We start from the raw sequence: 57,671 nt of genomic DNA, 5'->3' as shown, positions 1-57,671 counted from the left end.
ATCCATCATTTCTAGCTGCGCTAATCGCTGGCGTTCGCGCAGGGTTTCGGCATCATCACCTGGCGCCCCAGGGGGCTGCTTAGCCCCCTTACCAGGCGGAACCTCGGCCCCTTCAGTCCAAGGATCTTCCTTGAACTCGTTGGGCTGGTCGCTATTAACCGGGCCATCATGACCCTCTTGTGCACCCTCTTGGCGGGTTGGATCGTCACTCATAAAATGTCCTTATAACCGATCAAAAAGCTCGTCTACGCTATGGGCAATCCACTTGGGTTCGCTCATTGCCAGGCGCTCAGGCGCATGCACCCCATAGCTTACCCCCACCCGATCCATGCCCATCGCCCTAGCCATTTCCATATCATACTCAGTATCGCCGACCATCACCGCCCGCTCGACCGGCACCGCAAGCTCAGCCAGTAACTCTGAAAGCATCTGCGGGTGTGGTTTGGAGCGGGTTTCATCCGCGGTACGGCTGGCATGAAACCACGCGCCGCTACCGGTCTCAGTAAAAATACGGTCAAGCCCGCGACGGCTTTTACCTGTTGCTACTGCTAAACGCTGTTGCTCATGCCCACGCAAACGGGCGATATGCGCTTCGACACCGCTAAAAAACGCCATTGGCGTGGTATCAGCCTGCACAAAATGGTGCGCGTAACGCTCGCGAAGCCGCTCGGCCTGAGCAGGCAATATACCTGGGCAGAGCTTGGCAATTGCTTCGGGCAGCCCCAGACCAATAATATCTTCAACCTCCGCAGCTGAAAGCGCCCCCCACTCGGCCTCCAAAGCAGCCGCCTGCATACACGACACAATCCGCGGCACTGAGTCCATCAAGGTGCCGTCCCAATCAAATATAATTAGCTCGTACTGCATGGCAGCTCCCTGTAAAAGGCAACGCGGTGAAGAAAGAAGTTATTGACGGGCGCGCTTGAGCGCTTCTTCCAGGGCTTCTGGCAGCGGCGCTTTGACGGTAACCGGGCGGCCGTTAGTGGGCTCAGGAAAGGTCAGCGCTCGCGCATGAAGGAACAAACGCCCCAGACCTAACTGCTTGGTGAGCAGACCACTTTCACGGGTAGCGTACTTATCGTCACCTAATAACGCATGGCCTGCGTGGGCGGCATGTACGCGAATCTGGTGGGTACGGCCCGTGACCGGCTCAGCCTCTATAAGGGTTACTTTTTCGAAGGTTTCGACCACCGAAAAATGGGTGCGCGACACTTTTCCGTTGGGATCTACCCTTACCCTCCGCTCGCCGTTACCGGCATCAAAGCGGTCTAACCGAGCACTCTCATAGGTTTTCCGCGCTGGCCAGCGCCCACTGACCAAGGCCAGATAACGCTTATCCATACCGTGCTTTTTCAACGACTCGTTCAGCGTCACCAGCGCATCGCGTGACTTGGCCAGCAGCAAACAGCCCGACGTATCGCGATCCAAGCGGTGAACCAGTTCCAGAAAGCTCAGGTCATCGCGCACTTGACGCAGCGCTTCTATTAAACCAATTTTAACCCCGCTGCCGCCATGCACTGCCAAACCAGAAGGTTTATTAAGCACCATCCAATCGGGGCCTTCCATAATAACGCTGCCTACCAGGAGGTCGCGCAAATTATCACTGACTTCCTTCACCGCTTCGCGAGGCGCCAAACGCAGCGGCGGAACGCGTACTAAATCCCCCGCTTGCAAACGGTAATCCACCTTCACGCGTTTTTTATTAACGCGCACCTCGCCTTTACGTACGATGCGATAAATAAGCGCGCGAGGCGCCCCTTTAAGCCGCGTCATGAGAAAATTATCAATTCGCTGCCCTGCTTGCTCCGGGGCGATATCCACCCACTGCACTTCACGCCCTTCGGACATTACTACTTACTCCTGCTTAAAAACGGCATTCTAGCGTAGACCCAAGGGCATTGCGTCAATTGCTGGTCGTAGTCTTTACTGTTATATTCGAAATCGTTCACCAGCTAAGCGCAGAAAGCTGTCTTGTCTAGCGCTAGTGACTAGCTGTTCGATAGCTAATTGATTAAATTTGTTAGCAGAGAGCATCACCGCTGAGCTTGGTTAATGCGCCTGCCCGACTAACACGCAGGCCTGAACGCAAAAACGGCACCAGTGTACGCATTGCCCGTTTTCCAGTATTAAAAGATGATCTTAAAAATGCAGTAACTCTGCCGCCCGTTTTTTATGCCGGCAGAGGAAAATAAGCCTTGCCCTCAACGGCAGGCAGCAACTAAACAACGCCACGTCCTGAGCAGCTCCGCCTTATTCGTCACAAGGCGATGACTGACTCCGGGCGAAAAGTTCAACGCTGTGCCGGTGGCCGGCGTTGGTGAATCGATGAATGCCAGGTGTTGGCGGTGTCAGCAGGGCCGGATGGACGTGACAGCCACCGGAACACGTCCTGCCTCCGCCACGTACTCAACGCCCTATCGGCCGGGTTGGCGATGATGCCTTCCCGGCTTGACGCGTCAGCATTGCAATGCGCCGAGCACAAGCACGCAGCACCCAGCGATTCGCCTACGTCACCCAATAGGCAGTTCGCCGGCACGCAACGCTATGCGAGACACTATGAAACGGATGCTTATCAATGCGACCCAGCCCGAAGAGCTGCGTGTCGCTTTAGTTGATGGACAACGCCTATACGATTTAGATATCGAATCCGGCGCAAGAGAACAGAAAAAAGCCAATATCTATCGCGGTAAAATCACCCGCGTAGAGCCCTCCCTGGAAGCTGCCTTCGTTGACTACGGCGCCGACCGTCACGGCTTTTTGCCCCTCAAGGAGATCTCTCGCGAGTACTTTGTCAAAGACGTTTCCGGACGTCCGAGCATTAAAGAAGTGCTTAAAGAGGGTCAAGAGGTCATCGTCCAGGTCGATAAAGAGGAGCGTGGCAATAAAGGTGCCGCGCTAACCACCTTTGTCAGCCTGGCCGGTCGCTTTTTGGTATTGATGCCCAATAACCCGCGTGCAGGTGGCATTTCTCGCCGTATCGAAGGCGACGAGCGCAGTCAGCTCAAAGACGCCATGGGTCAGTTGACCGTGCCGGATAAAATGGGCCTGATCGTGCGCACTGCAGGCATTGGTCGCAATCCGGAAGAGCTCCAGTGGGACTTGGACTACTTGGTTCAGGTGTGGGAATCGATCACCACTGAAGCTGCCAAGCGCCCTGCCCCGTTCCTGATCTACCGTGAATCCAACGTCATCATTCGCGCCATGCGCGACTACCTACGCCAGGACATCGGCGAAGTATTGATCGACAGCCCCGAGATTCACGCCGAAGCGCTGAGCTTTATTCGCCAGGTAATGCCCTCGTATCAACAGAAGATCAAGCTCTACGCAGACGAAGTACCGCTATTCTCGCGCTTCCAGATCGAATCACAAATCGAAACCGCCTATCAGCGCGAAGTGAAGCTGCCTTCTGGCGGCTCGATTGTGATCGATCACACCGAAGCGCTAGTCTCCATCGATATCAACTCCGCCCGCGCCACCCGCGGCAGCGATATCGAAGAGACCGCCCTACAGACCAACTCTGAAGCCGCCGATGAAATCGCCCGCCAGCTGCGCCTGCGTGATATCGGCGGTTTGGTGGTTATTGACTTTATCGACATGGGGCCTGCACGCAACCAGCGTGAAGTTGAAAACCGCATGCGCGATGCCCTCAAGCTGGATCGCGCACGGGTACAGATTGGGCGTATTTCACGCTTTGGCCTGATGGAAATGTCCCGCCAGCGCCTGCGTCCCTCGCTGGGAGAAACCAGTGGCGTGGTCTGCCCGCGCTGTAATGGCCAGGGCACCATTCGCGATGTTCGCTCGCTCTCCCTCTCTATCATGCGCCTGATTGAAGAAGAGGCGATGAAAGAGAATAGCGCACAGATTCGCGCCATTCTACCGGTACCCGTGGCGACTTACCTGCTCAATGAAAAACGCAGCGTGTTGGCAGATCTTGAGTCTCGCCAGAATGTTCGTGTGGTACTGCTGCCCAATCCTGATATGGATACGCCCCACTACGACGTGCAGCGGCTGCGTGATGACCACCTGGACGAGGATGACACTCAAAGCCTATCGAGCTTTGAGCTCTCCACCGATACTGAAGTAGGCAAAGAGCCGACACCTAGCTTCGTGCCGCCCGCTCAACGCGCCGAAGCCGCCGTCAAGAGTGTCACCCACAACGCTCCCGCCCCGGCATCGCTGCAAACGGAAGAGAAAGCGCCCGCTGCAGCTCCAGCGGCCAAAGCAGCACCGGTGACCAGCGAGCAACCCAGCGTTATTGGGCGCTTTATCCGCGGCTTCGCCAAACTGCTCGGTAGCGACGAAAGCAATACCGAAGCCACGCCAGAGCCCAAGGTTGAAACACCGGCTCCGCGCAAGCCAAGCGAGCGCAAAACCAATCAGCGCAGCAGCGAGTCGCGGCAAAAATCGTCGCGAGGCGACAACGCCAGCCGTAACGAGTCGCGCAGCGACAGCAGCGCCCGCCCCGAGCCAAAAGCAGAACAGAAAGCTGACCAAAAAGCCGAGCAGCGCAGTAACACGCCGCGCCCTGCCAGTGACGACAGTAGCGATAAGCGTAGCGGCCCCAGCCGTACCCGCAACCGCCGTCGTCACCCCCAGCAGGACGATGCTAACGGTCAAGAATCAGCCAAAGCACCTCGTAAAGAGAACCAGGCTGATAGCTCTTCCAAAGACAGCCCTAGCAAAGACAGCTCCACGAAAGAGGGCTCTAAAGAGAGCACCAGCGGCAAAAGTGCAGCGCAGAAAGAGTCGCGTCGTGATGGTGGTGACAAAAACCGCGACAGCCAGCGCGATGCAACGGCCAAGAGCTCAGAGTCCAAGAACTTAGAGACAAAGCAGGATGACGGCAAGCCGAAGCGTACGCGTAACAACCCGCGTAACCGCACGCGCACCCAGGCGATCAATCCTCAGGCAGAAGCTGAGCAGTTAAAACTGCAGGCCGAGGCTCAGAATGAAGCGTCAGCAGTAACACCAGAGCCGGCCGAAGACCCTGCGGCAGAAGAACAGGTGGGTAAAGCAGCGACAAATGACACAACGATTGCATTAGGATCGGACGCGGGGAATACCGCTGAGCCAGAAGCGGCAGCAGCCGATGCGCCTGAGTCCGACGCCGAGCAAGCGGACGACGCAACGACCGCCGACCGCCCCGTGGCAGAAAACGCTAAAGCGCGCAAGTCGACGCACCAGCGCCGCCAGCCTAAAGCGGCTTCACCGGCGGAGCAAACGTCAACTGCCAGCACCGTTGAGCAGGATGAGGCCGCCGCCAAACCAGGCGAACCGGAGGCCACAGCCAGCGATGAGCAGGCAGCACCATCGGAGGTGACCTCAGCAACAGCCAAGGCGAACGCAGAGCCAGCTGTAAGTGAGAAAACCGACGATAGTCAGCAGCCCAGTGCTAGCGAACAGGCAGCGCCTGAAGCCGTCGAGCCGCCTGCGGCCAACGCGATTGATCCAGCCGCACCTATTGAAGAGGCGGCCTCCCCTGCACCTTTCAATAGTGCGGATACGGATCAAAGCAGCGACGAGCGTCAGCCCGAAGAAGTTTCAGCTAAGACCCAAACTCGCCAGGAAGCGGCAAACCCAGAGGTTGCTGAAAGCACTTCTGACAGCGTTGCCGCAGCCTCTTCAAGCGAAGAGCCTGCCAGCAGCGAGCCAAAGCAAGACAGCGCAGAAAAAGGTGTTGAGCCTAAGAGTGTTAAAGACACAAACTCTGAAGACAGAAGCGTTGAAGAAAAAAGCGCTGAAGAGAGTAGCGCTGAACCTAAGAGTTCTGATGATAGCTCTGACGGCGGTTCTGACAATAGCTCTGAAAAGAGCAGTGACGAACTAGCAGCGACTGAAACACCTGCGACTGAAGCCACTGCAACTGAAGCAGACGCTCAACCGGTCACCAGTGAAGCACCCGCTGAAGCCGCAGTAACTGAAGAAGCGCCTAAACCCCGCCGCCGTCGCACACGGGCCCACAATGACCCGCGTGAGAAGCGCAAACAGGCGCAGCAAGACACACGCTCCGAATAGATCGATTCGGGCGTATTGTAATAACAAAAATCCCCGCTTCGGCGGGGATTTTTGCGTTATGTGCACCTTAGAGGCAGGGCATAGAAATTAACTAATAGAGATTAACTAACAGGGATTAATTAACCGCGGCTCGGGCTCTAAACGCACCCCAAAGCGTGCCTCGACCTGGTCAGCGATATAGCTAGCTGTTTTCATTAGCCCCTGACGATCACCGCCGCCAAAGTGCACCAGCACCAGCGCTTGATGCTGGTGTACTCCGAAGGCACCATCACGCATCCCTTTCAAGCCACACTGGTCGATTAACCACCCCGCCGCCAGCTTTGTTTGCCCTCCTTCCTGGGGGAAATGGGGCATAGTAGGATACTGCTGCAACAACTGCGCTGCCATCACATCAGCTACCAGCGGATTTTTGAAGAAACTCCCCGCGTTGGCCAGCACCTGTGGGTCGGGCAGCTTCTCGCGTCGAATACCACATACCGCTTCGGCTACCGCGAGCGGTGTGGGAGGGCTTGCTAAGCGTGCAGCGAGATCGCCATACCCTAGCCGGGGTGCTGGCGTGCGTGACAAACGCAAGACTAGCTGAGTGATCACAATGCTACCTGCCAACTCGCCTTTAAAAATACTCTCACGGTAACCAAAGACGCACTCTTGCGCGCTTAGCCAATTCACCCGCCCGGTGGCGAGCTCCATTACCTGCACCGCTTGCAGCGTATCGGCAAGCTCAACACCGTAGGCACCAATGTTCTGCACCGGCGCAGCACCACAACTGCCAGGGATCAGCGCCAGATTTTCAATGCCCCACAAGCCGCGTGCAGCAGTCGCCATCACCAGCGTATGCCAATTAACCCCCGCCCCTACATGGGCAAGCACATGCCCTTGACGCTGACTGAGCCAGTGCTGTTGCAAATCAGGCCGCACCACCAAACCTGGTAGTGCCTCGGGAAGCAGAACATTGCTGCCGCCACCTAGCAGCGTGACGGGCCAGCCGTCATGGCGTGCCTCTGCTAGTGTTTGGCGTAGAGCTGTTAATGTCTTTGGTGACGCGAAGCGCTCTGCTTGGCAGGGGAGCCTAAGTGTATTAGCGGCGGACAAATCCACATTGCTGAGAATATTCATCTGTGCAGCCACACCATTAGCCCCATTACAGCTCTCGCTTAAGGTGTCGAATCAGCCCTTCTGATGCAGCTTCAATCATATCCAGAGCCTTCTCAAATCCCTCATCCCCGCCAAAATAGGGGTCTGGGACTTCAGCACCGGGGGTACCAGCAAAATCTAAAAACAGCCCAACATGCGCCTGGCTATTGGCAGGCTTCAGCTCGCGCATGGCGCGTAAATTGTCCTGATCCATGCCTAGCACGTAGTCGAATTGGGTAAAATCGTGTTCGCTTAGCTGGCGGGCATGCAGGTCGCTTATATCGATACCGCGCAGTAGTGCCGCCTGCTGCGCGCGGGCGTCTGGCGCTTTGCCGACATGCCAACTGCCGATGCCGCAGGAGTCTATCTCGACCTCATCGGCCAACCCTGCTCGCTCAAGAGCACGACGAAAAACACCTTCGGCGGTCGGTGAACGGCAAATATTGCCTAAACATACAAATAATACTTTCACGATAGCTCCTTAAAAACTGAGCTGCCCAAGCAAGCGCCCGCCCCTGCGCTAAACCGGCAACGCCCGAACCCGCGCTAGGCCAGCAGCGCCCGAATCCGCGCTAGATCCTCGGCCGTATCAACACCGGCAGGGTTTACTTCGCAGGCCAATGCCACTTGAATAGCGTGACCATTCTGCAGCGCACGCAACTGTTCAAGCTGTTCAAGCTGTTCGAGGCTTGAGGCTGGCCAGTCTCGGTAGGCAGCTAGAAAACCGGCACGATACGCATAGAGACCGATATGGCGCAGCCAGGCATCGGTTGCCAGCATGGTCGGTGGCGCTTTGAACTGCTCACGATCCCAGGGGATAGGGGCCCGTGAGAAATACAGCGCGCGGCCTTGTAGCGTTCGCACCACCTTGACCACGTTGGGATTAAACAGCGTGTCCACGTCATTGATAGGCTCCGCCAGCGTGGCTATCGACGCTCCGGGATCGTCGGCTAGGCGCAGAGCCACCTGGTCGATCAGCGCGGGAGGAATCAGCGGCTCATCGCCCTGCACATTCACCAGCAGCGCATCATCCGTCAATGCCAATATACCAGCCACCTCGGCTAATCGGTCGGTGCCCGAGGGGTGATCGTCGCGGGTCATGATCACTTCGGCGCCGTAGGGCAGCATGGCATCACGAATACGGCTATCGTCTGTTGCCACGACCACTCGGCTGGCGTGGCTTTGGCAAGCACGGCGCCATACGTGAGCGACCATCGGTTCCCCGGCAATATCAAGCAGTGGCTTGCCGGGCAGCCGGGTAGAGCCGTAGCGAGCAGGTACGACGACGGTAAAATCAGGCACCTTGAAATCAACCATGTCATCAAAGACAGCCATTAAGCGTCTCCTAAACGCTCTTGGGAACGTCCTGGAGAGCGTCCTGGAGAAGTAGGCAGCTTTTCATCAGCATCCATCACGCGAGCCTCTTCCGGCAACATCACCGGAATCCCCTCTTTGATCGGATAGGCAAGGCCATCGTAGTGGCAGCGCAGCTCTTGAGCATCGCGATCATACTTCAGCTTACCGTTACACAACGGGCAGACCAGCATTGCCAGCAGTTCCTTATCCATGCGCTTATCTCCTTTAGGAAAGTGCCGACAGCCGCGCTGCCAGCCAGTGCTCAAATTCGGGTGGAAGGGATGCCTCCACATCTAATACCCAACTGTTAGGCGGGGCCAGGGCGTAACACTTAACGGCGTCTTTAGCGGTCATAATCACTGGGCGGGTATCTGCAAAGCTTAGCGCGCCCGCACTAAAGTGCTGGTGGTCGGCCAACGGGTGCCACTCGCCCTCAACACCCAACGCGGAGAGTGTACGAAAAAAGCGCTCGGGATGCCCGATACCTGCCACCGCGTGCACCGGCAGCGTAAACGGCAGCGGCGCAAGCGGAAAACGTGCGCCGTCATCAAGGCGGCGCCAGCGCAGCGGCGCCAGCTGCATAGTAGTGGCTGCCTGCATAATAGACGGAGTAAGCGACAAAGAGGGCTGTGAGTCGCCGTTAATGATCACCGCGTCAACACGCTGCAACCGGCTGGGCGACTCGCGCAGCGGCCCGGCGGGCAGGCAGCGCCCGTTGCCCAATCCACGGTCACCATCCACAACCACCAACTCAATATCTCGATCCAGTGCCAAGTGCTGTAAACCGTCGTCGCTCAAGATAATATCGCAGCCCTTCTCGATCAGTGCCTGAACACCGCGCACGCGATTGGGGTCTGCGGCCACTGGCAGTCCCGTCTGCTGTGCCAGCATCAGCGGCTCATCACCGCTTTCGACAACGTTCGTGTCGGCGGTGACCAGCAGCGGGTAACTGGGCGCATTTCCGCCATAGCCGCGGCTAACGATACCTGGCGACCAGCCTTGGGCCACCAGCCAGCCAGCTAGCCACGCCACCAGCGGCGATTTACCCGTCCCCCCCAAGGTGATATTGCCTACCACGATAACCGGCACCGGCGCCTTCCAAGTAGCTTTTTGGCCGCTAGAGTATTCCCGCTCCCGCCGCGCCATGGCCCACTGATAAAGCGCCCCTAAAGGCCTCAACGGCGATAGCCAGCGGCTGCCCTGGTAAGCGCCTTGCAGCCAGCGCTCCGCCAGCGTTCTCTTGGCAAAGCTCATAACGATAGGCTCATATCAAAAGGCTCATATCGATAGCCTCATGGCGCTTCTTGAAACTGCAGTTGATGCAGCGCCGCGTAGGCGCCATCGGCATCAAGCAGCGACTGATGCGACCCCTCTTCGATAATGCGCCCCTGATCCATCACCACAATCCGGTCAGCCCGCTCTATGGTAGAGAGGCGGTGGGCGATGACCAGCGTGGTGCGCCCTTCACAGACTCGCTCAAGGGCTTTTTGAATATAGCGCTCGGATTCTGTATCCAACGCAGAAGTGGCCTCATCCAGCACCAGTAGCGGCGCGTCCTTGAAGATCGCCCGGGCAATCGCCAGCCGCTGGCGTTGGCCGCCCGAGAGCATCACGCCATTTTCACCCACGGTGGTGGCATAACCATTGGGAAGCTTATCGATAAACTCATGGGCATAGGCGGCTTCAGCCGCAGCCTGAACAGCCTGGGGATCAGGATTGGCCACCCCGTAAGCAATATTATCGGCAATCGAGGCGTTAAATAGCGTCACCTGCTGCGACACCAGAGCAATCTGCTGGCGCAGTGGGCCAAGCGCGTATTCATCAACATTAATGCCATCGATAGTAATACTGCCTTGAGTGGGGCAGTAAAAACGCGGCAGCAAGCTGACCAGAGTGGACTTGCCGCTCCCCGAACGCCCGACTATCGCCACCAGTTCGCCCGGTGCTATGCGTAGATTAATATCGTGCAGGACTTCGGGCTGGTCGTCGGCATAGCGGAAGCTAACATGATCGATCACGACATCGCCGTTTAAACGGCTGGCAATATGTTTGCCACTATCCTCTTCAGGGGTCATATCCAGCAATCCGAAAAGCTCTGACGCGGCCGCCAGGCCTTTCTGAATTTCACCGTTAATCTCGGTCAGTTGACGTACCGGCTTGATCATCAGGGCAGCCGCGGTAATAAAGGCCACAAACTCACCAGGCGTCATGTTCTCCATCAGCGAGGGTGCCATGGCCAGCCAGACCAGTAGCGCCATGGAGATGGCCACCAACATCAGAATCACAGGGGAACTGACCGCACGGGTCATGGCTTCTTTCATACTTTGGCGGCGATTCTCTTCACTGACCCGCTCAAAGCGCTGCTTTTCATACGGCTCTGCGCCGTGGGTGCGCACTACCCGATAGCCCGACAGCGCTTCCGAGGCAATATGGGTGACATCGCCCATGGAGTGCTGAATGCGTTTTGAAATGCGTCTAAAGCGCTTGCTGACGTAGCTTACCACCACGGCAATGATCGGCGTCACGCCCAAAAACAGCAGCGTTAGCATCCAGTTAGTCCAGAGTAGATAGAGCACCAAGCCGACGACGAACAGGCCTTCCCGAAGAATAATCGTCACCGCTTTGGTGGCCGCCCCCGCGACTTGCTCAACGTGGTAGGTCACCCGTGATACCAGTTGACCGCTGGAGTGATGGTCAAAAAACCAGCCCGGCAGATGGAGTAGATGGGCAAACACGTCGCAACGCAGGGTATGAATCACGTAGCGGCCCACATAGGCCATGAAGTAGGTGCTTAAAAAAGTACCTAACCCCCGGGCGGAAAACATAATAATTACAAACAGCGGTAGAAAGAACCGAAACGCCGCATCTGGGTTTTGAATGCCATCAATTAATCGCTTCATCATTTCCGCCAGCGCGGTACTCGACGCGGCGTAAACCACAAAGCCCACTATCGCTAGCGCAAAAGCTCGCCAATGCGGCTTCACATAGCCCAACAACCGCTTATAAATACCCCAACCTGAATCAGTCACACGCGCTCCTGGCCATAGTGTGCAATCGGAGAATTCTACCTGATGGCGACGCGCTTCAACACTGGTTGCGTCGCCCTGGCAATGGTCGCGTTGTTTCAACCTGGATGGGCTGGGCCGCTTTTAGCCAAAAACGCAGTGCGCCGTCATGCGCCGTGTTCCATAGACAGCTGCCCTGCTGGCGAAAACGGCGCACGACAGAATCTACCGGATGTTGAAACGCATTACTCCGCCCGGCGCTAAATATCACATGCTCAGGAGCGATGGAACGTACGAACTGGATACCCGAGCTGGTGCCGCTGCCATGGTGCCCTGCCACCAATACACTAACAGGCGGCTCCACCTCTCGCAGAAAGCGACGCTCTACCTCAGTGCTCACATCCCCCGTAATCAGCAGTCTCTGCTCACCAGCGCTCACCTCAAGTACGCAGGAGCGATCGTTGGCAGATAAATCGTTATCACCCGCGGGCGGCCAGAGAATACGGTAACTCACCCCATCACGCTGCCATGTTTGACCACGCTGACAATCAATACCGGAAATTGGCAGCGCCTCACCTGCAGGAGCCATCCACTGTTTGACCCGATGATCGGCTAACAATGCGCTGATACCGCCCGCATGGTCATTATCAGCGTGGCTGACTAACACTTGATCAAACAACTGCCCCGGTGACCAAAGCGCCTCCAGAGGCATAAAACCACTACGAAAGCGAGGGCCGGTGTCGTAGAGCAGGCGATAATGCGCGCTGCGCAGTTCTATCAACTGCCCCTGCCCCACATCATGGACGCTGACTCTGAGCGCATTGGGGGGAATCGATGACGGAAGCGACCACCAGGGCAGCGCAACGATCAGCGCTGAGGCTGCCAGCCGTAAGCTTGGCAGCACGGCAGGTAGCCCCCAGCATAACGACAGTAGCAACAGTGCGAGGGAGAGCGGATACGTTAACGACCGATCAGGTTCCCATAGTGGCCAGTGCTGCACCACCAGCGTCAGCAACAGGTGGAAAACGCTTAGCGCCTGCTCAAACAGCCACCATACCGTCTCTCCCACCATGGGCAGAGGTGACAGCAGCCACCCCAGCAGTGCGGTCGGCACCATCACCGAGCTTACCCAGGGTACGGCGACTAAATTGATCAATGGAGCAGCGGGTGCCACTCGCCCAAAGGCCACCAATACGGCGGCGGCCATTAGCGGGGCTAGCAGCAGTTGCGATCTCACCAGCGCCCAGCACCAGCCCTTTATCCCTTGAGGGCGCCGCCGCCCCTGCCAAATAATAATCAGCCACGCCACTGCCACAAACGATAGCCACATCCCTGGACGCCATAGCGCTAGCGGATCGACAATAAGTACCAGCGCGAGTGCCAGCCACCAGCCCTGCCAAGCTCCCGGCGCATGCCGACCACTCAGCACCCACAGCCCGATCAATGTCATCACCATCGCCCGCATAGCCGGTGGCGCCATTCCGGCAAGGGTGGCGTAACTGACACAAGCTAGCGCTGCCAACCACCACGGCCAGGTGCGCATACGCCAGTTGGTGGGCGTTGCAAACCGAGCGACTGATTTGGCTAGCAGCAGTACAAATGAGGCCACCAGCCCGACATGCAAGCCTGAAATCACCACCAGATGCGTGGTTCCGGTAGCATTCAGCAGCGACCAGTCGTCTTGGGTAAGCTGTTCGCTATCGCCTAACGTCAACGCTGCCAGCCAACGTTTGGTTCGATCGTCGAGAGGCTGGCGGGCTAAAAAATCCAGCGCTAGCTGGCGCAAAGAAGGGCCCGCAGAAGAAAGCCGAACCGGCGCTGGCTCCTGGCGCAAGTAGCCGGTGGCGTGGATTCCCTCACGCCACAGCCACTGCTCATAATTGAAGGCATCAGGATTGGCAAAGCCACTTGGGGGACGCAAACGAAGCGTCATTTGCCACTGCTCGCCGGGCCTAAAGCGAACATCGCTATAAGCGGTAATGCGCACCTTGGTGAGCGCGGAACAGCTGGGCCGTTGTGCCAGGCTAGTCGAAGAGCTTTGACACTGATCAACGCTTAACAGCAGGCGCGTGGCATTACCCACCGGTTGGGCGGTCAACACGGTTGCCTCAACAGCAAGATCTTCTCCGCTTAGGCCCGTCGGTAAGCGACTCCCCCACTCTTCTTGTACGCCAGTGAAGACCCAGGCGCCGATCAGCAGCCATATACCAAATCGCGGGCACCGCCCCACTACCAGCAACGCGGCTACCAACACCCAGCCAAACGCATTTGGAGTCACCTCTGCGGTGTGGAAATACCAGGCAAAAATACCTCCTGCAAGTGCTGCAAGCGCCGCGGGCATGGCAACACCTAACCGCATAGAGCCCTCCAGCGAATGTTCATTAATGGCCTAGCATAGCCGAAGAGTGGCTCTATATGGATAATGAGCCACATCGATAGGCAAGAGTATCCGCCATGCCGCGCAGATTCCTGCAGCGCTACATGCCCAAACCCGACACTATCAGGAAACAGCGCTCGCTACGCTTTATTGCACCGCTGATTGCAGACCCGGGGTTGTGGCTTCTAACTCGCCGAAGCGTTGCCAATGCGTTTAGCGTGGGCGTGTTTTGCGCGATGCTGCCCATCCCCTTTCAGATGGTCGTTGCCGCGCTAGGCGCGCGCCTAACACGCTGCAATTTAGCCCTCTCGGTAGGCTTGGTATGGATTACTAATCCATTAACGATGCCGCTGATTTTTTACGGCAACTACTGGATTGGCACCTTTATCCTCGGCGCGCCCGTGCGGGAGGCCCCTTCGCGTATTTCAACGCACTGGATCGCCGAACAGATGCACGACATTATGCCGCCACTGATCGTCGGCTCGTTGGTAACAGCGATCATATTAGCCATCGTGGTCAATATTGGCATTCGCTTGATCTGGCGCTGGCACGTCTCCCATAACTGGAAACGCCGCCGCCAGATACGTCGGCAGCGGCGTGCGCAGATAGAAGCAGAATTTGACGATAAGGTTTAATGATTGAACCCGACGGTTAAAGCGCCGGCGCCTGCTCGACCAACTTACCCGCATCCAGTTTAAGCACGCGGTCTTGATGGGCCGCCAGGCTAACGTCATGGGTCACAATCACGAATGCACAGGCGCTCTCTTTGGCCAGTTCATCCATTAGTGCCAAAATAGTCGCCGCCGTGGTTTGATCCAGATTGCCCGTGGGCTCATCCATCAGCACCAAACTAGGATCGGTGACCAACGCACGGGCAATCGCCACGCGCTGGCGCTCCCCGCCGGAAAGCTCACCCGGCTTATGATCCGCCCGCGGCTGCATGCCTACCCGCTCGAGTATCTGCATGGCACGCTTCTCGGCCGCCTTTTTCGACTGACCGCGAATAATCAGCGGTAACGCCGCATTTTCGAGTGCAGTGAATTCCGCCAATAGATGGTGGAATTGATACACAAACCCGATGTAGCGGTTACGAAAGCTGCCAAGCGCCGCTTCATTCAGCCCTGATAGAGGCTCACCGGCGATAACGACGCTGCCTTCACTAGGGCGGTCAAGACCGCCCAGCAGGTTTAACAGCGTTGTCTTACCTGACCCCGAGCTGCCGACGATGGCCACCCGTTCCCCGGCGCGCACCTGCAAATTGAGCTTATCCAGTACCGTCAGATCCTGGGGGCCTTCGCTGTAGGTTCGTGTCAGCGTCTGGCAATCGAGCATGACGGCAGCTTCTTGCCCTGTATTTATCGACATCGTGTCATCCTTATTCCTGAAGCCATTATTCATAGCGCAACACATCCGCCGGCTGAACTTTTGCCGCCCGCCAAGCGGGATAAAGTGTCGACAGGAACGTCAGACCAAAGGCGGCCAATACGATACGACTGACATCATTCCACTGCAGGCGTGAAGGCAGGTCGCTAATGAAATAGACCCCAGCATCCAGGAACTGAATCCCCAGCGTTCCTTCCACCCAGCCAATCAGATCCGCAATGGTCAGCGCCAGCAGCACACCCACGGCCACCCCAACAGCGATACCAATCAGCCCGATGGCCATGCCCTGAACAATAAAAATCCCCATAATCGAGCTCGGTTTAGCACCGATCGTCCGCAGAATGGCGATATCCGCGCGCTTATCGGTCACCACCATAACCAGCGTAGAGACGATGTTGAAAGCTGCCACGGCGATAATCACGGTTAACAGCAGCGCGATCATGCGCTTTTCCATCTGTATCGCCTGGAAAAGATTGCCTTGAGAGAACGTCCAGTCGCTGCCCCGATACTCCGGGCCAAGCTCATTGAGAATCGCTTGGGTCTCGCTACTGGCGGCAAACAGATCATCCAGCTGTAGACGCAGCCCGCCAACCGCATCACCCAGGCGCGCAAGGGTCTGCATATCTTCAATATTGGCGTAGGCCAAATTAGCGTCTAGTTCGGCACCGACGCTAAAAATACCGCTAACGGTAAAGCGTTTTAAGCGAGGAAAAACACCGGCGGGCGTGATTGATGCTTCGGGCACCAGCAGCGTTACTCGATCGCCCACGCCAACGCCCAGGTTGCGTGCCAGCATTGAGCCCAGCACCACGTGCCACTCACCGGGCACCAGATCGGTCAATTCACCTTGGCGCATATGCTCACCAATGATCGACACTCGGTCTTCCCATTCCGGGTTGATACCGTTGACCATGGCTCCCTGATTACGCCCGCCCACGGAGAACATACCTTGTTGCTCAACGTAGGGCGCCGCACCAATGACCCGCTCCCTTTGCATAAGCTCTTCAGCCAGAGCCTGCCATTCAACCATGCCCTCCCGGGACTCAATTTTAGCGTGGGGCACCATGCCTAAAATACGTGTGCGCAGCTCATGGTCGAAGCCGTTCATCACCGACAGCACCAAAATAAGTACGGCGACCCCCAGCATTAGCCCCAACATCGAGGTGAGCGAAATAAACGAAATAAAGTGGTTCCGGCGTTTAGCGCGCACGTAGCGCAGCCCCACCAGAAAAGGCAAACGATCAAGCATGGCGTCATTCCTTATCAATAAGCGCTCATGGTACGGTTTTTTTAGTCTCTCTGCATGTTCAAACGGCCATTAGAGCGGCCTTCGCCGTGAGCGTTCATAATAAAAACGTTACGCTTGCAACTTGCCCCGCCACACCCTACATTGCGCCGATTTACTGCTGACAGTGGGCTGCGCTTTTATGACGTATCGTTTGCTACCCGAATGGTATCCCCAAGATGGGATACAACTGACCTGGCCACGCCCAGACGGCGATTGGGCGCCTCTGCTTGCGCGCATCGAAGCCACCCTCGAACGTATCGTGATGGCCACCGCACGCTATCAGCGCGTGCTTATTTGCGTACCAGACGAACTAACCAAACAGCGCCTGGCCGATACTTTTCACGCCTACGCTGTGCCCGCTGAACGCCTGCAGCTTATTGTCGCACCCACCGACGATACCTGGGCGCGGGATCATGGCCCGATCAGCGTGGTCGATGAAGATGGCCAATGTGTCTTGCTCGACTACACGTTCACCGGCTGGGGTGGAAAATTTCCCGCCGAACGCGATAACTTGCTCACCCAGTGGCTTGCCGATGCGGGCGCCTGGGCCTGCCCGGTGGCCTCGCGGAATCTGGTACTGGAAGGCGGCGGTATAGAAACTGACGGCGAAGGCACCCTGCTCACCACCGAAGCATGCCTGCTTAACCCCAACCGTAACCCCACGCTATCCCGAGCAGAGGTAGAAGCGCAGCTTGGCGAAGACTTCGGCGTTGACCGTGTGCTGTGGCTGGCCAACGGCCATTTAGAGGGCGATGATACCGACAGCCATATTGATACCCTGGCACGCTTCTGCAACCCAACCACCATCGCCTATGTGCGTTGTGACGACCCTCACGACCCGCACTACGCGGCCTTGGCGACGATGGAGCAAGAACTGCAGTCTTTCCGGCAACGCAATGGTGAACCCTACCGGCTTGTTCCACTGCCCTGGCCCCAAGCCTGCTTTGACCCGGAAGATGGCCACCGCCTGCCCGCCACCTACGCAAATTTCCTGATCATCAATCAGGCCGTACTGGTGCCTACCTACGGCGACCCGGCGGATGTCACTGCACTGAACGCGCTAGCGGTTGCTTTTCCTGAGCACACGCTAATTCCGATTGAGTGCGTAAGCGTTATTCGCCAACATGGCAGCCTGCACTGTTTAACCATGCAGCTTCCACAAGGCACGCTTGCCCGGGGCACGCCTGCCACGACCGCTATTTGCTAAAGGAGTCACCATGTCGACAACGCTAACCGTCGCTGTTGTGCAGCAACCCGCGTGGCCGGACAAAGCCCAAAGCCTGTCAGCAAGCGAAGAAGGTATCCGTAGCGCCGCTAAACAAGGCGCGCAGTTGGTACTGCTACAAGAACTGCACGCCACCCACTACTTCTGCCAATTTGAAGACCCTGCCCTGTTTGATCTAGCGGAACCGCTGGATGGCCCTACCGGCCAGCGCCTGGCGGCGCTCGCTAAAGAGTTGAATATTGTGCTGGTTGGGTCGCTATTTGAACGCCGCGCTCCAGGGCTATACCACAATACTGCGGTGGTCTATGACCGCGCCAAGGGCCGGGTAGGTCAGTATCGTAAGATGCACATTCCCGATGATCCCGGGTTTTATGAGAAGTTTTACTTCACGCCGGGTGATCATGACAGCACCCGCGGAGAAGGCTTTACTCCGATCGAAACATCCGTGGGCCGTCTCGGCGTCTTGGTCTGCTGGGATCAGTGGTACCCCGAAGCCGCCCGTCTTATGGCGCTAGCCGGTGCCGATTTACTGCTCTACCCCACGGCGATCGGCTGGGATCCCAATGACGACGGGGAAGAAAAGAGCCGCCAAAAAGATGCCTGGACAGTGATTCAGCGCGCCCACGGTGTCGCCAACGGCTTGCCGGTTCTAGTCGCCAACCGGGTTGGCTTTGAGGCGGATCATTCTGGGGTGGGAGACGGCATTCAGTTCTGGGGCGGCAGCTTCGTCTGCGGACCACAAGGTGAACTATTGGCCCATGCGGGGGAAGAGACTGAACAGTTAGTCGTTCAGCTGGATATGGCGCGCAGTGAAAATACCCGCCGCATCTGGCCCTATCTGCGCGATCGTCGTGTGGACGCTTATGGGGATCTGACTCGCCGCTACCGCGACTAGTAGGCTTGGCCTTAGTCTTAAAGATGAAAACGTAAAAACGCCTGCCTTGGCTAAATACCGAGGCAGGCGTTTTTCATTATATAACGCTCTTTTTATGCGTTCTGGCTTGGCGTGTTATTTCCAGAAATCGCGGATCGATGCGATTCCTTGAGCGCCCACGGCACGGGCATGATTGGCATCAAAGCGCGTCATGCCACCCAGTGCGAATACCGGCATGCCTGCGCGCTCTACCAACTGCTGGAAATCATGCCAGCCGAGCGGGAATACTTCCGGGTGTGACGGTGTGGTGCGCAGCGGCGATAAGCTAACAAAGTCGCAGCCTAACACCGCCGCCTGGGTAAGCTGGGTTTGGTTGTGTGTTGATGCGGACAGCCACTTGCTTTCGGCAATCGGACGACGCTCGAGCTGCATCAAACGCTCGCTGGTCAAATGAATGCCATCGGCGTCAATGTGATCAAGCAGCGTCGGCTCACCATTGAGCAGCAGTCGCGCGCCGTGCTTACGACACAGGCTCAAGGCACGCTGGGCACGAGCCAGATAAGCCGCTTCATCCAACTGCTTGGCGCGCAGTTGTACCAGGCGAATTTTGTCTTCACGCAGCGCGCGTTCCAAAAACGCATCGAAACGCGCCTCATCCAACTCTTCCCCGGTAATTAAATACTCGGTAGGCAACCTTACCGCTCGCAGAATCGGCAAATTAGCCGCCGGGAAGGGGTAGTTGGAGAGCTCGCTCATGGGCACCCAGCGCACCGCCTGCCCTTCACGACCAAAGGGCTCGCCAGCAAACTCATGCACTTGCCATACATCGAGCAAGATATGCTTGTCGGGGTACTCATGGTGGACGCGAATCAACGGCTGGGCACAAACAATCTCAACGCCTAGCTCTTCGTGCAGCTCACGCTTTAACCCTTCAAGACCTGTTTCATAAGGGGCCAGTTTGCCGCCTGGAAACTCCCAAAGCCCGCCATGATCTACGTTTGATGGCCGACGAGCGATCAGTACTTGCTGTTGATCGGCGCTGATAATCGCTGCCGCCGCGACGTGAACCCGTCGTTTTACCTTTATGCTCATAGACTCATATACTCGTTACGTCTTTATCCACTGCGTGCACCAATGCTAAAGGCATCGGTGCTATATCGCTGCGTGTGCCCACTACCCCTGCCAACCAACGCCCCACACAGGGGGAGACTGATTAGCTGCGGTAATCCGCGTTAATAGACACATAGTCATGGGAGAGGTCGGAGGTCCATACCGTGGCACTTTCCTCGCCGCGCCCCAAGTTAATGCGAATGGTAATTTCTGACTCGGCCATGACGGCGCTTCCTGCCGCTTCGGTATAGCCTGCAGCACGCCCGCCATTTTCAACTAGACGTACATCGCCTAAATCAATCACCACACGGTTGACATCAAAGTCGCTTACAGGCGCTCGTCCTACCGCGGCCAAAATACGTCCCCAATTAGCATCTGAAGCGTAAAGCGCTGTTTTGACTAGCGGTGAGTGCGCAACAGTAAAGGCCACATCGAGCGCCTCTTGACGACTTTTCGCTTCGTCGACCTGAAGGGTAACGAATTTGGTTGCGCCCTCGGCGTCGCGAATAATCGCCTGCGCCAGCTCGGTCATTACCCGCTGCAAGGCGTTGCTGAAAACGGCAATCTGCTCATCATCGGCAATGCGGGGGCCTGTGCCGGTCGCTGCCAACATACAAGCGTCATTGGTAGAGGTATCGCTATCCACCGTGATGCAGTTAAACGAGCGATCGACGGTTTCACGCAGTAGCCGATCCAGCAGCGGTGCTTCGATAGTTGCATCGGTCACCACAAAGCCCAGCATGGTCGCCATATTGGGCTTGATCATGCCAGACCCTTTCGTGATGCCGTTAATCGTTACCTGCTGATTGCCTATTTCAACCGTGACACTGGCGCCTTTGGCACGAGTATCGGTGGTTAAAATACCTTGGCCTGCGTGTTCCCAGGCAACACTGTCGCTGGCCATGCTTTCAAGCGCCGGTGCCAATCCCGCTAGCAGACGCTCCATCGGCAGCGGCTCGCCAATTACGCCGGTTGAAAACGGCAGCACGTCCTGCGACGACACACCGGCTTGTTTAGCCAGTTCTGCACAGCTAGCCCTGGCATCCCGCAAACCTGCTTCACCCGTACCTGCGTTAGCATTGCCAGTGTTGATCAGCCAAAAGCGTGGCGAACGGTGTTCTGCCCGGCACTGCTCGAGGTGTTGCTTGGCCACCAAAACGGGCGCTGCGCAGAACGCATTACGGGTAAAGACCCCAGACACCGTCACGGTCTCGGGCAGTTCAATCACCACTACATCACGACGATCCGGCTTTTTGATACCCGCCATTGCAACCCCCAGGCGCACCCCTTTTAGGGGTGGCAACTCTGGAAAGGGAGTGTTTCCAACCGCCATGATTTTCTCCTTTAGACAAAGACCGTTTCACAGACCGTCTCAAAAAACGGTCTCAAAACGGGCGCCGTTAGCTTAGTTTTCCACAGCACTGCTTGTACTTTTTACCCGAGCCACAAAAACACGGGTCGTTGCGGCCCACTTTCGGGCCTTCGCGACGCACAGGGCGGCCATCAACACCAGGCGCTTCCTGCTCAGTTTCGGGCTGCTCCTGGGTCGGGGTGTCATGACGGCTTGCCGCCGTGGCGGTTTCCCGCGCCAGCGCTTCGCGGCGCTGTTGCTCAAGGGCGTCTACTTCCTCGGGCTGACGAACCTGTACGTGGCTCAGAATACGCGTCACATCGGCTTTAATGTGCTCTAACAGCTGCTGGAAGAGTTCAAAGGATTCACGCTTGTACTCTTGCTTGGGGTTTTTCTGAGCATAGCCACGTAGGTGGATACCGCGACGCAAATGATCCATCGACTGAAGGTGTTCTTTCCAACGCGTGTCCAGCACTTGCAGCATGACCTGCTTCTCAAAGCGACGAATCAGCTTCTCGCCAGCCGCCTCGATTTTGGCTGCATAGGCCTCGCGGTGCATAGTCTGCAGCCGTTCACGCAACTGCTCTTCACTAAAGCGATCATCTTCGGCGGCCCATTTAACCACCGGTGCGTCAAGGTTGAACTCCGTCTTCAAGTGCGCTTCCAAGCCGGGCAGATCCCACTGCTCGGGCAGGCTTTGGGGCGGCACGTAGTCGCTGATGGCCGTCTCCATCACCTCTTCGCGGATACCAATAACGGCATCAGCCACATCGTCCGCGGCCAGAATCTCATTGCGCTGGTCGTAGATCACCCGGCGCTGATCGTTGGCAACGTCGTCGTACTCAAGTAGCTGCTTACGAATATCGAAGTTACGCCCTTCAACTTTCTTCTGGGCACGCTCAACGGCGTTAGAGACCATTTTATGCTCAATGGCTTCGCCATGCTCAAGCCCCAATGCCTGCATCAAGCGTTTGACGCGGTCAGAGCCGAACAGGCGCATCAGACTATCTTCAAGCGACAAGAAGAAGCGCGTTGAGCCGGGGTCACCCTGGCGTCCGGCACGGCCACGCAGCTGGTTATCGATACGCCGGGACTCGTGGCGTTCAGAGCCCACCACATGCAGGCCGCCAGCGGCGAGCACACCATCATGGCGCGCTTGCCACTCGACTTTTAACGCTTCAATCTGTTCTTGGCTAGGGTTTTGCAGCTTGGCGACTTCGGCCTCCCAGTTACCCCCTAGAACGATATCGGTGCCACGACCGGCCATGTTGGTGGCGATCGTAATCGCCCCTGGGCGGCCTGCCTGAGCAATGATCTCCGCTTCACTCTGGTGCTGCTTGGCGTTAAGCACATTGAACGTAAGACCCGCCTCGCGCATCAGCTTGGCAAGGTACTCGGATGTCTCAATAGAAGCCGTACCCACCAACACTGGACGCCCGGCTTCGGTCTCGGTTTTGACATCTTTGATGATCGCTTCGTACTTCTCTTCAGCGCTCAAATAAACCAGATCGTTGAGGTCTTTACGGGCCAGTGGCCGATTGGTGGGAATCACCACCACGTCGAGGCCGTAAATTTGCCGAAACTCAAAGGCTTCAGTATCCGCCGTACCGGTCATCCCGGCGAGTTTTTCATACAGACGGAAGTAGTTCTGGAACGTCGTTGAGGCTAGCGTTTGGCTTTCGCGCTGCACCGTGACGCCCTCTTTGGCCTCGACGGCTTGGTGCAACCCTTCCGACCAGCGGCGCCCGGGCATAGAGCGGCCGGTGTGCTCGTCGACGATCACCACCTGACCTTCAGAGATGATGTAGTCGACATCACGGTTATAGAGATGGCGGGCGCGCAGCGCCGAGTGCATATGCTGAAGCAAGTTAAGGTTTTGCGCGGCATACAGCGACTCGTCATCGCCCAATAAACCTTCAGCGCGCATCAGCTCTTCAACTTTATTATGCCCTTGCTCGGTTAACTCTACTTGCTTCTGCTTCTCGTCGACCAAGAAGTCACCAACAACCGTGGCTTCCTCATCTTCAATCTCTTCGCCTTTTTCAAGCTGCTGGGCAAGTTGATTGACGACTTTATAGAGGTCGGTATTCTCATCGACCGCACCGGAAATAATCAGCGGCGTACGCGCTTCATCGATAAGAATCGAGTCAACCTCATCGACAATCGCATAGTGCAGGCCACGCTGAACTTTATCTTCTAACGAGAACGCCATGTTATCGCGTAGATAATCGAAGCCGAACTCGTTGTTGGTGCCATAGGTAATATCACACTGGTACGCATGACGCTTCTCTTCGCCTGTCTGGCCGGAGAAAATGACGCCAATGGTAAGGCCCAGAAATTCATACAGCGGACGCATCCACTCAGCATCACGGCGAGCCAAGTAGTCGTTCACCGTGACCACGTGCACCCCTTTACCCGGCAATGCATTCAGGTACACCGCCAGCGTCGCCACCAGCGTTTTACCCTCACCGGTTTTCATTTCAGCGATGCGGCCACGGTGCAGGGTCATGCCGCCTACCATCTGCACATCGAAGTGACGCATGCCCATAACGCGCTTACTGGCTTCTCGCACGATCGCAAAGGCGGGCGCTAACAGCGAATCAAGCGACTCACCGGCTTCTAAGCGCTGGCGCAGCTCGGCGGTTTTACCTTGCAGTTCAGCATCGCTAATCGCCTCAAGCTCTGCTTCTAATGCGTTAACCTGCGGCACCTTCTTGTGCATGCGTTTGACATCGCGGTCGTTTTTAGAGCCCACGACTTTTCGTAATAAATTATTAAGCATGAAATATCCAAGTATTCACGAGCGTCCCAGCGGACATTGCCCTTTCAATGCATGCTGTTTATCTCTAGAGCATGCACAAAGTAGATGTATTATCGACAGACTTAGCGGGAAGGCGGGCCGCGCTGGGTCAAGACATCCCGGGCGGCGACCAGCATAGCCATCGGGGCTAGCCAGAGACATAGACGCCGAACAGGCGCAAAGCGCTGGGGGCTTTGAGCAAAACGTTGCAGCGCGCGCCGACGCCTGGCCACCCAGTGGGACTGGGCGCGTAAAATCGCGGGCACCCAGAAACAGATCGTGACGCTACGCTCACCGCCGCGGAATGCATCTGCAGGGCCTAAACTGGCGGGTAAAAGACAACTCACCAACAGACCGGCCAGCCACCAACGCGCTAAACCGTAACGGCGATGGCGCCGCGGCAAAGCTGATTGAACATCAAGCGTAGGTGACATGCTGTAGACCGGCTCCTGAGCGTGGTAGAGTTTACTAATCAGCCATCGGCGAAGGTGGCCGACGTCATTAGTAGCGGTGCCTAAACAGCAGCACCCTAGGAATTAAGCGTATGAGTATAAAGGTTAAGCGTTCTCGCGCACAGCCCATCGCCCGTCTGCTCTCCAAGTCGGGTGATATTAATCAGTTAATGCGCCTATCTCGTCTCATCGATCAGGCCCAGCGACACTTGCGCGCCCACTTGCCCGAAGAGATGCGCGAACATATTTTTGTGGGTGGCTTTAGCGAAGGTCGTTTAACCCTGATTAGCGGTCAGGCAAGCTGGCTGACGTGGTTACGCTTCGAACAGCGGCGCTTATTGGAACTGCTCCATCAACTGCCTGGCTTTGAAGGAGCCAGCGGCTTTACCTTTAAGGTACGCCCTGTACGCCCTATTGTGGCACCAAAGCGTAACACGCGTAGTCTGTCGGCCGACGCGGGCAAAACCCTTTCCGAGTGCGCTGAAGATACTACCAATCCAGCGCTAAAACGTGCCTTGGAACGGCTTGCATCTCATGCTCGGCCAGCCAAGTAACGCTCACACCATTTCTCTTCCCATCAGGCTTAGTGCCTTATCGCCACACTCTTAAAAGCATAAAGCACCGCCTAAGCGATGCTTTATGAATCAAAAAGTAAAAAAGCGCTAATATAAAAAGCGAAGCCTAGCTACATCACGCCATTGCAGGTGCGGCATAAGAGATCGGCGCAACCGCCTTTTCCTCTTCAAAGGTGACAATTTCATAGGCATCGGGCTGCGCCATCAATTCGCGACAGAGCTGATTATTGAGTGCGTGGCCAGATTTCACCCCACGGAACTCGCCGATCAGGCTATAACCCAGCTGGTACAAGTCACCGATAGCATCCAATACTTTGTGCTTAACAAACTCATCTTCGTAGCGCAGGCCGCCTTCATTAACGATGCGGTAATCATCCACCACAATGGCGTTGTCTAGACTTCCGCCTAGCGCCAGATTGTTAGAGCGTAAGAACTCTAAGTCGCGCATAAACCCGAAAGTACGTGCACGGGAAACTTCTTTAACGAAGGACGTGGTCGAGAAATCGATCAACGCGGTCTGTTTCTGCTGCTCAAAAACAGGATGATCAAAGTCGATTGCAAAGGAGACTTTGAACCCTTGATGGGGTAAGAACACCGCTTCTTTATCGCCATCGGTCACCGCTACACGGTGCTTGATACGAATGAATTTCTTCGCAGCATCCTGCTCTAAAATTCCCGCTGATTGGATTAAAAACACAAATGGACTCGCACTGCCGTCCATAATAGGCACTTCAGGTTCACTAACATCCACATAGGCGTTATCGATACCCAACCCAGCAAAGGCCGACATCAGGTGCTCAACGGTAGCTACCTTGACCCCGTTAAACACAAGAGCAGTACATAGCTTGGTATCTTCAACCAATTCTGCCCGTGCGGGAACGTGCGCAACGGGATCCAGATCGGTTCTAACAAACACAATCCCAGTATTGGCCGGCGCCGGACGCAGAGCTAAGTGGACTTTTTTGCCAGAATGCAGGCCCACTCCGGTGGCGCGAATGACGTTTTGTAGGGTGCGTTGTCTGATCATGGATAGTAGCCGAGCTCTAATGACGGTAATAACCGCAGGGGAAAAGTTATCAAACAGTGTTCACTTTAACAGCAAACGAGCGTTTTAGCCAATAAAACGCTCGCTCGCTGTTGCAATGAGCCTGATAGCGAGAATCAATCCGCCTGACGGCGTAGAAACGCGGGGATGTCCAGATAGTCATCGGCTTCGGAAGCGCGACGCTTTTCAGGACGCGGTTTTGCGGCCGCTTCGGGTGCTTCAGCGCGTGCTGTTGCCTGCTGACGCATTACCGTTGGCTGTTGCAACTTGCGGTAATCCGAGGACTCTGCAGCTGACCGACGGGCAGGCTCGCGCGCGGCCGCCTTAGGCTTTTGCCCATCCAAGCCGGCGGCAACAACAGTGACACGCAGTTCGTCGGACATTTCCATATCAATGGAGGTGCCGACGACAATGGTGGCATCTGGAGACGCAAACTCCTGGACGGTAGCGCCTACATCGTTGAACTCGCCGATCGACAAATCGGGGCCTGCAGTAATGTTGACCAAGATACCGCGTGCGCCGTGAAGGTCGATATCTTCCAGCAGCGGGCTGCGGATCGCTTTCTCGGCGGCTTCGCGAGCACGATTTTCACCCGTGGCACCACCGGTACCCATCATCGCCATGCCCATTTCAGACATAACGGTGCGCACATCAGCAAAATCGACGTTGATGATGCCCGGGCTGGTGATCAGTTCTGCGATACCTTGAACAGCCCCCAGCAGCACATCGTTCGCCGCACTAAAGGCCGTCAGTAGCGTGGCACTCTTGCCCAGCACAGAAAGCAATTTTTCATTAGGAATAGTGATCAGCGAATCCACGTGCTCAGAGAGCTCTTTCATGCCCTCTTCAGCAGCGCGCATACGCTTTGGCCCTTCAAAGGGGAAGGGGCGCGTCACTACCGCAACGGTGAGAATCCCCAGTTCCTTGGCGACCTGGGCAACCACCGGCGCACCTCCTGTGCCCGTACCACCGCCCATACCAGCAGTGATGAAGACCATATCGGCACCGACCAGCAATTCCGCAATGCGTTCGCGGTCTTCCATTGCGGCTTGGCGGCCCACGTCGGGATTGGCACCTGCGCCTAATCCTTTAGTGATTTCGCTACCCAATTGCAACACCGTCTTCGCTGCACAGCGTTTCAGCGCCTGGGCGTCCGTGTTGGCGCAGATAAACTCAACGCCTTCAATATTGCTTTCGACCATGTGGTTAACAGCATTGCCGCCACCGCCGCCAACGCCAACCACTTTGATGACCGCACTGCTCGAGGGTGCGTTATCTACCAATTCGAACATAAGCCCCGTCTCCTGAACCGCGCTTGCGGCCCTGTCAGAAATTTCCTTTGAACCAGCCTTTAATTCTTGCCAGCGCCGAATGGTCTTCCTTGATATCACGCCGGGCAAGCTCGTTACGGCCCTTATGGGCTGCAACCACTCCCCCGTGGCTTCTTAGACCTTGCCCATGACGCGTTTCCTGCAAGGCATAATGCAGCAGACCAACGCCCGTCGCATAAATGGGATTACAAACGACGTCCGCCAAACCTCTTACATTCTGCGGACATGCGATACGAACGGGCATATGGAAAATCTCTTCTGCCAATTCGCTAACCCCTTCCATGCGCGAGGTACCGCCGGTAAGCACTATCCCAGCAGCCACCATGTCTTCATAGCCACTACGGCGCAATTCGTCTCTCACTAGCGTAAATAGCTCTTCGTAGCGTGGTTCTACCACTTCAGCAAGCGCTTGGCGCGATAGATCACGCGCTGGACGATCACCTACGCTAGGTACTTTAATCATTTCATCGCTGGCGGCTAAATGGGTTAGCGCGCAAGCGTATTTAACTTTGATCTCTTCAGCGTGCTGCGTGGGTGTTCGCAACGCCATGGCGATATCGTTAGTGACTTGATCCCCGGCGATAGGAATCACCGCCGTATGGCGTATGGCGCCTTCGCTGAAAATAGCCATGTCGGTGGTTCCACCACCAATGTCGACCATACAGACGCCCAGTTCACGCTCATCTTCAGTCAGCACGGCCATACTAGAGGCGAGCTGCTCTAAGATAATAGCATCAACTTCAAGACCGCAGCGGCGCACACACTTCTCAATATTCTGCACCGCGTTTAATGCGGCTGTCACTAAGTGCACCTGTGCTTCCAAGCGCACACCGGACATGCCAAGCGGCTCACGAATGCCCCCCTGGGCATCAATCGAGAACTCTTGGGGCAGCACATGCAGCACTCGCTGGCCTTCAGAGATGGCACGCGCCCGCGCGGAGTCAATCACACGTTCAATATCGGAGGGCGTTACCTCACGCTCTTTAATAGCGACAACGCCATCCGAGTTCATTGAACTGATATGGCTGCCTGCCACGCCAACGTATACCGAGTGAATATCACAACCGGCCATTAATTCTGCTTCTTCAACGGCGCGCTGGATAGACTGCACAGTCGATTCAATATTGATCACTACGCCACGCTTCATGCCACGCGAAGGATGCGAACCAATACCTGCAATTTCAATTCCGCCGTCGTCGGTAGGTTGACCGACTATCGCGACGACCTTGGACGTTCCAATGTCCAGCCCGACCACCATATTGGATGCGTTGGGTGAGCCTGCCATGAGTCGGGAAATCTCCTTGCGTCATTGTTAAAAATAAATATAAATAGGGTGGCGCTTAATCTAACGCTTAACATTGAAAGCGTGCTAGCCAAAATAATCAGTGCTGCTTTTCAGACAATCGCTAAGTACCAATAGTCGAAATTAAAAACTATTTAACCCGCTTCTGGCCCATAGTATAGAAACAATAGTCGCAATACGACTAGTACAAATCCACAATAATAGGCTTGGGTAGCAATTTAAAGCCGATTACTGGCTTTTTCAACGATGGCAACCACTCACTTTTACACCTTATTTGCATCAAGTAATAGAAGAGCTACTCATCTTGCACCGTAAATTCACTTTCTCCATGCCAAGCAACAGCAACACCGTTAGGGTAGCGCAGGTCAATATAACGAATCTGATCGCCAAGAGACGACAACTCACGCTGCCATGAAGCCGACAATCGTGCTAAGCGCACTTCATGCTGACGCCGACCTAACATCACCCAAGCGCCATCGTTTAATTGTAGCCGCCAGGCACCGCGCGGCTCTAAACGAAGTTGAGTAAGATTCAACGATAACTGTTCAAAGTGAAGTTTTAACCGGTGGTAATAATCCAGCACTTCTTCACTGCTTCCAGCAGGGCCAGCGAGATCGGGTAAACCTGCAGGTGGTGATAATGGCGCAAAAGCGAAAGGCTCACCTTCAGGGTTAAGCAAGAAGTCATCATTCCAGCGTGCGACAGGCTGCTGTTCAACCAGCTCAAACACCAGTGCATTCGGCCACTCACGGGAAATGCGCACTTCGTTTAACCAACCCACTTGCAGTGCACGGTCGCGTAATTCACCCAAATCAGCTGATAACCAGGTGGCATCAACCACCAGGGGCGCCAACTGAGTACGCAGGTAGTCAGCGCTGACGTACTCCCATTCACCGCGAATAGACACACGTTCAATCGGACGATCCAGCCACAGCCAAAGCGCCCGCCCGCCAGCTCCCATAAGTAGCGCCAGCAGGAGAATTCCCAACCAAGCGTTACGCTTTTTCATAAGGCACTTTTTAAAAAGGCGCTTTTAAACAGGTCATTACTCATGCTGTGAACTGCTCGCCTGCGGTATTGAGTATTCGTAACACTAGATCATCAAAGCTAATGCCCGCATGAGCCGCCGCTTGAGGTACCAAACTATGATCGGTCATACCTGGCACCGTATTGACTTCCAACAGCCAAAAACGCCCTTCACTATCACGCATGACATCAACCCGGCCCCAGCCGACTCCACCGATAGCGGCAAACGCCTGCTGGCAAAGCAATGCAAGCTCAGCCTCATGTTGCGCCGACAAACCGCAGGGCAAGTGATACTGGGTGGTATTAGCGATATATTTGGCCTCGTAGTCGTAGAAACCACCCGGTACTTCAACACGAATCGCCGGCAGCACCTGATCACCTAGCAGCGCAACGGTATACTCTTCACCCACCACAAAACGCTCCGCCATCACGCGGGCGTCGAACTGGGCCGCCTCGTGATAAGCCGCTTCAAGCGCTGCCTGGCTTTTTACAATGCTAATACCCAGCGTCGACCCCTCATGCACAGGCTTCACAATCAACGGCAAGCCAAGTTGCTCGACCACGGCGGACCACTCCGCCGTTGCCTCCAACATAATACTTTCCGGAGTGGGTAGCCCAACTGCGCTCCATACCTGCTTGGTGCGCTGCTTATCCATCCCCAGGGCCGAAGCAAGCACCCCGCTGCCGGTATAAGGAATGTCGAGCAGTTCTAGCGCGCCCTGTAGGGTGCCGTCTTCCCCGCCGCGGCCATGCAGAGCCACAAAGACAAGCGAAGGAGCCAGTCGTTCCAAGCCCACTAGGCCGTTGTCGCGGGGATCATAGCCGCAGGCGTTGACACCTTTACGCTGCAGCGCCGCAAGCACCGCCGACCCGCTTTTCAGCGACACCTCGCGTTCAGCAGAGGTGCCACCGTAAACGACAACGACTTTTTCAAGAGACTGGGGAGTTGCTACGTCAACACTCACAGATCCACCTCGTTCATCGCTAGCTGTGCCTGGGCCAGGCGCAGGGAGATCCCACCCACATCACCGGCACCCTGGGTTATTAAAATATCGCCTGGGCGCAATACGTTGGTTAACAGCGCAGGCAGTTCGTGTTTATGCTCGACAAATAGCGGGTCGACGTCACCACGCTGACGAATGGAGCCCGCCAAGGTTTTTCCTTCGGCACCAGGAATAACCGCTTCACCGGCACTGTAAACATCAAGCAGCACAAGCGTATCGACTTGAGAAAGCACCCTGACAAAATCTTCGTATAAATCGCGGGTACGGCTATAGCGATGGGGCTGATAAAGCATGACTAGGCGACGATCTGGCCAGCCTGCACGAATCGCCTGAATGACCATATCAACTTCACGAGGATGGTGGCCATAGTCATCCACCAGCATGATATCGCCGCCCCCTTGAGGTGCAGGGAAATGACCATGCACCTGAAAACGGCGACCAACACCGGCAAAACCTGCCAAACCACTCAAAATAGCGCTATCGCTCACACCAGCATCGGTGGCTACCACAATTGCCGCCATGGCGTTTAGAGCATTGTGGCGCCCCGGCATAGCCAAACGGACATTTAACTGCGCAGCGCCACCAGGGCGTAGCGCCGTGAACGTCACTTCACCGCCACGCTGGGCAAAATCAACAATCCGGTAATCGGCATCGCTATCAAACCCATAGGTCACGAACTGCCGCTTCACCTGTTCACACAGCACGCGCACATGGGGGTCATCGATACACAGCACAGCCAAGCCATAAAACGGCAAGTTGTGTAGGAATTCGATAAAGGTACTTTTGAGCCGTTCAAAGTCGCCGCCATAGGTCGCCATATGGTCAGCATCGATATTGGTGACAACCGACACCATCGGCTGTAGATGCAAAAAGGAGGCGTCGGACTCATCGGCTTCGGCAACTAAATAGTCGCCCTCACCTAAGCGGGCATTGGCACCGGCACTGGTCAGCTTGCCACCAATCACAAAGGTGGGATCGAGCCCCCCTTCAGCCAGCAATGTTGCCGTCAAGCTGGTCGTGGTGGTTTTACCATGGGTACCCGCCACGGCAATACCGTGACGAAAACGCATTAGTTCAGCGAGCATTTCAGCCCGGCGCACCACCGGCACGCGGTGCTCATGGGCCCAGCGTATTTCCGGATTGGTTTCATCAATGGCGCTCGACACCACCACCACATCAGCGCCCTCGACATTGGCCTCGGCATGCCCGATCGCCACACCAACACCGCATTGCCGCAGCCGCTCCACGACCGAAGAGGTTTTCGCATCACTACCGCTCACGGTGTAACCTTGATTCGCTAACACCTCGGCAATACCGCACATCCCTGCGCCACCAATGCCGACAAAATGGAGTCGCCGAATTCGGCGCATGCCGGGGCCAGCGGCAGAACGTGAGGGTGTCATGGTTTTGTCTGAATCGATCACGCAGAGTCTCCTAACGGCACCATCGCCAAACACCCTTCAGCCAAGCGCTTTGTGGCGTCTAAATGGGCGGCCTGACGTGCATTCGCCGCCATCGCAGCCAGGGTATTTGGGACGAGCAATTGATTTAAAAATTCACTTAACCGCTCAACGGTGAGCTCAGACTGAACCACGCACTTTGCCGCCCCCGCCTTGACGAGTACCTGGGCGTTGATCCGCTGATGGTCATCAACGGCAAAAGGAAACGGCACTAGCAGCGCTGGCTTGGCCGCGGCAGCCAACTCCGCGACAGTCAAGGCGCCTGAGCGACACACCACTAAGTCGGCCCACTCATAGGCAGCGGCCATATCGTCAATAAAGGGGCTAACCTCGGCGCTCACGCCGTGCTGCTGATAATTTTCAGCAGTGGTCTTTTCACGGTTTTTACCCGCCTGATGGCGCACCTGGGGGCGACGCTCAATGGGCAGAGCTGCCAGCGCGGGGGCCAGGCGCTCGTTAAGGGCGACGGCACCGAGCGAGCCTCCCACCACCAGCAACCGCAGAGGCCTTGCAGAGAGGCTCTCCGCATCTTTTGGGGTATTCCCTAAGGCGGCGATATCGTCACGCACTGGATTGCCAATGACGTCGGCACGCGCCCCAAAGGCCTCGGGGAAAGCGGCATAGGTACGCTTGGCGAGTCGTGACAGCACGCGATTGGTCAGGCCTGCCACGGCATTCTGCTCATGAATCACTAAAGGAACGCGCGTCAGCCAAGCGGCTAACCCGCCAGGACCACTGGCAAAGCCACCCAAGCCGACCACCACATGAGGCTTGAAGTCGCGAATAACCGCACGCGCCTGCAGTACCGCACGACTCAGGTTTAGCGGTGCTTTTAGCCAGCCCGTCAAGCCATTGCCGCGCAGCCCACTAACCGCAATGGTATGTAATTTAATGCCCGCTTCGGGCACCAGGCGGTTTTCAATTCCTCTAGGACTGCCCAACCACTCAACGTCGACCTGCTGCGCCTGCAAAGCGTTGGCGAGTGACAAGGCTGGGAACACGTGGCCGCCGGTGCCCCCCGCCATAATCAGTACTCGTCGGCTAACGTTAGTCGTCACATCAAACTCCTGGTAGCACCAAGCGGCATAGCGTTACGATAAACGCGGTTCATGGCGCGATTTATAGGGGGTGGACGCGCGTCGGGGGCGATGACGTGTTTCAGCATCCGTGCGCAGCAGTAGCCCAACCATTACGCCTGTCACTAGCAGGCTAGAGCCGCCATAGCTCATCAGCGGCAGCGTTAGCCCTTTAGTCGGCAACAGCCCGGAACTTACCGCCATGTTAATAAACGCCTGGGCGGCTACGACAAAGCCGATGCCGTAGCTTACATAAGCGCCAAATAGATGCCCTGCCAGTTCAGCTTTGCGCCCTATCCACATAGCGCGGGCAATAAACAGCGTGAACAACAGCACGACGATAATCGCGCCGATCATGCCCAACTCTTCAGCGATTACGGCAAAGATAAAGTCGGTATGCGCTTCGGGCAGGTAATGCAGTTTTTGCACACTGTTACCCAAGCCAGTACCGGTGACGTGCCCCCGTCCGAAGGCGATTAACGCTTGGGTTAACTGGTAGCCGGTTGCAAACTGATCGGCCCAGGGGTCTAAAAAACTGGTCCACCGGGCCAGCCGGTAGGGTTCTATCAACACCATTACCACCGCCCCGGAGCCGAGCAGCAGCCCGCTGCCAACCAGCAGCACCAGCGAAGCACCGCACATCATCAGCATGCCAATCACACAGACGGTAAAGACCACCATCCCGCCGAAATCAGGTGCTAAAAATAGCAGCCCAACCGGTACGGCCAGCACGGCCAGAGGGCGCCACATGCTGAACGCTCGGCGACGCAAATCGTAGGTAAAACGCGACATAAACGCCGCCATATAGAAAATTAGCCCGACTTTGGCAAATTCAGAGACCTGTAAACTCGGCAAGGGTCCCGGCAACGCTATCCAGCGCTTACTACCATTGATCTCCTGACCAACAATCAGCACCAAAACCAATAGAAAAATAGTGGCGAGCAGAATCAGCGCTGCGTTTTGTCGCCACACTTCAAGCGGCACACAGAGCATAAATACGCAGGCGATGATGGCAAGCACAAGGAAAACGCCGTGCTGGCGTGAGTAGTGATAGGTATCTTCCAGCAAGCCAATCGACGCCGAGCTGACCATGACCCAGCCCAACCCAGCCAAAGCAGCCGCCGCTACAATGAGCCACACGTCGCAGGGTAGATCCCGAGTGGTAAGCACCGTGCGCAGACGCTGAATTCGACTCATGGCGCTTCCTCGGCTGTAGTCGATGCTTTATCCAGCACCCAGCGACGAAATGCCTCGCCGCGCGCTGGGTAATTGGCAAATTGATCCAGGCTTGCACAGGCGGGTGAGAGCAGCACACAGTCACCCGGCTGGGCGAGTTCAAAGGCTGCCTGCATGGCCTGGGTTAAATCGTCAACTTGCTGGGTCGTTACGTGCCCATGCAGCGCCTCGGCCAGTAGCGGAGCGTCTCTGCCAAACAACAGCACGTGACGCGCGCAGGCTGTTAAGGGTTTGGCCAACGGGGTAAAATCTGCGCCTTTGCCAATCCCGCCCGCGAGTAAAATCAAACGGCCTTCCAGCGTTGCGCCAATGCCGTTAATCGCCGCCAGCGTGGCCCCAACATTGGTGCCTTTGGTGTCGTTAACCCAGGTGACGCCGTTAATTTCTGCAATCACTTCGCTGCGGTGTACCAAGCCTTTAAATTCCCGCAGCGCGCTGCACATGGGCTCAGCCGCAAAGCCCAGCACCTGCCCCATGGCCAGTGCCGCCAAAGCATTGAGATAGTTGTGCTGGCCGGCCATTTTTAACTCATCAATAGCCAACCAAGGGGTGAAGCCCTGCATTAACGTCAGCTTCTCGTGGTGAAGCGCCAGCCCCCACTCGCTCCCCTTTGAGGCTGCTTGCGTAAAGTAAGTCACTTGGTCAACGGGATATTCAGGCCACGTGTTAGGATCATCGGCATTCACCACGGCGTGCTTGGCACCAATAAAAATACGCTGTTTGGCGGTACGATAGCCGTGCATATCCCCATGGCGATCCAGGTGGTCTTCGGATAAGTTCAGAAAGGCAGCACAACTGGCATTCAGGTGGGGCGTCATTTCAAGCTGAAAGCTTGAAAGTTCTAAGACATAGAGCGCGGCATCGGGATGGCTGGCCAACAGATCCAGCGCGGGGGTACCAAGATTTCCCCCTACCGCCGCATTAACACCGGCAGCAGCGGCCATTTCTCCCAGCAGCGAAGTGACTGTTGACTTGGCATTGGATCCGGTAATAGCGGCGATGGGGGCGTTAGCGGCGCGAACAAAGAGGGCTATCTCGCCCACCACCATCGGCTCACCTGTGCGCGGGTTTAGTTGATCCGCCAGCTCTATCAAGCCCGGCATTCTCGGATCAAGACCAGGGCTAACCACCACCTCATCAACATCACGCAGATCCAGCAACGTTAACGGGCCACAGTGAACTTCAACACCCGGATGAGCGGCTTTAAAGTCATCCAACCCCGGAGGTTCGGCACGTGTATCCGCTACCATGTAGGGCACTTTTAAGCGGCTTAAATGGCGGCATATCGCTCGACCCGACAGCCCCAGCCCCACCACTAGCGTTAATCCTTTAGCAACTCGAACCATCACCGGTTTCCTCTCGCCTCATGCTCTCGACCCGTCGATTCACTTTTGGCCATTTGCATCAACGAACTTTCATTAACGAACCTTGAGCGTTGCGAGGCCGAGCAGCACCAGCACCACGGTAATGATCCAAAAACGCACGATTACCCGCGGCTCAGGCCAACCTTTCAATTCATAGTGGTGATGCAATGGCGCCATGCGAAAGATGCGCCGCCCGGTAAGCTTATAGGATCCCACCTGAAGAATGACCGACACCGTCTCCATGACAAAAATACCGCCCATAATAAACAGCACGATCTCCTGACGCACGATCACTGCCACCACGCCCAACGCAGCCCCTAACGCCAAGGCACCTACGTCGCCCATAAAGACCTGGGCGGGGTAAGTGTTGAACCATAAAAAGCCAAGCCCGGCACCGGCAATGGTGGCACAAAAAACCGCCAGCTCACCGGTACCGGCAATAAACGGAATATGTAAATACTCGGCAAACACGGTATTACCGCTGGCATAAGCAAACACTGACAAGCCCATGGCCACCAGTACCGTAGGCATAATTGCCAAGCCATCCAGACCATCGGTCAAATTAACCGCATTGGAACTGCCCACAATCACTAAGTAGGTGAGCACGATATAGAATAGGCCCAGCGGCAGTGCGACCTCTTTGAACATTGGCACTAACAAGCTGGTTTCGACCGGCGTTGAGGCAGTCAAATAAAGCAGCACTGCCGCCCCAATCCCCACCACCGACTGCCAGAAATACTTCCAGCGGGCGGGTAAGCCACGCGGATTTTTCTCCACTACTTTGCGGTAATCATCGACCCAGCCGATAGCACCAAAACCTAGTGTGACGCCTAACACCACCCAAATATAAAGATTGGTTAGGTCACCCCATAGCAAGGTACTCATGGCAATGGCCAACAGAATCATCGCTCCCCCCATGGTCGGGGTACCCGCCTTGGAAAGATGGGACTGAGGGCCATCGTCACGCACGGATTGACCGATTTGCCCCTCGACCAGTTTGCGGATCATCCATGGCCCCAGCCATAAGCAGAGCATTAATGAGGTGAGAGCGCCTAAAATCACGCGCAGGGTTAAATAATTGACTACCTGAAAATCAGATTGGTACTGCGACAGAAAATTCGCCAAGTGAAGTAACATGAACGGCGTTTACCTTATTTATCCGAACGCAGTGCATTAATGACATGTTCCATGCCCGCACTGCGCGACCCTTTCACCAGCAAGGTGGTGTCCGGCGGCAAAGTATTAGTGACATGACGCGTTAGCGCCTCGTGATCGTTAAAATGCAGCCCACGACCAAAGGCCTCGCTGGCAGCGCGTGCCGCGTCGCCCAGCGTCAACAGCTGATCAATGCCAAGCTCTGCAGCGTAACGGCCAATGTCCGCATGCAGCGCTGCCGACTCGTCTCCCAGCTCGCCCATTACGCCCAATGCACACCAGCGTGGAGCCGGGAAACTTGCCAGCGTATCCAGAGCGGCTTTGACCGCCCCGGGGTTGGCATTGTAAGTATCATCCAGTAGCTTGCCCCCCCGCAAACCGGGCACTACGGTTAGTCTACCCGCTAGCGCTTGCAATGCACCCACGCGCGTAATGATCTGCTCTGGCGGCACGCCCAGCGCTAATGCCGCGGCAGCCGCAGCTAAGGCATTGCTGACATTATGCTTGCCAAGTAGCGGTAAACGCACTTGGCCCAGCGCCTGACCATGCTGCAGTAGCGTGAAAGCATACCGCCCTTGAGGATCACAGGAAAGCGCTGAGGCGCTGACATCTGCCTGGGGATGAAAGCCAAAGCTAACCACTCGCCTTGGGGCCGCACGCGAAGCCCAAAAGGAGTAGTAGCGATCATCGCGGTTCAATATGGCCGTACCCTGCTCGCTTAGCCCGGCGAGCAGTTCACTTTTCGCCTGGGCGATCTGCCCCATGCCGCCAAACTCACCCACATGGGCGCCGGTGACATTGGTGATAATCGCAATATCGGGCTGTGCCAGCGGCGCCGTCCAGGCGATTTCACCCAGATGATTAGCGCCTAACTCTATCACGGCGACTTTGTGCTGTTGGCGCAATCGCAATAAGGTCAGCGGCGCACCGAAATCATTGTTCAGATTCCCCTCGGTCGCTAACACCTCGCCCAAAGGCCTTAGCAGTGCCGCGCACATCTCCTTAACCGTGGTTTTACCACTATTGCCGGTGACCGCTACCAAGGGCCCGTGCCATGCGCGCCGATGTGCACCGGCTAGCAATCCCAGGGCTAAGCGCGTATCGGGACACACCAATTGGGGTAAGTCGCTAGCAACAGGTGCGTCGACCAACGCCGCTGCCGCGCCAAGCGCATGGGCACGCTCGACAAAATCGTGGCCATCAAAATTGACGCCTTTTAACGCGACAAACAGGCAGCCAGGCTCAATTTTACGGCTATCGGTAACAACCGAGTGAATGATTAACTGTGCACTGCCTGATGGCGCTTCGATGCCGAGCGCGGCGGCCACTTGACCAAGAGCCCAATGCATTACTGCGCTCTCCGCTGAGCAAAAGCGCGTTGAATCTCTTCGCTATCGGCGTAAGGATGGCGCACCCCCTGTATCTCCTGATACGCCTCATGCCCTTTCCCGGCGATCAGCACCACATCCTGGGCGCCAGCTTGTTGAATAGCCGCTACTACGGCCTCGCGACGCTCAGCAATTTCAATCGGCTGCACAGCGGTTGAGAACCCGGTCAGAATCTGCTCACGGATTTGCGCGGCGGATTCATTCCGCGGATTATCGTCAGTGACAACGATGCGATCTGCCAACTGCTCGGCGACCCGGGCCATCTCGGCTCGCTTACCCGTATCACGCTCCCCGCCGCAGCCAAACACACACCACAATTTACCCGCGTCCCCCAAGTGAGCACGTAGCGCCTGAAGGGCACTCTGTAGGGCATCCGGTGTGTGGGCATAGTCCACGACCACACTGGGGGCGTCCACATCGCCATAACGCTCCATACGCCCCGGCACCGGAGAAAGTGTTGTCGCTGCATCAAACAGCGCATCGAGGGATTCACCTAACCCATACAGCACAGCCATCGCTAGCAGGACGTTATCTAAATTAAAGCGCCCCATTAACGTTAAGCGCAGCATTTTCTCGCCATCGGGGGTCGCAATCATCGCCTGCTGCCCCTGCTCGAACGCCTGCCAGTCCAGCACCCGCAGCGTAACGGCCTCGTCTTGCCCAGTGGCCAGCACACGTACGCGGCTACTAGAACCAGCCAGCATTAAGCGCGCCAAAGGGTCATCACCATTCACCACCGCCAAGCTAAGCTCAGAACGGCGAAACAGCTTGGCTTTCGAGGCCGCATAGGCCGCCATGCTGCCGTGATAATCTAAATGGTCGCGGGTCAGATTGGTAAACACCCCTACACTAACGTTGACCGCTTCCAACCGGTACTGATCCAGAGCGTGGGAAGAGGCTTCGAGGGCAACGCGCTTCACCCCCTGTTGGGCCAATTCACCCAGCGTCGCCTGCAGCGCCAAGGGGCCAGGTGTGGTTAAGCCACTATCGCTCAGTTCGCCAGGACGCCCCACGCCTAAGGTGCCGACAAGACCCGCAGGTGTTCCCAACGCTTCGCTGAGGGCAGCAATATAGTGAGTAACAGAGCTTTTACCATTGGTACCGGTCACCGCAATGACTTCCAGATCACTAGGCACCTGGTACAGTGCCCTACCTAGCTCGCCTAAGCGCGACGACAAATGCGGTAGCTTCAACACCCGCCCCTCAAGCTGTACATCGCCGTGAGACCCCTGCGCTAAAACAAGCGAAGCCCCAGCCTCAAGGGCTTGCTCGATGAAATCGCGTCCGTCACGCTGGCTACCAGGCACGGCCACAAAAATGTCGCCCTTGGCAAGCTTGCGCGAGTTCATTTCAATGCGCACCTGATCCGGCAGCTTGGGCAGGTCAGCGGGCAGTGGTGACTTGGGCCATACTTTCGCGAGCGCCGTTAATATTTCGCCTGGACTCAGCGTCATGCCATCTCCTTAAAAAACTACTCCGCCTCGTGATCCGGCGGGACGTCCAGCAAGCGTAAAGCATTCCCCGTCACGCTGGAAAAAACCGGTGCGGCAACAGCGCCGCCATAAAATTCGCCTGCTTTGGGGTGATCAATCATTACCACTGTGACAATACGCGGGTCGGAAATAGGCGCAATACCGGCAAAAACGCTGCGGTAGGCATCGGTGGTATAGCCCTGCTGGCCTATTTTGCGCACCGTGCCCGTTTTTCCGCCAACACGATAACCCTCGACACGAGCTCGCCGCCCGCCGGTATAGGCCGCAACGGAAGTTTCCAGTATTCGCAACAGGTCATTGGCAACCGTGGGCTCTATCGCGGGGATGCCTTGGGGTGGCTCAGAAAGGCGTAACAGCGAAGGCGGCAAACGCACGCCATCATTGGCTAGCGCCGTGTAAGCACTCGCCAACTGCACCGCTGACACGGATAGGCCGTAACCGTAGGAGAGCGTCGCCCGCTCGCTGCGCGACCAGCGAACCGGCGCCGGTAAGCTGCCAGTGGACTCGCCAGGAAAACCGGTTCCGGGTGCCTGCCCCAGCCCTAACTGGTTATACTTTTCCCAAATCGCCGTATCGCTCAACCGCAGCGCTAGTCGGGACATCCCCACATTCGAAGAGTGTTCCAGAATGCCAGCCAAATCCAGTTCGCCATAATTACGGAAATCGCGAATGGTGAACTGATCCAATCGCATCCAACCGGGCGAGGTATCGACCACAGCGTCGCGGTCCACCACGCCACTCTCTAACACGGCAGCCATGGCCAGCGGCTTCATCACCGAACCGGGCTCAAATACATCGACCAACGCCTGGTTACGTAATCCACGCGGATCAAGCCCCGCTCGGTTGTTAGGGTTGTAGGAGGGCAAGTTAGCCATAGCCAACACCTCTCCCGTACGGGCATCCATCATCACCAGCACGCCGCCATCGGCCTCATTCTCAACCACCGCGGCGCGCAGCTCCCGGTAAGCCATATATTGAATGCGTTGATCAATAGAGAGGGTCAGTTCGCCCCCCGGCTGGGCTTCGTCAATAACGCCCAGCTCACGCACCAGGCGCCCGCGGCGATCTTTAATGACCCGCCGCTGACCAGGTCGCCCCGCCAGGTAAGGCTGATAAGCAAGCTCCAGGCCTTCCTGACCGACATCGTCAACGTTGGTTACTCCCAGCAGTTGGGCGGCGACCTCGCCAGCGGGATAGTAGCGTTTATATTCACGCTGCGGGTAAACGCCGGGCGTGCGCAGGTTTAGAATCTGCTGGGCCGCCGCGGGGGTCATCTGACGACGTAAATACATGAACTCATGCTCGCTGAAGCGCGCTACCCGCGCCTCAAAGTCACCCAGCGTCATACCCAGCGCCTGGGCCAGCATTACACGCTGTATAGCATCGTCGGGCAGTTCTTGCGGATTGGCCCAGAGGGTGACCACTGGAGTGGAAATCGCCAACGGTTCGCCATTGCGGTCTGTAATCATGCCGCGGTGGGCGGGGATAGTTTCGTGACGAAGAGTACGCGCGTCGCCCTGGCTTTGCAGAAAGGGACGGTCAATGACCTGCAGCAAGGTAATCCGACCAATCAAAATAGCCGATGCCAAGCCAATCGCAAGCAGAATAAACATGAACCGCCCGCTGCCGAGCGGAGGGGCAATCGGCGCCTGACGCGAGGTACCGCCTCGACGTTCGCTTCTCATGGTCGAATCACCTCAACATCATGGACATCGGGGATTCGCATACCCAGGCGATCAGTGGCAATTTGTTCAATACGGGCAGGTGTCGACCATGCGCCCTCCTCGAGCAGCAGTTGTCCCCACTCCGTTTGCAGCTGGTTCTCTTCTTGCTCCAGCTGTTGCAGCTGAGCAAATTGAACCCGCGTCATATGGGTAGTGACAACCACGCCCAGCCCGGAGGCCATGCAGAGTAGAAAGAGTAGCGTAATAGCTACCGGCCAGGCGCGTAAACGCAGCCTGAAAGGCCATTCGGTGCGTAGCGTGGTTGCCCACTGCTCAATCCGATCCATGCTCATGATGACATTTACATCCGTTTGCGTGCAGCCCGCATGACGGCACTACGTGCGCGGGGATTGGCATCCACTTCCTCCTCGCTTGGCCGCACACCTTTGCCTAGCGCTTCAAGACGCCGATTCATTTGATCATCGCGAATCGGCACCCCTCGCGGCAAGTCGGTATCGCCGCGGACATGGTGGCGAATAAAGCGCTTCACGCGACGATCTTCCAACGAGTGAAAGCTGATAACCACTAAGTGACCACCAGGTGCCAGCGCCTCTAGCGCGGCGTCTAAAGCACTGTCTAACTGCTCCAGCTCGCCGTTGACGAAAATACGCAGCCCTTGAAACGCTTTGGTGGCAGGATGGCGTCCCTTTTCCCAGGCGGGGTGGGCTACTTTTAATACCTCGGCCAAATCCACCGTGTGGGTAAACGGCTTCTCGACCCGGCGAGTGACCACAGCGCGGGCCAAACGTTTGGCATAGCGCTCTTCGCCGTAGGTTTTAAACACGTAGGCAATGTCTGCTTCACTGGCCCGGGCCAGGAAATCAGCCACACTTTGCCCTTGGGTAGGATCCATACGCATATCTAGCGGGCCATCGCGCATAAAGCTGAAGCCGCGCTCGGGGTCATCTAGTTGAGGCGACGACACGCCAACATCGAGTAACACACCGGAAAGCTTGCCAAATACGCCCTGTTCACGGGCAAACTCGGCGAGCTGAGCAAATTCTCGCTGGGCAATCTGAAAGCGTGGATCGTCTATGTCAGCGGCCGCGGCAATCGCTTGGGGATCGCGATCCATCGCAAGCAGCTGGCCCTGAGCATCCAGACGATCAAGGATCAAGCGTGAGTGACCGCCCCTCCCAAAGGTGCCATCTAAATAGACGCCTCGCGCATCGTGCACCAGAGTATCGACAGCACCTTCCAGTAGTACGCTGGTATGGCGAAAGCAGTTAGCAACCTGTTCAGCGTCAGGAGAAGGCATGTTTTTCTCACACAAAATGATAGTGACAGCGTAATAAAGAGCGTGCGGACACGCTCTGGTACGTAAGTGGGGGAGTCGGCCGATAAGCCGGGTTCTGTCGTGGACAGCCATTCCTCTAGGCGCTGCGTTACCACAGCGCTCAAGCAACCTACCCGGATCCAGCGCGGGCCACGCCATTGGATCCCTATTTGGTCTTGCTCCGAGTGGGGTTTACCATGCCACGCACTGTTACCAGGCGCGCGGTGCGCTCTTACCGCACCCTTTCACCCTTACCGGCCCCGAAAGGCTTAGGCGGTCTACTCTCTGCTGCACTTTCCGTCGGCTCACGCCGCCCAGGCGTTACCTGGCACTCTGCCCTATGGAGCCCGGACTTTCCTCCCCCAACACCTTTTAAGGGGTATTAGCGGCGACTGTCTGGCCAACTCCGGCGGCAAGCATACCAGCGCCCTCGACTTGCCTCAATGCTCACCTTTGATTGCTTGCAAACGCGCGTACCAGACTTGCTTACGACCACCAAGCATTCGCGCGGCAATTGCAGCGCCCTGTTTCACGCCAACCCCCTCTGCCAGCAGTGCCTCCAGCAAGGCGTCCGCTGATATATCCTGATGTTCACTCTGCTCAACCGGCGGAGCCCCGGCAACAATCACCACGAATTCGCCGCGGGCTTGATTAGGGTCGACAGTCAATTGCTCCAGTAACGATGCAGGCGTACCGTGCAAAAACGTTTCGAAGGTTTTAGTGAGCTCACGCGCCAATACCACATCGCGATCCGCCATTTGCGCCTGTAACGCTTCAAGGGTATGCACGATACGGTGGGGAGATTCATAAAACACCAGCGTCTCTTCGCGGGTTTTCCAACTCTCCAATGCTTGGCGTCGTGCGCCTGGCTTGGCAGGCAGAAAACCGGCAAACACAAAGCGGTCTGTTGGCAGGCCTGCCCCTGACAGCGCAGTAATCAGCGCACAGGGGCCGGGGATAGGCACAATATGGCGATTGCGCGCCCTCAGTTCACGTACCAGCACAAAGCCGGGATCGCTAATCAACGGTGTGCCGGCGTCACTGATCAGGGCGATATCTTCACCTGCGGCGAGATAACTATCCAAAGCCTCTACCCGGCGCACCTCGTTGTGCTCATGTAAAGAGAGCATGGGCTTGTTTAGCCCCAAGTGCGCCAACAGGCGGCCACTATGGCGAGTATCTTCAGCGGCAATTCGTGTCACTTGGCCCAGCACCCGAGCGGCACGCGCGGTTAAGTCATCCAAATTCCCAATTGGCGTGGCAACCACGTACAATGTGCCCGGATTATCGTCTGTCATTGTTGACTCTCAATTCGTTGATGGCTTGCCCTGCTGGTGCGCTATGCTTGTGCAGTGGCTTGGTCAATCGCTGACAAGCAGCGACAGCGCAAATGGAAACCTAAGGAAGGATACATGAAACAGTCATTACGTGGCTTACTCGCCGTTGCCCTTGTGGCATTTCTCGTTGCTGGCTGTGCGATGCAATCGCCTAGCGTGGTAGATCGAGTGCCCGATGAAAACCCTGGCCAGCTACTCAGCCAAGCGGAACAGCAAGCGCCAGAGCAAGCCGCAAAAACACGCCTGGAAGCGGCTAATATTCTGGCCCGTCAAGGTGAGCGCGACAGAGCCTTCGAAACCGCCGATGGGATTGATGAAAGCTTGCTCTCAGAACCCGACCGGGTACGCTGGGCACTGCTATTTTCCGAGCTTGCCCGCGCGTTGAATGAACCCCGTGCCGTGCTGCGCGCCACTCAGGTACTCGGCGACGAGCTGCCGATGCAGGCCAACCAGCAGGAGCGACTTGAAGAGCGCCAGCGATGGGCCCGCGAGGCCCTTGATCAGCCCAGCGGTGCAGTGAGCGTTGCGCTGCCAGAGCTTGAGGGTCAGGAAATACGCCGCATCGTGGTAGCACTGCCCGAATCAGGCCCGCTTAGCAGCGTCGCCAATACTATCGCTTCGGCTATGCGGCAGCACCATGACGCCAAGGGCAGCAACGTCGAGCTGAGCTTCCTGGATACCTCGCGCTACTCGATGGATGAGCTCTATGACCGCGCCCAACAAATGAATGCACAGTTAATTATTGGCCCGCTGGATAAGGATCGAGTTACCCAGCTAGAACAGCGCGATAGCGTGCCGCTCCCTACACTGGCACTCAACTATGGCAGCGGTGATAACAATCAAGCCCAGCGACTCTTCCAGTACGGCCTTTCAGCTGAAGACGAAGCACGCCAAGTTGCCCGCCGCGCCTGGCAGGACGGGCACCGCCAAATGTCCATGATGGTTCCGGATAACGGCTGGGGCCGACGCGTAGGCGAAGCCTTCTGGAATGAGTGGCATAGCCAGGGTGGCGAAATCACCAACGCCGTGCGCTATAACCCGGATAGCTCGGTCTCCAATGCCGTACAAACCGCGCTCAGTGTTAGCGGTGATCGCGCGCGCCTAGGCAATATTGACGCCCTATTCCTGCTCGCGCTGCCCGAGTATGCGCGCCAGGTACCGCCGACTATGGATTACTACTACGCTCCCAACCTGCCAATCTATGCCACCTCACACTTGCATGAAGGACGCTTGCAGACTCGCCTCGATCAAGATCTAAACGATGTCATGTTCGTTGATATCCCCTGGCAAATCCCCGACGCCGCCGTTGGTGGCGAAGAGGCTCTGCCCTTTGCATCTACCTACCAAAGCCTGCGGGATGAATCAGACGCTTCCATGTTCCGCCTGATGGCAATGGGCGTTGATGCATACGAGCTGGCTATCCGCTTTTCCAACCTTGGCGAGCTGAACGGCCTTCATGGCAGCACCGGCACTCTCTACTTAAGCGACGATGGCCGCATCTACCGCGAGCTGCCCTGGGCTAAATTCCAGAATGGCGTTCCATCACCTATTTTAATTCCTAACCTGATCGAAAGTGACGACTAACGCCCATACTGCCCGTGCCCGCGGCGCAGCCATTGAGCAGCTTGCCGCTCAATGGCTGCGCCAACAGGGGCTCACCCTTGTCACGCAGAATCATTACGTAAAAGGGGGTGAGCTTGACTTGGTAATGCGCGATGGCGATATTCTCGTCTTTGTTGAAGTCAAACACCGCACCACGACGCGCTACGGCCACCCGCTGGAAACCGTCACCTATCAGAAGCAACAGCGCCTGGTGCGTGCAGCACGGCTTTATATCGCCCGCGGCGGGCTTTCTTCACCCTGCCGCTTTGATATCCTGGCCATAACGGGTAAGCCGCCCAACCTGGAGTTTCACTGGGTAAAAGCTGCCTTTGATGCCTTTTGACTGTTTTTTAAAGCTGTTTGTATAAACTGGCTTTAAAAACGGTCTTTAAAAAACACTCTTTATCACTATTCAACCAGGAAGCCCTGATGGACTTTCAATCTCGGATACTCGGCCACTTCAACGCTAGCATCGACACCAAGACGTACGCCAGCGAAGTACTTCCGCCGTTCATTGAAGTGGCTAGCCAAATGATGGTGCAGTGCCTTGTCAGCGAAGGAAAAATTCTTGCCTGCGGCAATGGCGGCAGCGCTGGTGACAGCCAACACTTCTCCTCTGAACTGCTCAACCGCTTTGAGCGAGAACGACCTAGCCTACCCGCACTGGCACTCACCACTGATACGTCCACGCTCACTTCAATCGCAAACGACTATAGCTACAACGAGGTGTTTTCAAAGCAGATTCGCGCCCTCGGGCAGCCCGGTGATGTACTCTTAGCTATCTCCACCAGTGGCAATTCGGGCAATATTGTGCAGGCCATTCAAGCCGCCCATGATCGCGATATGACCGTAGTTGCCCTTACCGGCCGCGACGGTGGCGATATGGCGTCACTGTTAGGCCAGGATGACTGCGAGATTCGCGTCCCGGCGACATCAACGGCCCGCATCCAGGAAGTTCACCTGCTGGTGATTCACTGTTTATGCGATCTTATCGATGAACAGTTGTTTGGCAGCGCTTAGTCGCCATTTGTACTGTGTTAACAACCACGATGTCTTTAACTGCTAGCATCAAAGGAGTCATACGATGACCCAACGCCTCTCCCCCCGCGGCTTCATGGCCGTTGCGCTTTGCGCGGCACTCTTCATTACCGGCTGCGCTAACAACTCAGCCTCCAATCAGTCCAACTATGCTCAGCGTAGCGACGATGTTGAAGCCATCGACACCACCATTGAGCGTGAAGTTGATGACGCGTTAAAGCGTGCTGACGCCCGGCTAGGCGATGCCCGCATTCGTGCCCACAGTTATAACGGCGTTGTGCTCCTGGTGGGCCAAGTACCCAGTGAAGAGCTTCGCGATATGGCGGGTGAAGTTACCAGCAACCTACGCGGTGTTACTGACGTCCACAACGAACTCACCATCGCCGCTCGCCTACCGGCCAGCCAGCGCCTGACCGACACATGGCTCACCACGAATGTCGTCAGCCACCTGGCAACCAACGACCGCATCGACTCTTCAAAAATCAAAGTCACCACCGAAAATGCCAGCGTATATCTGATGGGCCGCGTGACCCGGGAAGAGGCTGACCGTATCGTCAATGCCGCTTCCTCGGTTGGTGGTGTACAACGAATCGTAAAAGTATTTGATTACCTAGACTAATCCACTGTTTTCCCATTGCGTTTTAGCAGCCACAAAAAAGCCTCGCTTAATAAGCGAGGCTTTTTTGTGGGCGGCACACCCCAGGGTGTTATTTAACGACCCGCAGGGTGGGTTTTTTCTTCGTCTTGCTCTTAGCTTGAGACTCTTTTTCAGACGTATCCGCTGACGCCGTTGAGTCACTGTCACTCTTTTCGGAGACGGGCTCTGTGATCGACAGCTCAGGCTTACTAGAGGGCTTCTCTTCGTCCTCAATAGCGCCAAAAGAGTCGGCTCCATCACCTAGCTCAGGCTCATGACCAAAGACCATTCCTGCACCGTTCTCACGGGCGTAAATAGCGATTAAGGCCGGAGTCGGTATCATTACCTGCATAGGCTGCCCGCCAAAGCGCGCATTAAAGCCTATCGCCTGATTCTCCATAAAAAGATCACGTACTGCAGTCGGCGCCACGTTCAAAACGATCTGACCGTTTTGAACAAACTGACGGGGCACCTCAACGCCAGGCAAGGTAGCATCAACCACCAGGTAAGGCGTTAGCTCATTATCCAGCAACCACTCATAGAGTGCTCGGGCGAGATAGGGGCGACTCGATTTCATCTAGACTCCCTCCTCCTTACAAGAAAGGCTCCCTGCCCTTATCAAGCACAAAGGAGCCAAATGAATTCAAGCGCGCATCTCTTTTTCACGCTCACTTAAAGATGCCTTGAACGCTTCACGCTCGAATACTCGCGACATGTAGGACAGCAGCGGCTTAACCTGCTTCTCGGGCAATTCGATATTGAGTTCCGGCAAACGCCACAATACAGGCGCTAAACAACAATCCACCAGCGTAAACTCTTCGCTCATGAAGTAAGGCATATCCTCGAAAATTGGCGATATGCCGATCAGACTTTCACGCAACTCTTTACGCGCTTTATCTGCCTCTTTCTTTCCACCACTGCGAATCAGGTCGACCATTGGGCACCACTCGCGCTCAATGCGGTGCATCCATAGGCGGCTTTGCGCACGCGCTACTGGATAAACAGGCAATAGCGGAGGATGCGGGAAACGCTCATCCAGATACTCCATCATAACTTTGGACTCATACAGCACCAAGTCACGATCTAACAGCGTCGGTACGCTGTTGTACGGATTGAGGTCTGCCAGCTCTTCCGGTGGTTTTTCGTCGAGTACATCGACGATGTCGACGGCAACCCCCTTCTCGGCCAGCACAATGCGCACACGATGACTGAAATGATCATCACTGCCTGAGTAAAAGATCATCGACGACCGTTTGGCCACAACACCCATGAAAGCATCCTCACATCAAAACAATCTTGGATAATAACACGCCAGCGCTACCTTAGGGGAAGCCAGCTTGCTTTGCTTTACTGCCATGCTGACAAGCAAAAGGCGCACGACTTACGCCGTGCGCCCCACTGACCATCAGCTACTGCTAATTAGTGGATATCTCGCCAGTACTCGCGCTTGAGCAGGTAAGCAATCACACCAAAAATGAAAATAAAGATCAGTACTTTAGGTGCCAGCGCCTGTGCTTGAAGCTTGGAGGGCTCACCTACATAAGCCAGGAAGTTAGTAAGATCATACATCGCCTCCTCAAATTCCGCAGGTTCGAGCTCCCCCGGCTCGGTCACTTGCAGCACGTTACAAGACTGATACTTGCCCGATAACGCATCCGGTTCTTGCCCTTCTACCGGGTGATCGGTTTCAGCACATACCAGCTCTTGCACGCCCTGCAGAGGCTCTAACACGTTCGGCATTGCCACTAGGTCAAACACCGTATTGTTAACGCCCGTGGGACGGCTAGGATCTTTGTAGAAACCGAGCAAATAAGAGTAAATCCAATCGGTCCCACGCACACGCGTCTTGAGCGACAGGTCGGGCGGCGGCGCACCAAACCAACCCTCCGCATCACCGCTGTTCATGGCGTTATGCATTTGATCGTTGTAAGCCAAATCTGACGAGAAAATCAAATTCTCTTCAACCAAATCCTGAGGCATCCCCAAGTCGTCTGCCGCACGCGAAAAGCGTTGATAGTTAAGCGAGTGACAGCCCATGCAGTAGTTAACATAGAGCTTCATGCCATTTTGCAACGAGGCCTGATCATGCAGATCAGGATCCATCGAGTGAGGCACACTTGCGCCCCCCGCAGCCATCGCGGTTACTGGCACTAAGGCGAAAAGGAGTCCAAATAGATACTTTTTCATTAGCCAGTCACCCTTTCCGGAACGGGTTTAGTCTTCTCCAGCTTGGTGTAGAACGGCATCAAGACAAAGAAGGCGAAATAGATCACGGTGCACGCCTGGGCTAGCAGTGTTCTACCCTCTGTCGATGGCAACACACCTAAAACACCCAGGATGACAAAACTGATAGCAAACAGCAGCAGCATGACTTTCGACATCCAGCCTTTGTAACGCATAGAGCGCACGGGGCTACGATCCAGCCAGGGCAGAACAAACAGGATTGCAATCGCCGCGCCCATAAAGATAACCCCTAGGAACTTGGCGTCTAAACCAAAGACCGAGAAGGTAATGGCGCGGAGAATGGCGTAGAACGGTGTCATATACCAAACGGGGGCAATGTGATCTGGTGTCTGCAGCGGGTTCGCCTGATCAAAGTTAGGCCGCTCAATAAAGTAGCCACCACCTTCGGGGAAGTAGAACACCACTACGCAGAAAACGAAAAGGAACACTGCCACACCGACAAGGTCTTTCACCGTGTAGTAAGGGTGGAAAGGAATTCCATCCAACGGCACACCAGCCTCATCCTTCTTCTGCTTGATATCAATGCCGTCCGGGTTATTCGAGCCCACCTCATGCAAAGCAATGATGTGCAGCACAACCAGTGCCAGAATAACGATTGGCAGCGCAACCACATGCAGTGCAAAGAAGCGGTTTAGGGTAATGCCTGAAATCAGGAAGTCACCACGCACCCACTGTGCCAGGTCAGGGCCGATCGCCGGAATCGCTGAGAACAGCGAGATAATCACCTGCGCACCCCAGTAGGACATTTGCCCCCACGGCAGCAGATAACCCATAAAGGCTTCCGCCATTAGCACCAGGTAAATAGTCATGCCGAAGACCCACACTAACTCGCGCGGGGCTTTATAAGAACCGTACAAAAGGCCACGGAACATATGCAGATAGACAACGAGGAAGAAGGCGGAGGCCCCCGTGGTGTGCATATAGCGAATCAACCACCCCCATTCCACATCACGCATGATGTATTCGACGGAATCGAAGGCACCTTCAGCTGAGGGGTTAAAGCTCATGGTCAACCAAACCCCGGTGAGGATTTGGTTGACCAGCGCCAGCAGCGCTAACGAGCCAAAGAAGTACCAGAAATTGAAGTTTTTCGGCGCGTAATATTTGGAGAGGTGCTCTTGCCACATCTGAGTAGCAGGGAAGCGATCATCCACCCAACGCATGAGGCCTTTTTCCGCCTTGGCTTTATTCGGATTACCCATTAGGCAGTCTCCTCATCTTCGCCGACGATAATGATATCGTCATTCTCAAAGCGGTAGGGTGGAACCTCAAGATTGGTCGGCGCAGGAACGTTGTTAAATACGCGACCAGCCAAATCAAAGCGGGAACCGTGGCATGGGCAGAAGAAACCACCCGGCCAGTTATCAACGCCTACGCCCTCTGCGTCGGGTTCAGGCCGGAATAACGGCGAACAGCCTAGGTGAGTACAAATACCGATCAACACCCCAATCTCGGGCTTGATAGAGCGCAATCCACCCTCGATATAAGCGGGCTGTTGTGGCTCTTCCGAATCCGGATCGGCCAGTTGCTCACCGCTCAGCGACTCAGTACGCTCGATCATTTCCGGCGTGCGATTAATGATCCATATTGGCCGACCACGCCACTCAACGGTCATACGCTGCCCAGGCTCAAGCTTGGAAATATCTGCTTGAACGGGAGCACCCGCCGCTCTTGCTTTGGCACTAGGCTGCCAAGAAGCCACAAAGGGTACCGCTACCCCGACAGCACCTACCGCACCCACAACGGAGGTGGCGCCTACGAGGAAACGGCGTCGGCCTTTGTTTACGCCGTTATCTGCCATTTCAGGTTTCTCCCATCAGCTTACCCGTTCCGCCACAAAGGCGTCTTGCGGCGACGAATATTAATTACGCTCTATGGTAAAAAAACAAAGCGCTGTGCACAAGAACAACCGCTCGTGACCATAGTGGTACGAGCAATATAATTTTTTGATATTCCAATAAAAAACGCCCAGGTCGATGACCTGGGCGTTTTTCCGCATAGCGTAAAAATTAACGCTTCGAGAACTGCGGACGACGACGCGCTTTGCGCAGACCGACTTTCTTACGTTCAACTTGACGTGCATCACGCGTTACGTAGCCAGCGGCACGTAGCGAAGGACGCAGGTCTTCATTGTAGTTCATCAGGGCACGTGTAATGCCGTGACGGATCGCACCAGCTTGAGAAGAACCACCACCACCAGCGACAGTCACGAAGATGTCAAACTGGTTCAGGGTTTCAGTCAATTCAAGCGGCTGGCGAACAACCATACGACCGGTAACACGACCAAAGTAGAGGTCAAGGTCTTGGTTGTTGACAGTAATTTTGCCAGAGCCCGGCTTCATAAACACGCGAGCGGTGGAAGTCTTGCGGCGCCCGGTACCGTAATACTGCTGTGTCATGGCGAAGATTTCCTCAGAGGTTCAGTTCAAGCGGCTGTTGGGCAGCATGCGGATGCTCGTCGCCAGCGTACACTTTCAACTTCGTGTACATGGCACGGCCCAAGGGACCTTTCGGCAACATACCTTTAACGGCAGACTCAATGATACGCTCGGGCGCATGATCAAGCATTTTGTCGAATGTCATAGAGCGCAGACCGCCCGGGTAACCAGTGTGGCGGTAATAGGTTTTAGCCTTCGCCTTATTACCAGTTACGTGGACTTTCTCTGCGTTGATCACGACGATGTAGTCGCCAGTATCAACGTGAGGGGTAAATTCGGGCTTATGCTTGCCACGTAGGCGGCGAGCAATCTCGGTTGCCAGACGACCGAGCGTTTTGTCCGTAGCGTCGACTACATACCAGTCGCGCTGGACGGACTGCGGCTTAGCACTGAACGTCTTCATGGATGAAATCACCAGATTAAATGTATTGGGTGACTTACACCGTTGTACGGCGAAGCACCATCCCTATTCTTTTTGGTTGCTGGTTTAACCCAGCAACATGCAGCGAGGCGGCATTCTACAGTAAGGCTACTGACAAGTTAAGCCGTATCGTGACTTTTTTACTGAGCCGACATCCCGTCAGGCTTTAAGGCTTATGCGCCAACGCCAAGTACTCCTTGGACTGCATCTCTTGTAGGCGCGACAAAGTCCGCTGGAACTCGAACGTTAGCTTGCCATCGCTATACAGCTCTTCAATCGGCGCTTCCGCGGACATCAGTAGTTTGACGCCACGATCATAAAACTCATCGACCATATTGATGAAGCGGCGTGCCTGATCATCCTGCTTGGCATTCATACGCCTCACATTGGAAACCAGCACCGTATGAAATTCCCTGGCCAGTTCAATATAGTCATTTTGACTGCGCGGCCCGTCACACAGCTCAAGAAACTCAAACCAAGCGACATCATCATGCAGCCGACGCGTTTTCAACACACGGTGGTTTACCTCTAGCGACGCCTCTGACTCGCCTTCGTGCCCGGCTATTTCCCGAAAGCTGCGCGATAGTTCGCGCTCAGCCGCTTCATCCAGCGGCGAGTAGAAGATGGCCGCACGCTCCAATGCGCGCAGTCGATAATCCACCCCAGAATCGACATTAACCACCTCACAATGACGATTCACAAGCTCAATGGCTGGCAAAAAGCGCGCCCGTTGTAGGCCATCTTTATATAAATCATCAGGTACGATATTAGAGGTCGCCACTAATACCACTCCGCGCTCAAATAACGCCTCTAGCAAGTTGGCAAGAATCATCGCATCGGTAATATCTTTGACGAAAAATTCATCAAAGCAAATAACCCGCGCCTCAGTAGCAAACTTACCCGCGATTAGGGTCAGTGGATTCTTTTCACCTTTATAGTGGGTCAGCTCGTTATGGACACGCTGCATAAAGCGGTGAAAATGGGTACGCATTTTGTCGGGAAAGGGCAAGGCTTCATAAAAGGTATCGACCAAGTAGGTTTTGCCCCGCCCTACCCCACCCCAAAAATAGAGGCCTTGGATATCGGGCAAGACAGGCTCATCAGCCAATGAGGATTTCTTGCCCATGAAACCCGCCATCTTGGCTTTTAACCCTTTATGGAGCCCCTTATTCGCAACCAGAGCTTTGGGAACGGTTGTTGGCGCAGCGACAAGCTCATCATAGAGCCGCTGTAGATGCTTTACGGCCAACTCCTGCGCTGCATCATATTGAAAATCATCGCGCTCTAAGTCCGCCCGATAGCGCTCTATAGGCGATGCAGGGCGCGTTTTTAACGATGCCCTACTCGCAGTTGTTGATGACATGCACTCGCCTCCCACAGCATGTAAGGCAGCCGCCAGTACATGACTGGCAACCTTGAAAAGGTTGTGATTATACCTGTAGAGACATCTAAGCGCATGAGCGGATTGACCCAACCGGCTGAGTGACGCCTATAATGGCAGCCTGTTTGATTCTTAAGCTGCTAGCATATGCAGCCTCTAAATCATTATATTCAAGGCGCCAGGGAGAACACTGTGGACGCGAGCTCACCATTAACGTTTGCCATAATCGGTTTTATCGTCGGCCTGATCATTGGAGCGGTTGCTTATCGCCTCTTCAGCAAAAGCCAGCGTGAAGCGGCTTCCATGCGCCAAAAGCTACTCGAACGCGAGCACCAGATTGCCGAGATGAAGAGCAGCGTGGGCAGCCATTTAACGGGTATTTATCAACGCCTAAGCAATATCCGCGATGAAGCCAACCAGCTTGAGCTTCAACTGAAAGAGGACGCCGCGGAGTGGGATATTCGCGACGCTGCTATTCAGCCTAGCCTTGATCTCTCGGGTATCGATCCAGCGCGCGAGCAGCAGACGACGGCAGACGCCAGCACCCCTGCGACGCCACGTGACTACGCGGATGGTAAGGGCGGCACGTTGTCAGAAGACTTTGGCTTGAAGAGCAACGAGGCGGCAACACCCCAACCGCCGCGCTACTAATAATGATTGATCAGCCCCGGCTTCTGTTATCGGTGATCCGGGGCATTTAATGCGTTAAGCGGGATTATCAATATCCACAAAGCGGTGCTCAACGCCATACTCATCGCTTAGCCACTCGCCCAGCGCCTGTACTCCATAGCGCTCGGTGGCATGATGCCCGGCGGCGATATAATGAATACCCATTTCCCTCGCCAGGTGAGTGGTTCGCTCTGATATCTCACCCGATACAAATGCCTGTGCGCCCGCCTCAAAGGCGTCGGTGATCATGTCCTGCGCACCACCGGTACACCAGGCGATGCGCTCAATATCTCCCACCTGCGGGGCCTCAATAACCAACGGCTCGCGCTGCAAGGTTTGCGCTATTTGCGCTGCCAAGGCGCTGACCGAATGCGGCTGAGGTAACCGGCCTGACCACAAAAGCCCTTCCCCCAGCGCGCCATCAATGCACCCCTCTACTTTCCACCCCAAGTGACGGGCTAACTCCGCGTTATTGCCCATCTCGGCATGCGCATCCAGAGGCAGATGATACGCTAACAGACTAATGTCATGATCAAGCAGGGTTTTAATCCGCCGCTGCTTCATACCAGTAATCGCCACGGGCTCGTTTTTCCAAAAGTAACCGTGATGCACCAGCACCATATCTGCCTGCCAGGCAACGGCTTCGTCCAGCAGCGCTTGGCAGGCAGTAACACCGGTCATGATGCGCTTGACGTGTTCACTGCCCGCCACCTGTAAGCCATTAATGGTAAAATCTTTAAACTCTGCCGCACGTAACTGATGGTCACAAGCCGCTACTAGTTGATCACGATGAATCATATTGAGTCCTTTATTGATTTAACCGCACCCGTGAGGTAGCTGCTAAGAAAGTGTTACCATAAAACCATTGTAAAACTCGCTGCTTTATATCGCGAACAGCGAGACTGACCCGTTAAGGAATTGATTGCATGCGACGCTACGTGCTGCCTTATCTCTGGCCTGTTATCACTGGCGTACTGCTCGCGGTGGTGATTCTCTTCGCACTCCCCGAGCAGTTGCCCAACCCGTTTCGTGACTCGTCGCCTCAAGCCCCCCAAGTCGCCGCGCCGGTCATCTCGACGACACCAGAAGTGGTAGAACCCAACCCTAGTCGCCCTGCGCCTGAAATTCATCAGGCAGCGCCGCTTTCCCGGAACAAAGGCCCCGTCAGCTATGCTCAGGCAGTGGAGCAAGCCGCGCCGGCGGTAGTAAATATCTACTCATCGCGCATCGTTGAGCGCGACCAGCACCCACTGATGTCAGATCCATTTTTTCAGCAATTTTTTGATAACCAGGGAGATGACGCGACGACCCATCAACGCATGCTCTCAAGCTTGGGCTCTGGCGTTATAGTCAGTGAGGACGGCTACGTACTAACCAATCACCACGTCATCAACGGCGCCGATGAAATCCAGGTCGCTCTGCGCGACGGACGCGAAACCCTGGCAGAGGTGATCGGCACAGATCCTGAAAGTGATTTAGCCGTGCTAAGAATTAACCTGGACGATTTGCCAGTCATTGAACTCACAGACTCAGCCGACGTAGCGGTAGGCGACGTAGCGCTCGCTATTGGCAACCCTTTTGGTGTCGGTCAGACGGTCACCATGGGTATTATTAGTGCCACGGGGCGCAATCATTTAGGGCTAAACGCCTATGAAGACTTTATTCAAACAGATGCGGCTATCAACCCGGGTAACTCAGGTGGCGCGCTGGTCAATCCTGAGGGCGCCATGGTCGGCATTAATACGGCTATTTTCTCGCGCTCAGGTGGCTCCCAAGGCATTGGCTTTGCCATTCCTGCCAACCTTGCCCACAGCATTCTGGATGAACTGGTCACTCAAGGACGGGTAATTCGTGGCTGGTTAGGCATTGAAGCGCAAGCACTATCACGGGAACTGGCAGCCTCTTTTGGACTGCAAACACCCCAAGGTGTGATCGTCGCGGGGGTTGTCAGCGGAGGGCCTGCCGCGGAAGCGGGGCTAGAGCCAGGCGATGTGCTTCTCTCTGTCAATGGCCAGCCTATTCTGGATGCCCGCACCACGATGAGTGAAATCGCCTCTATCGCACCCGGCACCTCGCTACCACTCACCATCGTCCGTAGCGGCGAGCGCCTGGAGATGACCCTCGAAGTGGGCGAACGCCCACTCCCTACCATCCCAATTAATGAAGAGACTCCTGGCCCACGCGACTCGTAGCCTGTTTACAAAACGCGCTGGCGTAGCGCAAAGCGCATTGGCAGTATCAATCGCGAATCCGGTACTCCGCGGAGCGGGCGTGGGCGGTGAGTGATTCACCTCGCGCCAATACCGAGGCGATTTTGCCCAGCTCAGAAGCACCGTCTGCGGAGCAGTGAATAATCGAAGAGCGCTTCTGGAAATCGTAAACCCCCAACGGTGAAGAGAAGCGCGCCGTGCCAGAGGTAGGCAGCACGTGATTTGGCCCGGCACAGTAATCACCCAGCGCCTCGGCGGTGTAACGCCCCATAAAGATTGCCCCGGCATGACGAATATCGTCTAACCACGTCTCGGGGGCAGCCACCGAAAGCTCCAGGTGCTCAGGAGCAATCCGGTTAATCAACGTAATCGCTTCTTGGGCGTCCTGGCAGAGCACTAACGCTCCTCGCTTACGCAGCGACTCACGCACGATCTCTTTGCGCTCTAAGGTCGGCAGTAGCCGCTCAATTGCCGACTCCACAGCATCTAAGTGTCCGGCATCCCAGCTCACCAAGATCGCCTGGGCATCTTCGTCGTGTTCGGCTTGAGAAAATAGATCCATTGCCAGCCAATCGGGATCAGTCTGACCATCGGAAACCACCATAATCTCCGAGGGCCCGGCAATCATATCAATTCCCACCTGACCAAATACTGCACGCTTCGCCGTGGCCACATAAATATTGCCCGGCCCAACTATTTTATCGACTCGAGGAACACTTTCAGTGCCGTAGGCAAGGGCGGCTACGGCCTGAGCGCCGCCGATGGTAAACACATAGTCGACTCCCGCCAAGTGAGCCGCTGCCAGCACCAACTCATTGAGCACGCCATCCGGCGTAGGCACGACCATAACGATTTCGCGCACGCCGGC

The 57,671-nt window shown here is 55.9% G+C and carries 53 protein-coding genes and 1 other RNA gene (2 of these 54 cut by a window edge); 11 read left to right on the top strand and 43 right to left on the bottom strand.

The features are described 5' to 3' along the window. The 3 genes in view from sppA to RO22_RS08655 are tightly spaced (at most 39 nt apart) and all read right to left on the bottom strand, a layout consistent with a single transcriptional unit that may run on beyond the window. Positions 1–213: the beginning of a signal peptide peptidase SppA gene (gene sppA / locus RO22_RS08665; protein ID WP_041158067.1), read on the bottom strand. 909 nt of this gene lie to the left of the window's left edge; 213 of the gene's 1,122 nt are visible here — the first part of the coding sequence; its start codon is at positions 211–213; the stop codon falls past the left edge of the window. 9 nt (positions 214–222) lie between these two features. Further along, positions 223–867: an HAD family hydrolase gene (locus RO22_RS08660; protein WP_027959108.1), complete on the bottom strand. Its 645-nt coding sequence runs from the start codon at positions 865–867 to the stop codon at positions 223–225. A gap of 39 nt (positions 868–906) precedes the next feature. Continuing rightward, on the bottom strand, positions 907–1,848 hold the full coding sequence (locus tag RO22_RS08655) for an RluA family pseudouridine synthase (protein ID WP_009286408.1): 942 nt from the start codon (positions 1,846–1,848) through the stop codon (positions 907–909). A gap of 708 nt (positions 1,849–2,556) precedes the next feature. On the opposite strand from RO22_RS08655, the gene rne reads away from it, so the two are divergent. Next, positions 2,557–6,015 carry a ribonuclease E gene (gene rne / locus RO22_RS08650; protein ID WP_041158066.1) on the top strand — a complete coding sequence of 1,153 codons (3,459 nt, stop codon included), beginning with the start codon at positions 2,557–2,559 and terminating at the stop codon, positions 6,013–6,015. A 105-nt stretch (positions 6,016–6,120) separates the two neighbouring features. Here the strand turns inward: rne and murB are convergent, their stop codons facing one another. From murB to RO22_RS08615, 7 genes are all read right to left on the bottom strand, one after another. Then, the gene (gene murB / locus RO22_RS08645) at positions 6,121–7,131 is read right to left on the bottom strand and encodes a UDP-N-acetylmuramate dehydrogenase (RefSeq protein ID WP_041158065.1); all 1,011 of its coding nucleotides are present in this window, start codon (positions 7,129–7,131) and stop codon (positions 6,121–6,123) included. A gap of 25 nt (positions 7,132–7,156) precedes the next feature. Beyond that, on the bottom strand, positions 7,157–7,621 hold the full coding sequence (locus tag RO22_RS08640; RefSeq protein ID WP_041158064.1) for a low molecular weight protein-tyrosine-phosphatase: 465 nt from the start codon (positions 7,619–7,621) through the stop codon (positions 7,157–7,159). Between the two features lie 74 nt (positions 7,622–7,695). Next, entirely contained in the window at positions 7,696–8,484 is a 789-nt protein-coding gene (gene kdsB, locus RO22_RS08635) for a 3-deoxy-manno-octulosonate cytidylyltransferase (RefSeq protein ID WP_009286405.1), read from the bottom strand. Then, positions 8,484–8,717, bottom strand: a complete 234-nt coding sequence (locus RO22_RS08630) for a Trm112 family protein (RefSeq protein WP_022523886.1) — start codon at positions 8,715–8,717, stop codon at positions 8,484–8,486. The genes kdsB and RO22_RS08630 overlap by 1 nt, the downstream gene beginning before the upstream one ends. 13 nt (positions 8,718–8,730) lie before the next feature. Then, on the bottom strand, positions 8,731–9,759 hold the full coding sequence (gene lpxK, locus RO22_RS08625) for a tetraacyldisaccharide 4'-kinase (protein WP_009286404.1): 1,029 nt from the start codon (positions 9,757–9,759) through the stop codon (positions 8,731–8,733). A gap of 38 nt (positions 9,760–9,797) precedes the next feature. Continuing rightward, a complete protein-coding gene (gene msbA, locus RO22_RS08620) occupies positions 9,798–11,534 on the bottom strand; it encodes a lipid A export permease/ATP-binding protein MsbA (RefSeq protein ID WP_041158063.1) in 1,737 nt (578 codons plus the stop codon). Positions 11,535–11,589: 55 nt separating this feature from the next. Continuing rightward, positions 11,590–13,869, bottom strand: coding sequence for a DNA internalization-related competence protein ComEC/Rec2 (locus tag RO22_RS08615; protein WP_041158062.1), 2,280 nt, complete (start codon positions 13,867–13,869; stop codon positions 11,590–11,592). A 95-nt stretch (positions 13,870–13,964) separates the two neighbouring features. Between RO22_RS08615 and RO22_RS08610 the strand changes: the two genes are divergently transcribed. Next, complete coding sequence (locus RO22_RS08610; RefSeq protein ID WP_009286403.1) at positions 13,965–14,522, top strand: DUF2062 domain-containing protein; 558 nt, start codon at positions 13,965–13,967, stop codon at positions 14,520–14,522. Positions 14,523–14,538: 16 nt separating this feature from the next. Here RO22_RS08610 and RO22_RS08605 read toward each other — a convergent pair whose 3' ends face one another. Then, complete coding sequence (locus tag RO22_RS08605; RefSeq protein ID WP_022523890.1) at positions 14,539–15,252, bottom strand: ABC transporter ATP-binding protein; 714 nt, start codon at positions 15,250–15,252, stop codon at positions 14,539–14,541. Between the two features lie 25 nt (positions 15,253–15,277). After that, positions 15,278–16,519 (bottom strand): lipoprotein-releasing ABC transporter permease subunit, encoded by a 1,242-nt coding sequence (locus RO22_RS08600; protein WP_022523891.1) that lies wholly within the window; start codon positions 16,517–16,519, stop codon positions 15,278–15,280. A 178-nt stretch (positions 16,520–16,697) separates the two neighbouring features. On the opposite strand from RO22_RS08600, the gene RO22_RS08595 reads away from it, so the two are divergent. Then, positions 16,698–17,765 carry an agmatine/peptidylarginine deiminase gene (locus RO22_RS08595; RefSeq protein ID WP_041158061.1) on the top strand — a complete coding sequence of 356 codons (1,068 nt, stop codon included), beginning with the start codon at positions 16,698–16,700 and terminating at the stop codon, positions 17,763–17,765. A gap of 10 nt (positions 17,766–17,775) precedes the next feature. Further along, complete coding sequence (locus tag RO22_RS08590) at positions 17,776–18,678, top strand: carbon-nitrogen hydrolase (protein ID WP_022523893.1); 903 nt, start codon at positions 17,776–17,778, stop codon at positions 18,676–18,678. Between the two features lie 114 nt (positions 18,679–18,792). Here the strand turns inward: RO22_RS08590 and RO22_RS08585 are convergent, their stop codons facing one another. The 4 genes from RO22_RS08585 to RO22_RS08570 form a co-directional block, all read right to left on the bottom strand. Then, complete coding sequence (locus tag RO22_RS08585; RefSeq protein ID WP_009286398.1) at positions 18,793–19,749, bottom strand: Nudix family hydrolase; 957 nt, start codon at positions 19,747–19,749, stop codon at positions 18,793–18,795. A 121-nt stretch (positions 19,750–19,870) separates the two neighbouring features. After that, on the bottom strand, positions 19,871–21,100 hold the full coding sequence (gene argJ / locus RO22_RS08580; protein ID WP_027959100.1) for a bifunctional glutamate N-acetyltransferase/amino-acid acetyltransferase ArgJ: 1,230 nt from the start codon (positions 21,098–21,100) through the stop codon (positions 19,871–19,873). A 67-nt stretch (positions 21,101–21,167) separates the two neighbouring features. Continuing rightward, positions 21,168–23,900 carry a preprotein translocase subunit SecA gene (gene secA / locus RO22_RS08575; RefSeq protein WP_041158060.1) on the bottom strand — a complete coding sequence of 911 codons (2,733 nt, stop codon included), beginning with the start codon at positions 23,898–23,900 and terminating at the stop codon, positions 21,168–21,170. Between the two features lie 101 nt (positions 23,901–24,001). Further along, positions 24,002–24,352, bottom strand: a complete 351-nt coding sequence (locus tag RO22_RS08570; RefSeq protein WP_022523897.1) for a hypothetical protein — start codon at positions 24,350–24,352, stop codon at positions 24,002–24,004. A 110-nt stretch (positions 24,353–24,462) separates the two neighbouring features. On the opposite strand from RO22_RS08570, the gene RO22_RS08565 reads away from it, so the two are divergent. Beyond that, a complete protein-coding gene (locus tag RO22_RS08565; protein ID WP_041158059.1) occupies positions 24,463–24,924 on the top strand; it encodes a DUF721 domain-containing protein in 462 nt (153 codons plus the stop codon). A 136-nt stretch (positions 24,925–25,060) separates the two neighbouring features. Here RO22_RS08565 and lpxC read toward each other — a convergent pair whose 3' ends face one another. The 17 genes from lpxC to rsmI all read right to left on the bottom strand — a co-directional run bounded on the left by lpxC (position 25,061) and on the right by rsmI (position 44,124). Further along, positions 25,061–25,972, bottom strand: coding sequence for a UDP-3-O-acyl-N-acetylglucosamine deacetylase (lpxC, locus tag RO22_RS08560; protein ID WP_009286396.1), 912 nt, complete (start codon positions 25,970–25,972; stop codon positions 25,061–25,063). Between the two features lie 134 nt (positions 25,973–26,106). Continuing rightward, entirely contained in the window at positions 26,107–27,282 is a 1,176-nt protein-coding gene (gene ftsZ / locus RO22_RS08555) for a cell division protein FtsZ (protein WP_022523898.1), read from the bottom strand. Positions 27,283–27,316: 34 nt separating this feature from the next. Beyond that, positions 27,317–28,606, bottom strand: coding sequence for a cell division protein FtsA (gene ftsA / locus RO22_RS08550; protein WP_022523899.1), 1,290 nt, complete (start codon positions 28,604–28,606; stop codon positions 27,317–27,319). 313 nt (positions 28,607–28,919) lie between these two features. Further along, entirely contained in the window at positions 28,920–29,633 is a 714-nt protein-coding gene (locus RO22_RS08545) for a cell division protein FtsQ/DivIB (protein WP_009286395.1), read from the bottom strand. Between the two features lie 40 nt (positions 29,634–29,673). Next, entirely contained in the window at positions 29,674–30,615 is a 942-nt protein-coding gene (locus tag RO22_RS08540; protein ID WP_009286394.1) for a D-alanine--D-alanine ligase, read from the bottom strand. Beyond that, positions 30,612–32,057, bottom strand: coding sequence for a UDP-N-acetylmuramate--L-alanine ligase (gene murC, locus RO22_RS08535; protein WP_041158156.1), 1,446 nt, complete (start codon positions 32,055–32,057; stop codon positions 30,612–30,614). Before murC ends, RO22_RS08540 begins: the two co-directional genes overlap by 4 nt. A gap of 17 nt (positions 32,058–32,074) precedes the next feature. After that, positions 32,075–33,172 (bottom strand): undecaprenyldiphospho-muramoylpentapeptide beta-N-acetylglucosaminyltransferase, encoded by a 1,098-nt coding sequence (gene murG, locus RO22_RS08530; RefSeq protein WP_084625289.1) that lies wholly within the window; start codon positions 33,170–33,172, stop codon positions 32,075–32,077. 33 nt (positions 33,173–33,205) lie between these two features. Beyond that, entirely contained in the window at positions 33,206–34,387 is a 1,182-nt protein-coding gene (gene ftsW / locus RO22_RS08525) for a putative lipid II flippase FtsW (RefSeq protein WP_041158057.1), read from the bottom strand. Further along, the gene (gene murD / locus RO22_RS08520; protein ID WP_041158056.1) at positions 34,384–35,772 is read right to left on the bottom strand and encodes a UDP-N-acetylmuramoyl-L-alanine--D-glutamate ligase; all 1,389 of its coding nucleotides are present in this window, start codon (positions 35,770–35,772) and stop codon (positions 34,384–34,386) included. The genes ftsW and murD overlap by 4 nt, the downstream gene beginning before the upstream one ends. A 72-nt stretch (positions 35,773–35,844) precedes the next feature. Beyond that, on the bottom strand, positions 35,845–36,927 hold the full coding sequence (gene mraY / locus RO22_RS08515) for a phospho-N-acetylmuramoyl-pentapeptide-transferase (protein WP_022523905.1): 1,083 nt from the start codon (positions 36,925–36,927) through the stop codon (positions 35,845–35,847). A gap of 14 nt (positions 36,928–36,941) precedes the next feature. Next, positions 36,942–38,294 carry a UDP-N-acetylmuramoyl-tripeptide--D-alanyl-D-alanine ligase gene (locus RO22_RS08510; RefSeq protein WP_009286390.1) on the bottom strand — a complete coding sequence of 451 codons (1,353 nt, stop codon included), beginning with the start codon at positions 38,292–38,294 and terminating at the stop codon, positions 36,942–36,944. Next, complete coding sequence (locus tag RO22_RS08505) at positions 38,294–39,787, bottom strand: UDP-N-acetylmuramoyl-L-alanyl-D-glutamate--2,6-diaminopimelate ligase (RefSeq protein WP_009286389.1); 1,494 nt, start codon at positions 39,785–39,787, stop codon at positions 38,294–38,296. Before RO22_RS08505 ends, RO22_RS08510 begins: the two co-directional genes overlap by 1 nt. A gap of 17 nt (positions 39,788–39,804) precedes the next feature. Then, complete coding sequence (locus tag RO22_RS08500) at positions 39,805–41,511, bottom strand: peptidoglycan D,D-transpeptidase FtsI family protein (protein WP_027959095.1); 1,707 nt, start codon at positions 41,509–41,511, stop codon at positions 39,805–39,807. Further along, the gene (gene ftsL, locus RO22_RS08495) at positions 41,508–41,843 is read right to left on the bottom strand and encodes a cell division protein FtsL (protein WP_022523909.1); all 336 of its coding nucleotides are present in this window, start codon (positions 41,841–41,843) and stop codon (positions 41,508–41,510) included. The genes RO22_RS08500 and ftsL overlap by 4 nt, the downstream gene beginning before the upstream one ends. Before the next feature lie 8 nt (positions 41,844–41,851). Continuing rightward, positions 41,852–42,808: a 16S rRNA (cytosine(1402)-N(4))-methyltransferase RsmH gene (gene rsmH / locus RO22_RS08490; RefSeq protein ID WP_041158055.1), complete on the bottom strand. Its 957-nt coding sequence runs from the start codon at positions 42,806–42,808 to the stop codon at positions 41,852–41,854. Positions 42,809–42,875: 67 nt separating this feature from the next. Further along, an RNA gene (gene rnpB, locus RO22_RS23835) (RNase P RNA component class A) lies at positions 42,876–43,234 on the bottom strand. A gap of 32 nt (positions 43,235–43,266) precedes the next feature. Continuing rightward, positions 43,267–44,124 (bottom strand): 16S rRNA (cytidine(1402)-2'-O)-methyltransferase, encoded by an 858-nt coding sequence (gene rsmI / locus RO22_RS08485; protein WP_041158054.1) that lies wholly within the window; start codon positions 44,122–44,124, stop codon positions 43,267–43,269. A 114-nt stretch (positions 44,125–44,238) separates the two neighbouring features. Here rsmI and RO22_RS08480 point away from each other — a divergent pair, with 114 nt between their 5' ends. From RO22_RS08480 to RO22_RS08465, 4 genes are all read left to right on the top strand, one after another. Next, entirely contained in the window at positions 44,239–45,747 is a 1,509-nt protein-coding gene (locus RO22_RS08480; RefSeq protein ID WP_041158053.1) for a penicillin-binding protein activator, read from the top strand. Further along, positions 45,737–46,108: a YraN family protein gene (locus RO22_RS08475; RefSeq protein ID WP_022523915.1), complete on the top strand. Its 372-nt coding sequence runs from the start codon at positions 45,737–45,739 to the stop codon at positions 46,106–46,108. Before RO22_RS08480 ends, RO22_RS08475 begins: the two co-directional genes overlap by 11 nt. A gap of 86 nt (positions 46,109–46,194) precedes the next feature. Further along, a complete protein-coding gene (locus RO22_RS08470; protein WP_007114714.1) occupies positions 46,195–46,785 on the top strand; it encodes a phosphoheptose isomerase in 591 nt (196 codons plus the stop codon). 64 nt (positions 46,786–46,849) lie between these two features. Further along, positions 46,850–47,422, top strand: coding sequence for a BON domain-containing protein (locus tag RO22_RS08465; protein ID WP_009286384.1), 573 nt, complete (start codon positions 46,850–46,852; stop codon positions 47,420–47,422). A gap of 88 nt (positions 47,423–47,510) precedes the next feature. Here the strand turns inward: RO22_RS08465 and RO22_RS08460 are convergent, their stop codons facing one another. The 8 genes from RO22_RS08460 to zapE all read right to left on the bottom strand — a co-directional run bounded on the left by RO22_RS08460 (position 47,511) and on the right by zapE (position 53,906). After that, the gene (locus tag RO22_RS08460) at positions 47,511–48,017 is read right to left on the bottom strand and encodes a ClpXP protease specificity-enhancing factor (RefSeq protein ID WP_009287785.1); all 507 of its coding nucleotides are present in this window, start codon (positions 48,015–48,017) and stop codon (positions 47,511–47,513) included. A 66-nt stretch (positions 48,018–48,083) separates the two neighbouring features. Beyond that, entirely contained in the window at positions 48,084–48,710 is a 627-nt protein-coding gene (gene sspA, locus RO22_RS08455; RefSeq protein WP_007114711.1) for a stringent starvation protein SspA, read from the bottom strand. A gap of 149 nt (positions 48,711–48,859) precedes the next feature. Further along, the gene (locus tag RO22_RS08450; RefSeq protein WP_009287784.1) at positions 48,860–49,627 is read right to left on the bottom strand and encodes a cytochrome c1; all 768 of its coding nucleotides are present in this window, start codon (positions 49,625–49,627) and stop codon (positions 48,860–48,862) included. After that, the gene (locus RO22_RS08445) at positions 49,627–50,886 is read right to left on the bottom strand and encodes a cytochrome b (protein ID WP_009287783.1); all 1,260 of its coding nucleotides are present in this window, start codon (positions 50,884–50,886) and stop codon (positions 49,627–49,629) included. The genes RO22_RS08450 and RO22_RS08445 overlap by 1 nt, the downstream gene beginning before the upstream one ends. Next, positions 50,886–51,485: a ubiquinol-cytochrome c reductase iron-sulfur subunit gene (gene petA / locus RO22_RS08440; RefSeq protein WP_022523917.1), complete on the bottom strand. Its 600-nt coding sequence runs from the start codon at positions 51,483–51,485 to the stop codon at positions 50,886–50,888. Before petA ends, RO22_RS08445 begins: the two co-directional genes overlap by 1 nt. A gap of 208 nt (positions 51,486–51,693) precedes the next feature. Further along, positions 51,694–52,083, bottom strand: a complete 390-nt coding sequence (gene rpsI / locus RO22_RS08435; protein ID WP_022523918.1) for a 30S ribosomal protein S9 — start codon at positions 52,081–52,083, stop codon at positions 51,694–51,696. A gap of 13 nt (positions 52,084–52,096) precedes the next feature. Further along, a complete protein-coding gene (gene rplM / locus RO22_RS08430; protein WP_022523919.1) occupies positions 52,097–52,525 on the bottom strand; it encodes a 50S ribosomal protein L13 in 429 nt (142 codons plus the stop codon). A 184-nt stretch (positions 52,526–52,709) separates the two neighbouring features. Then, positions 52,710–53,906 (bottom strand): cell division protein ZapE, encoded by a 1,197-nt coding sequence (zapE, locus tag RO22_RS08425; RefSeq protein WP_041158052.1) that lies wholly within the window; start codon positions 53,904–53,906, stop codon positions 52,710–52,712. A 210-nt stretch (positions 53,907–54,116) separates the two neighbouring features. Here zapE and RO22_RS08420 point away from each other — a divergent pair, with 210 nt between their 5' ends. Then, entirely contained in the window at positions 54,117–54,575 is a 459-nt protein-coding gene (locus RO22_RS08420) for a YhcB family protein (RefSeq protein ID WP_027959091.1), read from the top strand. A 54-nt stretch (positions 54,576–54,629) separates the two neighbouring features. Here RO22_RS08420 and RO22_RS08415 read toward each other — a convergent pair whose 3' ends face one another. After that, positions 54,630–55,391, bottom strand: coding sequence for a Nif3-like dinuclear metal center hexameric protein (locus RO22_RS08415; RefSeq protein WP_041158051.1), 762 nt, complete (start codon positions 55,389–55,391; stop codon positions 54,630–54,632). A gap of 128 nt (positions 55,392–55,519) precedes the next feature. Between RO22_RS08415 and RO22_RS08410 the strand changes: the two genes are divergently transcribed. Further along, positions 55,520–56,785: a Do family serine endopeptidase gene (locus RO22_RS08410; RefSeq protein ID WP_022523923.1), complete on the top strand. Its 1,266-nt coding sequence runs from the start codon at positions 55,520–55,522 to the stop codon at positions 56,783–56,785. 46 nt (positions 56,786–56,831) lie between these two features. On the opposite strand, the gene hisD is transcribed toward RO22_RS08410, so the two are convergent. After that, a protein-coding gene (hisD, locus tag RO22_RS08405) for a histidinol dehydrogenase (protein WP_022523924.1) crosses the window boundary here: on the bottom strand, positions 56,832–57,671 show its 3' portion. Its footprint extends 477 nt past the window's final position; only the last 840 of its 1,317 coding nucleotides appear in the window; its start codon lies off the right edge, out of view; the stop codon is at positions 56,832–56,834.

The sequence above is a fragment of the Halomonas sp. KHS3 genome (assembly GCF_000830495.1).
In the GTDB taxonomy this organism is placed as follows: domain Bacteria; phylum Pseudomonadota; class Gammaproteobacteria; order Pseudomonadales; family Halomonadaceae; genus Vreelandella; species Vreelandella titanicae.
Note: the sequence above shows the minus strand (reverse complement) of the source record. Positions and strands in the feature narration are given on the sequence as shown.

Bases quoted from the DNA above. Each gene is read 5' to 3' on its own strand.
- ftsL (WP_022523909.1), bottom strand. From the start codon at position 41,843: ATGAGCATGGATCGGATTGAGCAGTGGGCAACCACGCTACGCACCGAA.
- murB (WP_041158065.1), bottom strand. From the start codon at position 7,131: ATGAATATTCTCAGCAATGTGGATTTGTCCGCCGCTAATACACTTAGG.
- sspA (WP_007114711.1), bottom strand. From the start codon at position 48,710: ATGGGTGTTGTGGCCAAACGGTCGTCGATGATCTTTTACTCAGGCAGT.
- RO22_RS08450 (WP_009287784.1), bottom strand. From the start codon at position 49,627: ATGAAAAAGTATCTATTTGGACTCCTTTTCGCCTTAGTGCCAGTAACC.
- ftsZ (WP_022523898.1), bottom strand. From the start codon at position 27,282: ATGTTCGAATTGGTAGATAACGCACCCTCGAGCAGTGCGGTCATCAAA.
- RO22_RS08660 (WP_027959108.1), bottom strand. From the start codon at position 867: ATGCAGTACGAGCTAATTATATTTGATTGGGACGGCACCTTGATGGAC.
- argJ (WP_027959100.1), bottom strand. From the start codon at position 21,100: ATGGCGGTTGGAAACACTCCCTTTCCAGAGTTGCCACCCCTAAAAGGG.
- RO22_RS08630 (WP_022523886.1), bottom strand. From the start codon at position 8,717: ATGGATAAGGAACTGCTGGCAATGCTGGTCTGCCCGTTGTGTAACGGT.
- RO22_RS08505 (WP_009286389.1), bottom strand. From the start codon at position 39,787: ATGACGCTGAGTCCAGGCGAAATATTAACGGCGCTCGCGAAAGTATGG.
- RO22_RS08565 (WP_041158059.1), top strand. From the start codon at position 24,463: ATGAGTATAAAGGTTAAGCGTTCTCGCGCACAGCCCATCGCCCGTCTG.
- ftsA (WP_022523899.1), bottom strand. From the start codon at position 28,606: ATGGCAGGCTCACCCAACGCATCCAATATGGTGGTCGGGCTGGACATT.
- lpxK (WP_009286404.1), bottom strand. From the start codon at position 9,759: ATGAGCTTTGCCAAGAGAACGCTGGCGGAGCGCTGGCTGCAAGGCGCT.
- RO22_RS08510 (WP_009286390.1), bottom strand. From the start codon at position 38,294: ATGCATTGGGCTCTTGGTCAAGTGGCCGCCGCGCTCGGCATCGAAGCG.
- RO22_RS08470 (WP_007114714.1), top strand. From the start codon at position 46,195: ATGGACTTTCAATCTCGGATACTCGGCCACTTCAACGCTAGCATCGAC.
- ftsW (WP_041158057.1), bottom strand. From the start codon at position 34,387: ATGAGTCGAATTCAGCGTCTGCGCACGGTGCTTACCACTCGGGATCTA.
- RO22_RS08655 (WP_009286408.1), bottom strand. From the start codon at position 1,848: ATGTCCGAAGGGCGTGAAGTGCAGTGGGTGGATATCGCCCCGGAGCAA.
- rsmH (WP_041158055.1), bottom strand. From the start codon at position 42,808: ATGCCTTCTCCTGACGCTGAACAGGTTGCTAACTGCTTTCGCCATACC.
- rpsI (WP_022523918.1), bottom strand. From the start codon at position 52,083: ATGACACAGCAGTATTACGGTACCGGGCGCCGCAAGACTTCCACCGCT.
- RO22_RS08480 (WP_041158053.1), top strand. From the start codon at position 44,239: ATGAAACAGTCATTACGTGGCTTACTCGCCGTTGCCCTTGTGGCATTT.
- RO22_RS08600 (WP_022523891.1), bottom strand. From the start codon at position 16,519: ATGCTTGATCGTTTGCCTTTTCTGGTGGGGCTGCGCTACGTGCGCGCT.
- RO22_RS08465 (WP_009286384.1), top strand. From the start codon at position 46,850: ATGACCCAACGCCTCTCCCCCCGCGGCTTCATGGCCGTTGCGCTTTGC.
- RO22_RS08410 (WP_022523923.1), top strand. From the start codon at position 55,520: ATGCGACGCTACGTGCTGCCTTATCTCTGGCCTGTTATCACTGGCGTA.
- RO22_RS08500 (WP_027959095.1), bottom strand. From the start codon at position 41,511: ATGAGAAGCGAACGTCGAGGCGGTACCTCGCGTCAGGCGCCGATTGCC.
- mraY (WP_022523905.1), bottom strand. From the start codon at position 36,927: ATGTTACTTCACTTGGCGAATTTTCTGTCGCAGTACCAATCTGATTTT.
- RO22_RS08585 (WP_009286398.1), bottom strand. From the start codon at position 19,749: ATGAGCATAAAGGTAAAACGACGGGTTCACGTCGCGGCGGCAGCGATT.
- rne (WP_041158066.1), top strand. From the start codon at position 2,557: ATGAAACGGATGCTTATCAATGCGACCCAGCCCGAAGAGCTGCGTGTC.
- petA (WP_022523917.1), bottom strand. From the start codon at position 51,485: ATGGCAGATAACGGCGTAAACAAAGGCCGACGCCGTTTCCTCGTAGGC.
- RO22_RS08570 (WP_022523897.1), bottom strand. From the start codon at position 24,352: ATGTCACCTACGCTTGATGTTCAATCAGCTTTGCCGCGGCGCCATCGC.
- murD (WP_041158056.1), bottom strand. From the start codon at position 35,772: ATGGTTCGAGTTGCTAAAGGATTAACGCTAGTGGTGGGGCTGGGGCTG.
- RO22_RS08415 (WP_041158051.1), bottom strand. From the start codon at position 55,391: ATGATTCATCGTGATCAACTAGTAGCGGCTTGTGACCATCAGTTACGT.
- RO22_RS08445 (WP_009287783.1), bottom strand. From the start codon at position 50,886: ATGGGTAATCCGAATAAAGCCAAGGCGGAAAAAGGCCTCATGCGTTGG.
- RO22_RS08545 (WP_009286395.1), bottom strand. From the start codon at position 29,633: ATGAAAAAGCGTAACGCTTGGTTGGGAATTCTCCTGCTGGCGCTACTT.
- RO22_RS08595 (WP_041158061.1), top strand. From the start codon at position 16,698: ATGACGTATCGTTTGCTACCCGAATGGTATCCCCAAGATGGGATACAA.
- rsmI (WP_041158054.1), bottom strand. From the start codon at position 44,124: ATGACAGACGATAATCCGGGCACATTGTACGTGGTTGCCACGCCAATT.
- rplM (WP_022523919.1), bottom strand. From the start codon at position 52,525: ATGAAGACGTTCAGTGCTAAGCCGCAGTCCGTCCAGCGCGACTGGTAT.
- secA (WP_041158060.1), bottom strand. From the start codon at position 23,900: ATGCTTAATAATTTATTACGAAAAGTCGTGGGCTCTAAAAACGACCGC.
- lpxC (WP_009286396.1), bottom strand. From the start codon at position 25,972: ATGATCAGACAACGCACCCTACAAAACGTCATTCGCGCCACCGGAGTG.
- RO22_RS08590 (WP_022523893.1), top strand. From the start codon at position 17,776: ATGTCGACAACGCTAACCGTCGCTGTTGTGCAGCAACCCGCGTGGCCG.
- zapE (WP_041158052.1), bottom strand. From the start codon at position 53,906: ATGTCATCAACAACTGCGAGTAGGGCATCGTTAAAAACGCGCCCTGCA.
- RO22_RS08610 (WP_009286403.1), top strand. From the start codon at position 13,965: ATGCCGCGCAGATTCCTGCAGCGCTACATGCCCAAACCCGACACTATC.
- RO22_RS08605 (WP_022523890.1), bottom strand. From the start codon at position 15,252: ATGTCGATAAATACAGGGCAAGAAGCTGCCGTCATGCTCGATTGCCAG.
- RO22_RS08615 (WP_041158062.1), bottom strand. From the start codon at position 13,869: ATGCGGTTAGGTGTTGCCATGCCCGCGGCGCTTGCAGCACTTGCAGGA.
- murC (WP_041158156.1), bottom strand. From the start codon at position 32,057: ATGACACCCTCACGTTCTGCCGCTGGCCCCGGCATGCGCCGAATTCGG.
- kdsB (WP_009286405.1), bottom strand. From the start codon at position 8,484: ATGGCTGTCTTTGATGACATGGTTGATTTCAAGGTGCCTGATTTTACC.
- RO22_RS08460 (WP_009287785.1), bottom strand. From the start codon at position 48,017: ATGAAATCGAGTCGCCCCTATCTCGCCCGAGCACTCTATGAGTGGTTG.